This is a genomic window from Agathobacter rectalis ATCC 33656 (assembly GCF_000020605.1).
Classification (GTDB): domain Bacteria; phylum Bacillota; class Clostridia; order Lachnospirales; family Lachnospiraceae; genus Roseburia; species Roseburia rectalis.
The window spans coordinates 245,686-301,925 of record NC_012781.1 but is presented as its reverse complement, the minus strand read 5'-3'; the positions used below and the strand labels follow the sequence as shown (position 1 = coordinate 301,925).

The 56,240-nt window shown below is 41.1% G+C and carries 63 protein-coding genes, 1 other RNA gene, 2 pseudogenes and 1 riboswitch (2 of these 67 only partly in view); of the genes and pseudogenes, 13 read left to right on the top strand and 53 right to left on the bottom strand.

Annotation, left to right across the window (positions count from 1 at the left end; translation table 11 throughout):
- The 8 genes in view from EUBREC_RS01490 to EUBREC_RS01455 are tightly spaced (at most 50 nt apart) and all read right to left on the bottom strand, a layout consistent with a single transcriptional unit that may run on beyond the window.
- A protein-coding gene (locus EUBREC_RS01490) for a transketolase (protein WP_022292474.1) crosses the window boundary here: on the bottom strand, window positions 1-363 show its beginning. Its footprint begins 474 nt before the window's first position; 363 of the gene's 837 nt are visible here — the first part of the coding sequence; the start codon lies at window positions 361-363; the stop codon falls past the left edge of the window.
- An 18-nt stretch (window positions 364-381) separates the two neighbouring features.
- On the bottom strand, window positions 382-978 hold the full coding sequence (gene recR, locus EUBREC_RS01485) for a recombination mediator RecR (protein WP_012741254.1): 597 nt from the start codon (window positions 976-978) through the stop codon (window positions 382-384).
- On the bottom strand, window positions 978-1,319 hold the full coding sequence (locus tag EUBREC_RS01480; protein ID WP_012741253.1) for a YbaB/EbfC family nucleoid-associated protein: 342 nt from the start codon (window positions 1,317-1,319) through the stop codon (window positions 978-980). Before EUBREC_RS01480 ends, recR begins: the two co-directional genes overlap by 1 nt.
- A gap of 50 nt (window positions 1,320-1,369) precedes the next feature.
- Complete coding sequence (gene dnaX / locus EUBREC_RS01475; protein ID WP_012741252.1) at window positions 1,370-2,941, bottom strand: DNA polymerase III subunit gamma/tau; 1,572 nt, start codon at window positions 2,939-2,941, stop codon at window positions 1,370-1,372.
- 34 nt (window positions 2,942-2,975) lie between these two features.
- Window positions 2,976-4,049: a 6-phosphofructokinase gene (locus tag EUBREC_RS01470; protein WP_041253799.1), complete on the bottom strand. Its 1,074-nt coding sequence runs from the start codon at window positions 4,047-4,049 to the stop codon at window positions 2,976-2,978.
- A gap of 44 nt (window positions 4,050-4,093) precedes the next feature.
- Window positions 4,094-4,744 (bottom strand): YesL family protein, encoded by a 651-nt coding sequence (locus tag EUBREC_RS01465; protein ID WP_012741250.1) that lies wholly within the window; start codon window positions 4,742-4,744, stop codon window positions 4,094-4,096.
- A gap of 9 nt (window positions 4,745-4,753) precedes the next feature.
- Entirely contained in the window at window positions 4,754-5,038 is a 285-nt protein-coding gene (locus tag EUBREC_RS01460; protein ID WP_012741249.1) for a hypothetical protein, read from the bottom strand.
- Between the two features lie 26 nt (window positions 5,039-5,064).
- Window positions 5,065-5,355: a CarD family transcriptional regulator gene (locus EUBREC_RS01455; protein WP_012741248.1), complete on the bottom strand. Its 291-nt coding sequence runs from the start codon at window positions 5,353-5,355 to the stop codon at window positions 5,065-5,067.
- 268 nt (window positions 5,356-5,623) lie between these two features.
- On the opposite strand from EUBREC_RS01455, the gene EUBREC_RS01450 reads away from it, so the two are divergent.
- The 3 genes from EUBREC_RS01450 to EUBREC_RS01440 all read left to right on the top strand — a co-directional run bounded on the left by EUBREC_RS01450 (window position 5,624) and on the right by EUBREC_RS01440 (window position 7,716).
- Window positions 5,624-6,472 (top strand): pyridoxamine kinase, encoded by an 849-nt coding sequence (locus EUBREC_RS01450; RefSeq protein WP_041254414.1) that lies wholly within the window; start codon window positions 5,624-5,626, stop codon window positions 6,470-6,472.
- A 99-nt stretch (window positions 6,473-6,571) separates the two neighbouring features.
- Entirely contained in the window at window positions 6,572-7,117 is a 546-nt protein-coding gene (locus tag EUBREC_RS01445) for a TIGR04002 family protein (protein ID WP_012741246.1), read from the top strand.
- Window positions 7,117-7,716 carry a TIGR04100 family radical SAM protein gene (locus EUBREC_RS01440; protein WP_012741245.1) on the top strand — a complete coding sequence of 200 codons (600 nt, stop codon included), beginning with the start codon at window positions 7,117-7,119 and terminating at the stop codon, window positions 7,714-7,716. Before EUBREC_RS01445 ends, EUBREC_RS01440 begins: the two co-directional genes overlap by 1 nt.
- 91 nt (window positions 7,717-7,807) lie before the next feature.
- Here EUBREC_RS01440 and EUBREC_RS01435 read toward each other — a convergent pair whose 3' ends face one another.
- From EUBREC_RS01435 to EUBREC_RS01410, 6 genes are all read right to left on the bottom strand, one after another.
- Window positions 7,808-8,392, bottom strand: coding sequence for a HipA domain-containing protein (locus EUBREC_RS01435; protein ID WP_012741244.1), 585 nt, complete (start codon window positions 8,390-8,392; stop codon window positions 7,808-7,810).
- Window positions 8,376-8,657 carry a helix-turn-helix domain-containing protein gene (locus EUBREC_RS01430; RefSeq protein ID WP_012741243.1) on the bottom strand — a complete coding sequence of 94 codons (282 nt, stop codon included), beginning with the start codon at window positions 8,655-8,657 and terminating at the stop codon, window positions 8,376-8,378. The genes EUBREC_RS01435 and EUBREC_RS01430 overlap by 17 nt, the downstream gene beginning before the upstream one ends.
- Window positions 8,658-8,870: 213 nt before the next feature.
- Window positions 8,871-9,803 carry a cysteine synthase A gene (gene cysK, locus EUBREC_RS01425; protein WP_012741242.1) on the bottom strand — a complete coding sequence of 311 codons (933 nt, stop codon included), beginning with the start codon at window positions 9,801-9,803 and terminating at the stop codon, window positions 8,871-8,873.
- A gap of 223 nt (window positions 9,804-10,026) precedes the next feature.
- On the bottom strand, window positions 10,027-10,287 hold the full coding sequence (locus EUBREC_RS01420) for a Txe/YoeB family addiction module toxin (RefSeq protein ID WP_012741241.1): 261 nt from the start codon (window positions 10,285-10,287) through the stop codon (window positions 10,027-10,029).
- On the bottom strand, window positions 10,287-10,541 hold the full coding sequence (locus tag EUBREC_RS01415) for a type II toxin-antitoxin system Phd/YefM family antitoxin (protein ID WP_012741240.1): 255 nt from the start codon (window positions 10,539-10,541) through the stop codon (window positions 10,287-10,289). The genes EUBREC_RS01420 and EUBREC_RS01415 overlap by 1 nt, the downstream gene beginning before the upstream one ends.
- Before the next feature lie 119 nt (window positions 10,542-10,660).
- Window positions 10,661-12,079 carry an AAA family ATPase gene (locus EUBREC_RS01410; RefSeq protein WP_012741239.1) on the bottom strand — a complete coding sequence of 473 codons (1,419 nt, stop codon included), beginning with the start codon at window positions 12,077-12,079 and terminating at the stop codon, window positions 10,661-10,663.
- 336 nt (window positions 12,080-12,415) lie between these two features.
- On the opposite strand from EUBREC_RS01410, the gene EUBREC_RS01405 reads away from it, so the two are divergent.
- Genes EUBREC_RS01405 through EUBREC_RS01395 form a run of 3 tightly spaced genes read left to right on the top strand, consistent with a single transcriptional unit; the run spans window position 12,416 to window position 13,539 of the window.
- A complete protein-coding gene (locus EUBREC_RS01405) occupies window positions 12,416-12,889 on the top strand; it encodes a nucleotidyltransferase domain-containing protein (RefSeq protein ID WP_012741237.1) in 474 nt (157 codons plus the stop codon).
- Entirely contained in the window at window positions 12,882-13,205 is a 324-nt protein-coding gene (locus EUBREC_RS01400) for a HepT-like ribonuclease domain-containing protein (protein WP_012741236.1), read from the top strand. Before EUBREC_RS01405 ends, EUBREC_RS01400 begins: the two co-directional genes overlap by 8 nt.
- A gap of 46 nt (window positions 13,206-13,251) precedes the next feature.
- Window positions 13,252-13,539, top strand: coding sequence for a helix-turn-helix domain-containing protein (locus EUBREC_RS01395; protein WP_012741235.1), 288 nt, complete (start codon window positions 13,252-13,254; stop codon window positions 13,537-13,539).
- Between the two features lie 119 nt (window positions 13,540-13,658).
- On the opposite strand, the gene mnmA is transcribed toward EUBREC_RS01395, so the two are convergent.
- The 9 genes from mnmA to tadA form a co-directional block, all read right to left on the bottom strand.
- A complete protein-coding gene (gene mnmA, locus EUBREC_RS01390) occupies window positions 13,659-14,747 on the bottom strand; it encodes a tRNA 2-thiouridine(34) synthase MnmA (RefSeq protein WP_012741234.1) in 1,089 nt (362 codons plus the stop codon).
- Window positions 14,747-15,193: a Fe-S cluster assembly scaffold protein NifU gene (nifU, locus tag EUBREC_RS01385; protein WP_012741233.1), complete on the bottom strand. Its 447-nt coding sequence runs from the start codon at window positions 15,191-15,193 to the stop codon at window positions 14,747-14,749. The genes mnmA and nifU overlap by 1 nt, the downstream gene beginning before the upstream one ends.
- 71 nt (window positions 15,194-15,264) lie before the next feature.
- A complete protein-coding gene (gene nifS, locus EUBREC_RS01380) occupies window positions 15,265-16,458 on the bottom strand; it encodes a cysteine desulfurase NifS (protein WP_012741232.1) in 1,194 nt (397 codons plus the stop codon).
- Window positions 16,459-16,477: 19 nt separating this feature from the next.
- Window positions 16,478-16,912 carry an RrF2 family transcriptional regulator gene (locus EUBREC_RS01375; protein ID WP_012741231.1) on the bottom strand — a complete coding sequence of 145 codons (435 nt, stop codon included), beginning with the start codon at window positions 16,910-16,912 and terminating at the stop codon, window positions 16,478-16,480.
- A gap of 42 nt (window positions 16,913-16,954) precedes the next feature.
- Window positions 16,955-17,839 (bottom strand): NAD(+) diphosphatase, encoded by an 885-nt coding sequence (gene nudC / locus EUBREC_RS01370; RefSeq protein ID WP_012741230.1) that lies wholly within the window; start codon window positions 17,837-17,839, stop codon window positions 16,955-16,957.
- Window positions 17,840-17,958: 119 nt separating this feature from the next.
- An RNA gene (gene ffs / locus EUBREC_RS16800) (signal recognition particle sRNA large type) lies at window positions 17,959-18,219 on the bottom strand.
- 337 nt (window positions 18,220-18,556) lie between these two features.
- On the bottom strand, window positions 18,557-19,288 hold the full coding sequence (locus EUBREC_RS01365) for a hypothetical protein (RefSeq protein ID WP_012741229.1): 732 nt from the start codon (window positions 19,286-19,288) through the stop codon (window positions 18,557-18,559).
- A complete protein-coding gene (locus EUBREC_RS01360) occupies window positions 19,285-19,845 on the bottom strand; it encodes an RNA polymerase sigma factor (protein WP_012741228.1) in 561 nt (186 codons plus the stop codon). Before EUBREC_RS01360 ends, EUBREC_RS01365 begins: the two co-directional genes overlap by 4 nt.
- A gap of 129 nt (window positions 19,846-19,974) precedes the next feature.
- Entirely contained in the window at window positions 19,975-20,448 is a 474-nt protein-coding gene (gene tadA, locus EUBREC_RS01355) for a tRNA adenosine(34) deaminase TadA (protein WP_041253796.1), read from the bottom strand.
- A 263-nt stretch (window positions 20,449-20,711) separates the two neighbouring features.
- Between tadA and EUBREC_RS01350 the strand changes: the two genes are divergently transcribed.
- Window positions 20,712-21,257 (top strand): GNAT family N-acetyltransferase, encoded by a 546-nt coding sequence (locus tag EUBREC_RS01350; protein ID WP_012741225.1) that lies wholly within the window; start codon window positions 20,712-20,714, stop codon window positions 21,255-21,257.
- Window positions 21,258-21,323: 66 nt separating this feature from the next.
- On the opposite strand, the gene EUBREC_RS01345 is transcribed toward EUBREC_RS01350, so the two are convergent.
- From EUBREC_RS01345 to EUBREC_RS01305, 9 genes are all read right to left on the bottom strand, one after another.
- Window positions 21,324-22,079, bottom strand: coding sequence for a translation initiation factor 2 (locus EUBREC_RS01345; protein ID WP_330367740.1), 756 nt, complete (start codon window positions 22,077-22,079; stop codon window positions 21,324-21,326).
- Between the two features lie 221 nt (window positions 22,080-22,300).
- The gene (locus tag EUBREC_RS01340) at window positions 22,301-22,738 is read right to left on the bottom strand and encodes a DUF4869 domain-containing protein (protein ID WP_041253795.1); all 438 of its coding nucleotides are present in this window, start codon (window positions 22,736-22,738) and stop codon (window positions 22,301-22,303) included.
- A 75-nt stretch (window positions 22,739-22,813) separates the two neighbouring features.
- Window positions 22,814-23,635, bottom strand: coding sequence for a purine-nucleoside phosphorylase (locus EUBREC_RS01335; RefSeq protein ID WP_118192962.1), 822 nt, complete (start codon window positions 23,633-23,635; stop codon window positions 22,814-22,816).
- A 55-nt stretch (window positions 23,636-23,690) separates the two neighbouring features.
- Window positions 23,691-24,878, bottom strand: a complete 1,188-nt coding sequence (locus EUBREC_RS01330; protein WP_012741221.1) for a phosphopentomutase — start codon at window positions 24,876-24,878, stop codon at window positions 23,691-23,693.
- Between the two features lie 75 nt (window positions 24,879-24,953).
- Window positions 24,954-25,940 (bottom strand): adenosine deaminase, encoded by a 987-nt coding sequence (gene add / locus EUBREC_RS01325; RefSeq protein WP_041253794.1) that lies wholly within the window; start codon window positions 25,938-25,940, stop codon window positions 24,954-24,956.
- A 119-nt stretch (window positions 25,941-26,059) separates the two neighbouring features.
- Window positions 26,060-26,479 (bottom strand): cytidine deaminase, encoded by a 420-nt coding sequence (locus EUBREC_RS01320; RefSeq protein ID WP_012741219.1) that lies wholly within the window; start codon window positions 26,477-26,479, stop codon window positions 26,060-26,062.
- Window positions 26,480-26,514: 35 nt separating this feature from the next.
- The gene (gene deoC, locus EUBREC_RS01315; RefSeq protein WP_041254412.1) at window positions 26,515-27,168 is read right to left on the bottom strand and encodes a deoxyribose-phosphate aldolase; all 654 of its coding nucleotides are present in this window, start codon (window positions 27,166-27,168) and stop codon (window positions 26,515-26,517) included.
- A 34-nt stretch (window positions 27,169-27,202) separates the two neighbouring features.
- Window positions 27,203-27,985 carry a uridine phosphorylase gene (gene udp, locus EUBREC_RS01310; RefSeq protein WP_012741217.1) on the bottom strand — a complete coding sequence of 261 codons (783 nt, stop codon included), beginning with the start codon at window positions 27,983-27,985 and terminating at the stop codon, window positions 27,203-27,205.
- Between the two features lie 100 nt (window positions 27,986-28,085).
- Window positions 28,086-28,847 carry a DUF6128 domain-containing protein gene (locus EUBREC_RS01305; RefSeq protein ID WP_012741216.1) on the bottom strand — a complete coding sequence of 254 codons (762 nt, stop codon included), beginning with the start codon at window positions 28,845-28,847 and terminating at the stop codon, window positions 28,086-28,088.
- A 210-nt stretch (window positions 28,848-29,057) separates the two neighbouring features.
- Between EUBREC_RS01305 and EUBREC_RS01300 the strand changes: the two genes are divergently transcribed.
- Window positions 29,058-29,444 carry a Fur family transcriptional regulator gene (locus EUBREC_RS01300; protein ID WP_015517705.1) on the top strand — a complete coding sequence of 129 codons (387 nt, stop codon included), beginning with the start codon at window positions 29,058-29,060 and terminating at the stop codon, window positions 29,442-29,444.
- 63 nt (window positions 29,445-29,507) lie between these two features.
- A complete protein-coding gene (locus tag EUBREC_RS01295; protein WP_012741214.1) occupies window positions 29,508-30,095 on the top strand; it encodes an NADH peroxidase in 588 nt (195 codons plus the stop codon).
- 325 nt (window positions 30,096-30,420) lie between these two features.
- Here the strand turns inward: EUBREC_RS01295 and EUBREC_RS16795 are convergent, their stop codons facing one another.
- The 6 genes from EUBREC_RS16795 to EUBREC_RS01270 form a co-directional block, all read right to left on the bottom strand.
- The gene (locus EUBREC_RS16795) at window positions 30,421-30,546 is read right to left on the bottom strand and encodes a hypothetical protein (RefSeq protein ID WP_012741212.1); all 126 of its coding nucleotides are present in this window, start codon (window positions 30,544-30,546) and stop codon (window positions 30,421-30,423) included.
- Between the two features lie 138 nt (window positions 30,547-30,684).
- The gene (locus EUBREC_RS01290) at window positions 30,685-31,788 is read right to left on the bottom strand and encodes a glycoside hydrolase family 172 protein (protein ID WP_041253792.1); all 1,104 of its coding nucleotides are present in this window, start codon (window positions 31,786-31,788) and stop codon (window positions 30,685-30,687) included.
- 29 nt (window positions 31,789-31,817) lie between these two features.
- A complete protein-coding gene (locus EUBREC_RS01285; protein ID WP_012741210.1) occupies window positions 31,818-32,645 on the bottom strand; it encodes a carbohydrate ABC transporter permease in 828 nt (275 codons plus the stop codon).
- On the bottom strand, window positions 32,642-33,529 hold the full coding sequence (locus EUBREC_RS01280) for a carbohydrate ABC transporter permease (RefSeq protein ID WP_041253791.1): 888 nt from the start codon (window positions 33,527-33,529) through the stop codon (window positions 32,642-32,644). Before EUBREC_RS01280 ends, EUBREC_RS01285 begins: the two co-directional genes overlap by 4 nt.
- Window positions 33,530-33,593: 64 nt before the next feature.
- Entirely contained in the window at window positions 33,594-34,895 is a 1,302-nt protein-coding gene (locus EUBREC_RS01275) for an ABC transporter substrate-binding protein (RefSeq protein ID WP_012741208.1), read from the bottom strand.
- A 1-nt stretch (window position 34,896) separates the two neighbouring features.
- Window positions 34,897-36,351 (bottom strand): glycoside hydrolase family 32 protein, encoded by a 1,455-nt coding sequence (locus EUBREC_RS01270; protein WP_012741207.1) that lies wholly within the window; start codon window positions 36,349-36,351, stop codon window positions 34,897-34,899.
- 308 nt (window positions 36,352-36,659) lie between these two features.
- Between EUBREC_RS01270 and EUBREC_RS01265 the strand changes: the two genes are divergently transcribed.
- Window positions 36,660-37,709: a LacI family DNA-binding transcriptional regulator gene (locus tag EUBREC_RS01265; RefSeq protein WP_012741205.1), complete on the top strand. Its 1,050-nt coding sequence runs from the start codon at window positions 36,660-36,662 to the stop codon at window positions 37,707-37,709.
- A gap of 93 nt (window positions 37,710-37,802) precedes the next feature.
- Window positions 37,803-38,099: pseudogene (locus EUBREC_RS17255) on the top strand (ATP-binding protein); the annotation flags it as partial.
- A gap of 295 nt (window positions 38,100-38,394) precedes the next feature.
- Here EUBREC_RS17255 and EUBREC_RS01255 read toward each other — a convergent pair.
- The 9 genes and pseudogenes from EUBREC_RS01255 to EUBREC_RS01215 form a co-directional block, all read right to left on the bottom strand.
- Window positions 38,395-38,607, bottom strand: coding sequence for a DUF6199 family natural product biosynthesis protein (locus EUBREC_RS01255; protein WP_015517695.1), 213 nt, complete (start codon window positions 38,605-38,607; stop codon window positions 38,395-38,397).
- Between the two features lie 56 nt (window positions 38,608-38,663).
- Complete coding sequence (locus EUBREC_RS01250) at window positions 38,664-39,308, bottom strand: DUF1287 domain-containing protein (protein ID WP_041253789.1); 645 nt, start codon at window positions 39,306-39,308, stop codon at window positions 38,664-38,666.
- A 10-nt stretch (window positions 39,309-39,318) separates the two neighbouring features.
- Window positions 39,319-39,825 (bottom strand): hypothetical protein, encoded by a 507-nt coding sequence (locus tag EUBREC_RS01245; RefSeq protein WP_012741200.1) that lies wholly within the window; start codon window positions 39,823-39,825, stop codon window positions 39,319-39,321.
- A gap of 146 nt (window positions 39,826-39,971) precedes the next feature.
- Entirely contained in the window at window positions 39,972-40,391 is a 420-nt protein-coding gene (locus EUBREC_RS01240; RefSeq protein WP_012741199.1) for a PPC domain-containing DNA-binding protein, read from the bottom strand.
- A gap of 187 nt (window positions 40,392-40,578) precedes the next feature.
- Window positions 40,579-40,947: pseudogene (gene rhuM, locus EUBREC_RS01235) on the bottom strand (RhuM family protein); the annotation flags it as partial.
- Window positions 40,948-41,172: 225 nt separating this feature from the next.
- Entirely contained in the window at window positions 41,173-41,754 is a 582-nt protein-coding gene (locus EUBREC_RS01230; RefSeq protein WP_012741196.1) for a hypothetical protein, read from the bottom strand.
- A 21-nt stretch (window positions 41,755-41,775) separates the two neighbouring features.
- Window positions 41,776-41,994, bottom strand: coding sequence for a hypothetical protein (locus tag EUBREC_RS01225; protein ID WP_012741195.1), 219 nt, complete (start codon window positions 41,992-41,994; stop codon window positions 41,776-41,778).
- A gap of 91 nt (window positions 41,995-42,085) precedes the next feature.
- A complete protein-coding gene (locus tag EUBREC_RS01220; protein ID WP_012741194.1) occupies window positions 42,086-42,289 on the bottom strand; it encodes a DUF4926 domain-containing protein in 204 nt (67 codons plus the stop codon).
- A 75-nt stretch (window positions 42,290-42,364) separates the two neighbouring features.
- A complete protein-coding gene (locus EUBREC_RS01215; protein ID WP_012741193.1) occupies window positions 42,365-45,925 on the bottom strand; it encodes a cellulose binding domain-containing protein in 3,561 nt (1,186 codons plus the stop codon).
- A 42-nt stretch (window positions 45,926-45,967) separates the two neighbouring features.
- Window positions 45,968-46,072: riboswitch (cyclic di-GMP riboswitch) on the bottom strand.
- A gap of 245 nt (window positions 46,073-46,317) precedes the next feature.
- Here EUBREC_RS01215 and EUBREC_RS01210 point away from each other — a divergent pair.
- Window positions 46,318-47,631, top strand: a complete 1,314-nt coding sequence (locus EUBREC_RS01210) for an IS30 family transposase (RefSeq protein WP_041253786.1) — start codon at window positions 46,318-46,320, stop codon at window positions 47,629-47,631.
- Window positions 47,632-48,235: 604 nt separating this feature from the next.
- On the opposite strand, the gene gloA2 is transcribed toward EUBREC_RS01210, so the two are convergent.
- Window positions 48,236-48,616 carry an SMU1112c/YaeR family gloxylase I-like metalloprotein gene (gloA2, locus tag EUBREC_RS01205; RefSeq protein WP_012741190.1) on the bottom strand — a complete coding sequence of 127 codons (381 nt, stop codon included), beginning with the start codon at window positions 48,614-48,616 and terminating at the stop codon, window positions 48,236-48,238.
- Window positions 48,617-48,675: 59 nt separating this feature from the next.
- Window positions 48,676-49,701 (bottom strand): M42 family metallopeptidase, encoded by a 1,026-nt coding sequence (locus tag EUBREC_RS01200; protein ID WP_012741189.1) that lies wholly within the window; start codon window positions 49,699-49,701, stop codon window positions 48,676-48,678.
- A gap of 474 nt (window positions 49,702-50,175) precedes the next feature.
- Here EUBREC_RS01200 and EUBREC_RS01195 point away from each other — a divergent pair, with 474 nt between their 5' ends.
- A complete protein-coding gene (locus EUBREC_RS01195) occupies window positions 50,176-50,841 on the top strand; it encodes a phosphoribosylanthranilate isomerase (RefSeq protein WP_012741188.1) in 666 nt (221 codons plus the stop codon).
- 64 nt (window positions 50,842-50,905) lie between these two features.
- Here the strand turns inward: EUBREC_RS01195 and EUBREC_RS01190 are convergent, their stop codons facing one another.
- The 4 genes from EUBREC_RS01190 to EUBREC_RS01175 all read right to left on the bottom strand — a co-directional run.
- Window positions 50,906-51,496, bottom strand: coding sequence for an ECF transporter S component (locus EUBREC_RS01190; protein ID WP_012741187.1), 591 nt, complete (start codon window positions 51,494-51,496; stop codon window positions 50,906-50,908).
- 184 nt (window positions 51,497-51,680) lie between these two features.
- Window positions 51,681-53,660, bottom strand: a complete 1,980-nt coding sequence (locus EUBREC_RS01185; protein WP_012741186.1) for a RecQ family ATP-dependent DNA helicase — start codon at window positions 53,658-53,660, stop codon at window positions 51,681-51,683.
- Complete coding sequence (locus EUBREC_RS01180) at window positions 53,657-55,795, bottom strand: SulP family inorganic anion transporter (protein WP_012741185.1); 2,139 nt, start codon at window positions 55,793-55,795, stop codon at window positions 53,657-53,659. The genes EUBREC_RS01185 and EUBREC_RS01180 overlap by 4 nt, the downstream gene beginning before the upstream one ends.
- Window positions 55,796-56,240: the end of an AAA family ATPase gene (locus EUBREC_RS01175; protein WP_012741184.1), read on the bottom strand. 1,253 nt of this gene lie beyond the right edge of the window; only the last 445 of its 1,698 coding nucleotides appear in the window; the start codon falls outside the window, past its right edge; its stop codon occupies window positions 55,796-55,798. It lies immediately after the preceding gene.

The following is a 56,240-nucleotide window of genomic DNA, read 5'->3' as shown; positions in this document are numbered from 1 at the left end:
TACACCCTGTCCGAGAGAGCCGCTTGACATATCAATGCCAGGGATGTGCTTCATATCAGGATGTCCCTGCAGATATGAGCCTGTATGACGGAGTGTCTTTAAATCCTCCTTTGGAAAATATCCTTTCTCTGCGAGTGTAGAGTAAAGTCCCGGTGCTACGTGTCCCTTTGAGAGCACGAAACGGTCCCTGTCCTCCCATTTAGGATTGGCAGGGTCTACATTCATCTCCTCAAAATACAGATATGTAAAAATATCTGCTGATGAAAGTGATCCACCCGGATGTCCGGATTTGGCACTGTGAACTGCTGTCACAATGTCCTTGCGAATTTCATTCGCCATCTTCTCAAGTTCAAGATTGTTCATGATGTCTCCTTCTATCATTTATATCTCTGTTCTTCCCTGAAGCGCCCTAAGCAGGGTCACCTCGTCAATATATTCCAAATCGCCTCCTACGGGAACTCCGCTTGCGATTCGTGTCACTTTGATGCCGGTAGGCTTGATGAGCTTGCTGATATACATGGCCGTAGTCTCGCCCTCCAGGCTTGAATTGGTCGCTATAATGACCTCGTCTACGTCTTTTTCAAGGCGAACCATAAGCTCCTTCAGACGGATATCTGCAGGGCCTATGCCAAGCATGGGTGAAATTGCGCCACCAAGCACATGATACACTCCCTCATATTTACCGGTCTTTTCGTATGCCACAAGATCCCTCGTATTCTCAACAACCATGATGGTCTTGTGGTCTCTTGCCGCATCCTTGCAGATGGGGCATAGCTCGTCATCTGTGAGTGTATAGCAGCATTTGCAGTATCTGACATGCTCCTTCGCATCGATTATGGCGTCAGAGAGCGATTTTGCCTGCTCCTTTGGCATATTTATGATATGAAATGCCAGTCTCTGCGCTGTCTTGGCTCCGATTCCCGGAAGCTGTGACAGCTCCTCTATTAATTTTGATATCTCACTGCTGTAAAAATCCATTAAAACAGACCGCCACCCAGGCCACCGGTAATTTTGGACATAGATGCCTGTGACTGCTCATCAATCTGGCGAAGCGCCTCATTGGTTGCTGCCATGATGAGATCCTCGAGCATCTCGATATCGTCAGGATCCACTACCTCCTCAGATAATTTGACCTTTGTGATTTCCTTTTTTCCAGAAACAGTGACTTCGACTGCTCCGCCGCCTGCCTTTGCTGTAACCTCAGCATCCTCAAGCTGCTTCTGAGCCTCCTCCATCTGACGCTGCATCTTCTGCGCCTGTTTCATAAGATTGTTCATGTTTCCCGGCATTCCTCCAGGGAATCCACCTCTTCTTGCCATTCTGGCGTCCTCCTTGTTTTTGATGGGCTAATCCCAGCCCTGTTTATAACTTAGTTTTCTTCCTCTATATCAAAATTTATCATATCTGTCAAGTCCACAACCGCTTCCTTTGCGCTGACTGCGGAATTATTTTTCTTGACCGTCACCTCGACTTTTTTGCCTATACGCTTTTCTATAAGCGAAGCCAGCGTATCCATACAGCCTGCACGGTTTTCAGAGAGATACTCATACGCATTCTCATCATCAAACATTAAAATCAGGTCAGATGAATTGCCCAGCGATGTCACAGCCTTGTTCAGATAAACCTTTGATGTTGCTCCCATCTCCGAAAGTATGGATTTCCAGTGCTTCATGAGCTCTGAGATATCCTGTGGTATTGCTTTGGGAAGCTCCTTTTTCACTATAGGCTCGCTTGCTGCGGCCTGCTGCATATCCTGTGTCTGCGCAGCCTGTGCCGCTATAGGTATACCCTTTTCAAGCTTTTTCTCTATGCTGTTTATGCGGTCAAGCACCGAATCATAGCTCTTTTCCATCTGCGGCCTGCACAGCTTTATTATGGCTATCTCGACCATAATACGCTTTTGCGATGCAAACTTTACCTGGCTGGACAACTCGGAAAATACCCTGATATACCTGATGAGTGTCTCAGGCTTTACAAGCGCTGCCTCTTCCTTAAGTGCCTCAAGATTGTCCTTGGAGATGTCGAGCACCTCCTCCATATCGTCTGAGCTCTGCAAAAGCAAAAGATTCCTCATATACCAGGTGAAATCATTGACAAGCTGCGACAGCTCCCTGCCCTCATCTATGAGCTCGCCCAGTATGCGGATGGCGCCTGTCACATCCTCGTCGAGTATGCGCCTTAAGAGCCTTGAAAACACCTCTGTGTCCACCGCTCCAAGCACCTCGAGCACATTTTCATAGGTGAGCTTCTCTCCCAGATGGAAAGCAATGCACTGGTCAAGGAGACTTAACGCATCTCTCATGGAGCCGTCTCCTGCCTTGGCCACGTACCTTATGGCGCGCTCCTCAACCTCCACATGCTCCTGTTCCATCAAATCGCTGAGTCTAGATGCAATCGTATCTATGGAAATCCTGTGAAAATCATAGCGCTGGCATCTGGACAGGATAGTAATCGGTATCTTGTGTGCCTCGGTGGTCGCCAGTATAAATATAACGTAGCTCGGCGGCTCCTCGAGTGTTTTTAAAAGTGCATTGAAGGCTCCTGCCGAAAGCATGTGAACCTCGTCGATGATATAGACCTTGTACCTGCCCTCTGTCGGGCGGTATGTGACCTCCTCACGAATCTGTCTGATATTGTCCACGCCGTTGTTTGACGCTGCATCTATCTCTATGACATTCATGGATGAGCCCTCAGTGATTGCCCTGCACGACGGACATTCGCCGCACGGGCTTCCGTCTACAGGGTGCTCACAGTTGACTGCCTTTGCAAATATCTTGGCCACAGTGGTCTTTCCCGTACCTCTCGTACCGCAAAATAAATAGGCATGCCCTATTCTGTCAGCTTTTATCTGGTTTTTCAGTGTTGTTACAATGTGTTCCTGTCCCTTTACGTCCTCGAACTCCTGTGGACGGAACTTACGGTATAGGGCCTGATAAGACACGCCTTTTCACCTTCCTTATATCTAATATTGCTGCTTAATCTCCGAAGCAGATGCCGGTGCGCTTTGCTTCCTTGATCATCTGGCTCTTTGGATCTACAGTCTTAAGCTTTCCTGCTACGTCGGCAAGCGGAACCCTCTTTGTCTGTCCGTTTACCATGGCTATCATGCAGCCGTAATCCTCATCCATGATGGCCTTTGCTGCTGCTGAGCCAAGACGTGTACAAAGCACTCTGTCGTAAGGACATGGGCTGCCGCCTCGCTGTGTATGTCCCGGAACTGCCACTCTGACCTCAAGACCGAGTCTTTCGCTGATGCGGTCTGCAACCTCGTATGATACTGACGGGTATTTGCTCTTTGCAAGCTTCTTCCTGTATTCCTTTTTGGAAAGGGCTGCATCCTCCTTGGAGATGGCTCCCTCTGCTACTGCAAGAATGGTAAAGCCCTTGCCCTCCTTTGTTCTCTTGTGGATGGCATCTACGACCTTGTCAATATCGTATGGTATCTCAGGAAGCAGAATGATGTCTGCACCGCCCGCAACACCTGCGTACAGTGTGAGCCAGCCTACCTTGTGGCCCATAACCTCAACGATAAATACACGGTTGTGGGATGCTGCTGTGGTGTGGATGCAGTCGATTGCATCTGTAGCTATATTGATCGCGCTCTGGAAGCCAAAGGTCACATCTGTGCCGTAGATATCATTGTCGATTGTCTTTGGCAGATGAATGATATTAAGTCCCTCTTCCCTGAGAAGATTGGCTGTCTTTTGTGTGCCGTTTCCGCCCAGAATAACGAGACAGTCAAGACCAAGCTTCTTGTATGTGTTTTTCATGGCTGCAACCTTGTCCAGTCCGTTCTCATCCGGCACTCTCATAAGCTTAAAAGGCTGTCTTGATGAGCCGAGTATTGTGCCGCCCTTTGTCAGGATGCCCGAAAAATCCTTTGATGTGAGTATTCTGTAGTTCTCATATATGAGTCCCTTGTACCCGTTCTCAAAGCCGTAAATCTCAAGCTCGTCGATATTGTGTGCCAGCGCCTTTACCACACCTCTCATGGCTGCGTTAAGTGCCTGGCAGTCTCCTCCGCTGGTAAGCATTCCAATTTTCTTCATTGCTGCTTCCTCCTTATGCATTATTATGATTGTCTTTTATTATGCTAATCCCTGTACTCCTTATCCTTCTCCTCCTCGCGGAGCCTATCCTCCTCATTCATGAGCTTTCTGAAAATACGCTCAAAAATAAACTCATAGGTGAGTGCTGCGCCGACAGGAAGTATGAAAATGAGTGGAATAATAATCCATGCAAGTATAAGTGATACCACAAGTATCACTATGACCAATAATGTCCACGGCAGGTTGGCGATAAGAATGAGTATTGTATTCTTAAGGGTTATCTTTGTGACCTGCTCAAATCGTGAAATATACGCTGATGTGTATATGGCCCAGGCTGCGGCAATAAGTGCCATTATGATGAACACGATGGAGAAGGTTCCCCACTGATTGCCTGTCTTAAGACCTGACCACGTAATATAAATATCTCCCAAAAGCACGATAAGTATTATAAGCTGTACCAGCCATGCCTTGGTGGCCTGCTTGAAATTTACCTTAAACGCATGCCAGTAGCCTCTCCACACATAGCCCTCATCGTGATGGATGACACGGCGCGATGTATCGTAAAGTGCTGTGGATGCCGCTCCTATTGTAAAAACAGGTATGCATGATATGATCCAGCAAAAGCTCAAAATAACCATATCTACCAGTTTGTTTAATGCTCTGAAAAATTTGTTGTCTATGTTGAAAATGCCCATAATGCCCTCCTATATCCTGTGGTGCTCTCTGTTTTGTTCTCTCTTTTTCTCATAGCGTTCTTCACGCTGCCTCTTCCTCTCCTCAGGTGTGAGGCGTTCCTTTTTCCTGCCGATATAGATATTCCACTTAAGATATGCCTCCTGGGCATTTCTTGACTTGTAGATGATATTTTTCTCCTCACCTACTATATCTGTGATGCTGTACCAGCCTTTATCGTACATGAACTCTGACTGCTTATCATCGAAGTCCTTGGTTCCCAGCACAAATTTGTGTATTGCATGCTGCTGTCCCATGTAATCCTGTCCTCCTTGTTGTAATTTTATTTTATAGCCACCTTGTCCAGTACATAGTCAACTGCCTGCCTAAGGTGCTTATCATTCTTATACTGCTCAGTTTCCTTAAGCTTTAGAGCTTCTTCTCTGGTGAACATATCACGCAGTACCACCCGGTGATGCTCTACCGGTATATATGACACCTTGTCCTCAAACACAGGCTTAAGCACATAGTACGGCACCGCCTTTTCTCTCTTAGATGCCGCAAGCGATACTATGTTGTCAACCACGCATACGCCAAGGGTTTCACTATATATAATCTGTTTCTTTTGAAACATGCTTTTACCTCCGTATTTACATACACATCTATAATATCACAGACAGCGTTCTTTTTCAAAAACATTTTATCTGGCATTTATTTTTTTATCTTTCTGGTCATAGAAATATGGTCAGACGCATGTATACTTATCCTATATTGGCCTACAACTGTACATTTGTGGTGCGACATTCACATGTAACATACGCTTTCATAATTTCTTAGCCTAGTGGGAGTAAATGTCGCCGCAAATGAACATAAAAAATTCAGCCAAAAAATTTGGAGGATATATGAAGAAAGCAGCCGTTTTTAACGATTTGTCCGGCTTTGGAAAATGCTCTCTGACCGCCGCAATTCCAGTACTGTCCGCGCAGGGCGTACAGTGCTGTCCCATGGCATCAGCAGTGCTGACAAACCAGACAGGATATGAATATCATAAATGCACAGACCTGACAGCCATGATTAAGGACTACATCGACAACTGGCAGAAAAATAATGCCCATTTTGACGGCATTTACAGCGGTTTCATGACAGGCTCAAAGCAGATTGAGCTTTTTATGGATTTTTTGGATGTATTTTATGAGAAAAACACGATGCTGCTCGTGGACCCTGTGATGGGCGATGACGGCAGAACCTACGGCATATACTCTGCCGCTCTTTTGGATGGCATGAAGGCTCTTTCCAGGAAGGCCGATGTCATCACACCAAATCTGACCGAGGCATGCCTTTTGGCAGACTATGATATTGAAAAGGTATACAGCGACACGAGAAAGGATGTGCTCCTGCCGATTGCAGCAGAGATAAGTGAGAAGCTGCGATGTCTGTCCGGCAAAAATCAGGATGTAATCATCACCGGTATCAAATGCAGGGATGATAAGTCGCCCTTTATCTACAATCTCGTGACTACCGCAAACGGTACTACAACCCACAGATCACACTTTTTCGACGTGAGCTTTTCCGGCACCGGCGATCTGTTTGCATCTGTTATATGCGGAAGCAGGCTGAACGGATTTTCCACAGAGGAGGCCGCTGAGCGCGCCGGAAAATTCCTGTATGACAGCATCGCAGATACCATGAATGATGACACCGCACCGAATGACGGAGTGAATTTCGAGAAGTTTTTGCGGGAGCTGATGTGATGTTTATGTGATTCTTATCACCCTTTGCAGAAAATTTTTCGAATTGTCAGTTGACCTCTTAAGTTAGGCTTAACACAAAACAAAGGAGAACATATTTTTATGAACTCACAGGTTAAAAAACTCACATTTACTGCCCTCATGGCAGCCATGATTACTATTTTTACAGCATATATATGCCACATTCCGGTTGGACAGAATGGCGGATATATTCATTTTGGCGATAGCCTTATCTATATCGCAGCGTGCCTCCTTCCATGGCCGTATGCAATGACAGCCGCAGCTATCGGCGGTGGCATGGCAGATTTGCTGACCGCACCTATCTGGGCGCCTGCAACAATCATCATAAAGGCACTCATATCCATCCCGTTTACCAACAAATCAGATAAAATTGTGACCGTGAGAAATGTAGTATCGACAATCATAGCTTTCGCAATTTCCGCAACCGGCTATGCCATTGCAGAGGCATTTATCACATATGGTTTCACAAAGCAGGCCTTCACCGGTCTCATCGCAATAATTCCGGTTTCTGTTCCGGGAAGCTGTATACAAAGCGGCGGAAGTGCTATAATATTTGTTATTCTTGGACTGGTGCTCGATAAAATCGGATTCAAGAGAAGATTTTTCACATTGGAGGAGACTAAATAATGGCTGATATAATCTATACATACAAAAACGAGGTTTATGCAAATATCACAAATAAATGTGACTGCGCTTGTACATTCTGTATACGCTCTCAGAAGGACGCTATAGGCGATGCGACAACGCTCTGGCACAAAGTTGATCCGACATACGACGAAATAATCGCCGCAATTGATGCTTTTGATTTTACAGGATATGAGGAATTCGTCTTCTGCGGCTACGGTGAACCAACCTGCGCGCTGGATATCCTTGAGAAAACAGCTAAATATGTGAAGGAAAAGTATAAGCTTCCTATCCGCGTAAACACTAACGGACTAGGAAATCTCTATCACGGAAGAGATATCGTGCCGGAGCTTGCTGAGTATATTGATTCGGTTTCCATCAGCTTGAATGCTGCAAATGCCGAGGAATACAATAAGGTCACAAGACCAACCTTTGACAATGCTTATGAGGCTATGCTGGATTTTGCTGAGGAATGCAACCGCATGATCAAGCATACACAGCTTTCTATCGTGGATGTGCTCCCTGAGGAGGATATAAAAACCTGTCAGCAGATTGCTGATGAGAGGGGTATTCATCTGAAGATACGTCATTTTTCGAATTAAGAATAGAGTATAAAAAATACCCAGTTTCCATTATAAAATATAGTTATAACGGAAACTGGGTATTTATAGGTGATAACATATTATCACTGCACTATAGATACTCCCCAAGCATTTCACTAACACAATCTCTTATATTCAGTGCGGTTTTCCTTGCCATTGTCATATTTAATCCAATTTTTTTGGCAACCGCGAGAATATCATCCAGTTCCGGATTTACACCATTTCCATTTACCGTGGTAGCATGCTCTCCACCGATTGAATTACTGTAGGTGAGGTCATACGCCGGTGACAATTTCCAGCTACATTCATCTTCATCATACAGATAAGTAAAATTCTTCGAATGGTCATCCCTGTTATGCGCATACACATTAAAGCACATAAGTCTATACAATTTTTCACACTCTTCCATAGATTTGGTAAGCTGGAGTGTAAGCTGCATCAGAATATCATAATCGAGATTTGGTATTCTGTGAGATGTTTCTAAAAGTCCCTCAAACGGATCTATCTTTGGTATAAAAACTTTTTTCTCCAAAGGCAGTGGAAAAGGGCTTATGGAAAATCCATTTGCCAGCCAGTTACTGTCATACTCAAACGCAGCCAGACGATTTTGGTACAAAGCAATCGTTCCGACGAGTCTTTCATGATAAAAGACTTCCAGCTTATTTAGTCTGTTCATTAATTACCTCCTCGATAGACGCAAAAGGCACATTATTAAACAAGTCTTCAAGTTCGTTCTCCACATCAAGAGCTATAGCAATTTTGGTCAAAGATTGCAGGGATATCTCGCCGCTCTGCTCAAATCGCTTAAGTGAACCAAGACTTACACCTGACCTTGCAGCTAATTGCTTTTGAGTGATTTTCTTTCTTTTGCGCAAGCGTACTATTTTTTGTGCAATGTCGTTATTTATTTCTGTCCATGTTTTTTGATATAAGTTAATCATGCTAATATATTATCCCTTTTTGGCATTTTTATCAAGATATAACTAATATATTATCCCTAAATATTCATAACTCCAAAACCCAAAAATGTAAAGGTAAATAGTAACCCGAGAATCCAAAAACAAAGGAAAAGTTTATGGTATTTAAAGAATCAATTGAATTATATGCAAAAAGACACCGCAGGGGTGTCTTATTCGCTATCATAATATACTTTATTAATCTTTGAAAAGATCAGTTGAGTAATATCTGTCTCCGCTGTCAGGAAGAAGTGCTACTACTGTCTTGCCCTTGAACTCCGGTCTCTTGGCTACCTCGATTGCTGCATAGAGAGCTGCTCCTGAAGAAATACCTACAAGTACACCCTCCTCTTTTGCGATAATCTTTCCGTACTCAAATGATGCCTCATTTGATACAGGGATAATCTCATCATATACCTCTGTATTTAATGTGTTTGGTACGAAGCCTGCTCCGATTCCCTGAATCTTGTGTGCTCCGGCTTTTCCTGTTGAAAGCACTGCTGATGTCTCAGGCTCTACAGCGACAATCTTTACATCAGGGTTCTTGCTCTTTAAGTACTCACCTGTTCCTGTGATTGTTCCGCCTGTTCCGACTCCGGCTACGAATGCATCTACCTGTCCGTCTGTATCGTTCCAGATCTCAGGACCTGTTGTCTTTCTGTGTGCCTCCGGGTTTGCAGGGTTCTCAAACTGCTCCGGAATGAAGCTATCAGGAATCTGCTCATGAAGCTCCTCTGCCTTGGCGATGGCTCCCTTCATACCCTTTGTACCGTCTGAAAGCACGAGCTCTGCGCCATATGCCTTGATGATGTTTCTTCTCTCGATGGACATTGTCTCAGGAAGAACGATGATAATCTTATATCCCTTTGCTGCTGCGATTGCTGCAAGTCCGATTCCTGTATTTCCTGATGTTGGCTCGATAATTGTTGAGCCCGGCTTGAGCTTTCCGTCTCTCTCTGCCTGCTCGATCATCTCTTTTGCGATTCTATCCTTTACTGATCCTGCCGGGTTGAAGTACTCAAGCTTTGCAAGAAGTCTTGCCTCAAGTCCGTATGCCTTCTCTACGTGTGTAAGCTCTACGAGCGGTGTATTTCCAATAAGTCCTAATGTTCCCTGATAAATGTTTGACATGTTTGTGTCCTCCTTGATGTCATTGTAATGTTAATGCTTTGTTTTAATCTCCTATATTCATACTGTATTTGTATGAATTAATTGTTGATATAAATATACCCCATGAATTCCTATCTGTCAACAGGAATTTATGGGGTTTTTAATATTTTATTTTTATGCCCTGTTATAATATTCTCTTAGATAATGAGCTTATTGAGTAAAAAGAAAGTCACCTAATGCGGTGCTAATCTTCATAATGAAATTTACAGGAATATATTATGAGATTTTGGTTACTATCAAAGTTATATGTAAGTCTGTGTTCGTCCGTTATCCGTCTGCTACATACTTTCCTATACTTCAACGGTTCAGGCTTACCGATTCCTTCTAATAGTCCATCACGATCTATACTCTTTATAAGCTCGTTAATCCGCTTTACGATCTTTTTATCTTCCTTCTGCCAGTCTGTGTACTGCTGCCATGCAGTCGGAGTAAATACAACATTCATTATTCGTATGCTCCTAACTCATCCACTGTCTTTGTAATAAAACCACCTGCTTCGGCTTCAGCCATAGATTTATCCAGCATAGCAAGGTATTCAGCATTTCTCTTGGCTTTCATAATCTCATTGTATTCAGATTCCGACATCATCACTATGTTTTCATTCTTTGGTCTTGATACAATCAATGTTTCTCCTCTGAAAACCTTATCACATAACGATTTAAAATTTTCTCTTACATCCATGCTCTTTACTGCTAACATATTTAACACCTCATTTCCGTACAAAAAATCGTATGTTTTTTAGTACTTTTATTTTATGCTATTATTATTCACTTGTCAACAGATCTTATGCAGAAAAATATTAAACGTATAGTTTTATCTCAGGCAAACAGATCATCCATCGTAACAACCGACTGCAGCTCCTGCGAATACGAGTTTTCCACTACACCATAGGTTGTAATAAGTGTTGGGTATATCGCATACTTTGTACCGGAAACCACTCTCAGATCACTTATTTTATTCCTAATGCTCCTGTCCACTTTCTCCGTTATGGTATATTCTGACTGCGAATATTTCATCTCGCACAAATTAATCACCTGATCTTTTCTGGCAATCAGCATATCAATCTGTGAGCCGAAAATGCCATTATCAGGATCTGATTTGCAGTACCACGAATTTATCTCTGTCAGCACGCCAGAAATACCCAATTTAAACTTAATCTGATCCACATGCTCCATGCACACTCTTTCAAACGCCAGCCCCAGCCACGTATTCACTGCGGGCGTATTAATCTGGTTCGTCCAAAAATGCTCATCTGTCGGTTCTGATTTCAAAAATTTGAAATAAAACAATGTAAAGCAATCCATCAACTGGTATATCGCATTTTTCTTTTTCATCCCAAATGCATTGTACTTGCGAATAAATCCACAGCTTTCAAGCTCTTCGAGCTTCGTTGTCAGATCTCCCGAATTAGGTATTTTGGTCGATGTAATGATTTCTTCCCTTGTCATTCCAACCTTTTTAGTCCCAAGAGCTTCTATTATTTTTACATAGTTCTCCGGTTTTTTGAATACAGAAGCATATAAATACTTAAATTCATCGCGCAGGGGCGCATCCTTTTCAAACAATATACTATCAATATTCTGTGAAAGGCTTAATCCCTTTTTCAAAAATCCCCAATAGTAAGGTACTCCGCCAAAAATCATATAATACTGCAATATCTGATTTCTATTTAATGCCAGCCCGGCAGCTTTTACATACGCTTCACACTCCCTGAGGCAGAATGTACGCAGATGTATCTGCTCTGTCAATCTGTTATACAATCCACCTTTGTTGTGTACGACCTTTGAGAGCATCCATGATGTGGCTGACGCGCACACTATAAGGACTATATCTTTTCTTGCAGAAGCAAATCCATTCCAGAAATTCTCCAAAGCAACCATAAGATCACTCTTTTGTGTGTCCATCCACGACAGCTCATCAATAAATATTATTTTCTTCTTTTCACTCGACAATCTTATGACATCCTTTAATGCTTCAAATGCCTCAAGCCAGTTTTGGGGCTGCTTTTTCACTTCATACCCTGCATCTTTTAGAGATGACGTAAACGCATATATCTGCTCCTTCATTCCTCCCTCTGACAGACCGGCATGCTGAAATGTAAATCTATAGCCAAAGGCCTCACGTATCAGAAAGGTCTTTCCCTCTCTCATTCGCCCGTATACTGCCACAAAATGTGAGCTATCATCATTTTGTATATCATGCAATAAATGTAATTCTTTTTCTCTACCTACAAGCATCCTGCACCTACACCCAAAATATATTATATTGCTATACTTTTCTTAATCTCTGTTTTTTATACACTTTAAGTAAAGTATAACGGTATTTGTGGCAAAAAACAAGTCAAAATGCAAATATACTCTTCTTAATCTCGTTAAAAATAACAGATTAAGAAGAGTATACGTTGTTTCATTTTAATATTTATTTGTAATAACACATTAAGCTCATGATTCCAAATGGTCTAAAATCATATTGTTAGAATAGTTACGTTTAATTAAAAACAAAAGTGCAAATTTTACACTGTCCAGCTTGACAAAGTGCAATTTTTGCACTACTCTATATTTAGAGGTGCAAACATGGGAGAATTAAAATCTTTACGAATTGAGAGAAAATTAACACAAAATCAAGCTGCGGATATACTCGGAGTTTCTTTGCGTTCATACAAATCTTATGAAAATGATGAAAAAAAGGCAGATAGCATAAAGTACAAATATATGATTGAAAAAATATCTGAAATTAATCCTATTGATGAAGAAAATGGTATAGTAGATATTGATTATATAAAAAGAAAATGCTCAGATGTATTTGATAAATATAATGTTAATTTCTGTTATCTGTTTGGCTCATACTCAAAAGGAAAGGCAAAACCAACCAGCGATGTTGATCTTTTAATTTCGACAGATGCGACCGGACTAAAATTCTATGGATTAGTGGAGGATATAAGAACTGCACTTCACAAAAAAGTTGATGTACTTGATATAAATCAATTGAAAGATAATTTTGAGCTGACACAGGAAATACTAAAAGATGGAATAAAAATATATGGATAATGTTAAGAATGATGCTTATTATATTAAAAGGTTGAAACAGGATTTAGAATTTGTTGTTACACATATGAAAAATGTTGATATTGAAGAACTTAATGCAAATGAAGTCCTTCTTGATTCCATGTTATTTCGTATGATTCAAATATCTGAGAATGCAAAAAAATTGTCAGATGAATATAAACTCCACAGAGGAAACGTTCCATGGAATGCAATCTATGGATTGAGAAATCGTATAGTCCACGATTATGGAAATGTAGATTTGAACGTGGTTTTTGAAACACTCAAGCCTGATATTCCGGAATTACTTGAAATAATATAATTACATACGCCGATGATTACCTTGCTCGAAAGGAGGCTGAATAATTGTGAAAACCTGGAACGACTATAAGGAACATGTAAGAACTGTTGATCCTGAAATTGTAAAAGACATTGATGAGGTTGAAAATATATCCTCAATCGTAAGTGCCATGGTGGAGCAGCGTACTTCTCTCGGACTTAGCCAGAGAGAGCTTGCTGCAATGCGTGGTATTCCACAATCATCCGTAGCTCGAATCGAATCCTGCAAAACAACACCAAATCTCGGAACACTGCTTAATATTTTTCAGCATCTCGGTTTACAGCTTACAGTAAGACCTACAAAACCTACTATTTGAAATCAATGAAACTCCCATACTTACATGCATCATCAACGTACTAATTTAATAGAGCAGACGGCATTTTAGTTATGCGGTCTGCTATATTATAATATATTCGCGACTATTCAAAAGTCCTGCTAATTTACCATCATCTTTTCAATTGTTCCACCGCACAGTACGTGCCCATCCTGATAGAATACCGCTGCCTGCCCCGGTGTCATGGCGCGCTGCGGCTCGTCAAATACGCATTTTATCATGCCGTTTTCCATAGGGGTAAGTGTACAGTCAGCTCCCCTGTGAGAGTAGCGTACCTTTCCTATGCTGCGGGTGTCCGGTGTGATGTGCTCCTGTGCCATATAGTTTATATCGCTGATATAACAGGTGTCTGAGAAAAGTGACTCATTTGTGCTGATTACGACCTCATTTGTTGCCGGACGCAGCTCCTTCACGAATAAAGGTGTTGCGGCTGTAATTCCAAGCCCCTTGCGCTGTCCGATAGTATAGTGGATGAGGCCCTTATGACGGCCGAGAATATTGCCCGATTCATCCACGAAGTTTCCCGGCTCATAGGTTTTGCCTGTCTCATTCTCGATGAATGAGGCATAGTCATGATCCGGCACGAAGCATATGTCCTGACTGTCGCTCTTGTGCGCTACCGGCAGTCCGGCTTCCTCTGCGATACGGCGGATTTGTGGCTTTTCATACTCTCCAACAGGCATCAGCGTGCGACGAAGCTGCTCCTGTGTCAGATTGTAAAGCGCATATGTCTGGTCCTTTTCCGCTGTGACTGAGTTGGCTATGGTGTATCTACCGTTTGGAAGCTGTGCTATGCGGGCATAATGGCCTGTTGCTATATAGTCTGCTCCTATCTCAAGCGAGCGGTGAAGCAGCGACTCCCATTTCACATAACGGTTGCAGGCGATACACGGATTTGGCGTGTATGCGCGCTCGTATTCGGACACGAAATAGTCTATGACGTATTTCTTGAAATCAGCCTTGAAGTTCATCACATAATATGGAATATCAAGCACTGCTGCCACTCGTCTGGCGTCCTCCACTGCGGATAGCCCACAGCAGCCGCCCTCCTGTGACTGTTTAAATACGTCCTCGTCCTGCCATATCTGCATTGTGACTCCGATGACATCGTATCCCTGTTCCTTTAATAAATATGCCGCTACTGACGAATCCACTCCGCCCGACATTCCTACTACAACCTTCTTTTTCATTAATAGTCTTCCTCAGGCGCCTCTTCCTTCTCGCTGATATCATTTACAGGCTTCTCAAGTCCCTCGATCTTGATGCCGTTTTTCTCTGCGTAATCCCAGAGTGCTGCATGGATTGCCTCCTCTGCGAGAAGTGAGCAGTGTACCTTTACAGGTGGAAGTCCGTCAAGTGCCTCCATAACTGCCTTGTTTGTAACCTCAAGCGCCTCCTGGATTGTCTTGCCCTTTACGAGCTCTGTTGCCATACTGCTTGTTGCAACTGCTGCGCCGCATCCGAAGGTCTTGAATTTTGCCTCCTGAATAATGCCGTTGTCATCTATATCCAGATACATTCTCATGATGTCTCCGCACTTTGCGTTTCCTACTGTGCCGACACCACTTGGATTCTCCATCTCTCCTACGTTTCTTGGATGGTTAAAATGGTCCATTACCTTTTCACTGTATGCCATGTCCTTAGTTCCTCCTAATTTTCATGTATATATTAATGTTGTGATAGTCACTATAATTTTGACCTGATCATTTATGCCTCTGCTTTGCCGTTTTTCTTTACGAAATCCTCGTATAACGGTGACATGCTTCTGAGCCTTGCTATGATTTCCTTTAACTTGTCCACTGTATAGTCGATATCCTCAAGAGTGGTCTTCTCTGATAATGTAAGACGCAGTGAGCCGTGTGCTATCTCATGTGGCAGTCCTATTGCAAGGAGCACATGTGATGGGTCGAGTGAGCCTGATGTGCAGGCTGAACCTGAGCTGCCGCATATGCCTGCCTGGTCAAGCAGGATAAGCATTGACTCTCCCTCGATAAATCTGAAGCAGAAGTTTGCATTGTTTGGCAGTCTGTCTGTTCTGTGTCCATTTAAGCGTGTATATGGAATCTCGCTTGTCACTCTCTCGATGAGGTGGTCTCTGAGCTTTGTCTCATATGCGCTGCGCTCTGCCATGTTAGCCTTTGCAAGCTCTACTGCCTTGCCGAGTCCTACGATACCCGGCACATTGTGTGTTCCCGCACGTCTCTGGCGCTCCTGTGCTCCGCCGTGGATAAATGAGCGGATTTTTACGCCCTTTCTGATATACATCACGCCGATGCCCTTTGGCCCGTTGAGCTTGTGACCGCTGGCGCTGAGCATGTCGATATGCATATCATCTACATTAATCGGAATGTGTCCGAATGCCTGAACTGCATCTGTGTGGAACAAAATGCCATGCTCCTTTGCTATCTCTCCGATCTCCTTAAGCGGCTGGATAGTTCCAATCTCGTTGTTTGCCGCCATAACTGAGATAAGGATTGTGTCAGGTCTGATGGCTGCCTTAAGCTCATCAAGCTTGATTTTTCCGTCCTCATCAACACCCACATATGTCACCTCAAAGCCATGCTTCTCAAGCCACTGTGCTGTGTGAAGAATTGCATGATGCTCGATGGCTGATGTGATGATGTGCTTTCCTTTTGCAGCATATGCCTCTGCTGTGGCCTTTAATGCCCAGTTGTCGGACTCGCTGCCGCCGCCTGTGAAATATATTTCATCCTTCTTGGCTCCGATAAGGTCTGCGACCTCTCCTCTGGCATGATCCACTGCTCTTTCTGCCTCATCTGCAAAGCTGTATATAGCTGATGGATTGCCGTAATGCTCTGTAAAGTAAGGAAGCATTGCATCCACAACCTCCGGATATACCTGTGTGGTTGCCGCATTATCCAAATAAATTAATCTGCTCATCTATGATAACCTTCTTTCTTTATATGACATAATTTCCATTCTTCTCGTTCTGCCAGTCTACCAGATCCTGCAAGGTGATATTGTCAACCACACCTGAGATTGCATCATTGATCTTCTTGTACACAATAGATGTGACGCACTGCTGCTGTCTGTCACAGACTATCTCGTCATCCTCTATACATGCTACCGGCGCAAGGCTGCCCTCAGTCTGTCTGAGAATCATGCCGACTGTGTAGTTCTGCGGTTCCATCTTCAGCATGTATCCACCCTGGGCGCCTCTGACACTTCTGACGTAGCCCGCCTTGTTTAAAATGGATATAATCTGTTCAAGATATTTATCTGAAATATCCTGTCTCTTCGCTACATCCTTCAGGCTGATGGGTGAACCAGTGTTGTTCTCTGCAAGATCCATCATGAGGCGAAGAGCATAACGTCCTTTTGTTGAAATTTTCATTTATAGCACCTCTGTTTCATTTCCTACTGCTTTACTATACATTCAGAAATCGCCTTTGTCAAGCCGAAAAACAGAAATCATTTCATTTGTCAGGCTTAATTCCTCTAGGGATGTAGGTATTTCTTCTCTTGACACCCATTTTGCCATCGAAAGTTCCTGCATGTCAACCTCAATCTCATCTGTTCCGTCAACTTCACAGAAATATCCCGCTAGTATATTGTCGGTAAAGCCCCACGGCTGCGATTTGTAGTATCTGATGTTTTTCACACGCAGTCCTGTTTCCTCCATGACCTCACGGCGCACGGTCTCCTCAAGTGACTCACCTATCTCGTTAAAGCCTGCCACAAGTGCGTACTTTTTATACTCTCTGCCATTGTATTTTGTCAAAAGCAGCTTATCTCCATTTGTAACTCCCACTATCACTGCCGGATTGATGCGCGGGTAAACCATGTTGCCACAGACCGGACATCTGAGCATGCGCTCCACGTCGTCCTCTACCAGCCTGTTGGCGCATCTGCCGCAGAAATGGTTCTTATCATACCAGCCATCCAGATGAAATCCCGTTATCGCGGCAAGCACGTACTCCTTCGGTGCCGCGCTGCGCATATAGTGCCGGTTTATGAATTTGCCACCTGTTACTTCCAGTATATGCATTTTGTCAGCATGTGACAGTGCCACCCTGAAAAATGCAGTATCGTCAAGTGTAAACAGATACTGATATTTAGCATCGGGACATTCTGCTTTTATATCCTCATATCTTGGAAAGCTTATCTGATGAATATCCTGATTGGATTCGTCAGCAGACATGTCCGATGCCTGCTGCACAAGAAGCTGTCCCCTGCTAAAAAAAAGGACCCTGCTGTCCGGGTCCGGCTGTATGTTTTTGTATGTTATGTCCCACGTATGTGGTGCAATGTCTTGAATCATTGTATGCCTCGATTTTCCTTATTTCCGCTGATTAACTATGTTATCAGACGGTGTTTATACGCGCGTATAAACCCGTGCCACTACAACCGAAAATTCGCCTTTTTTTATACGCTAAAAATCCGAGCGCCTCGCTTCGAACCATCACAACAGACGTTACCTCCACAGTTAACTCCCTCCAGGCTGCCTCGCGTCACATGGAAGCTTCTACTTAGTGCTGCTGTGTTCCCACCCTGACACGGTTCATAGATTTCCATTGCGCAAGACCCAGACGTCAACGCCACTTATGGAGGGCAGCTCCACCGCTTAAGCCCTCTACGAAGCATCACCCCAACTATAGCGGATTGTTGGTTCAAGGTACCGCTACCACCCCGGCTGCTCGGAGTCTTAAGTATACGCTATAATGCAGGGTTTTGTCAAGATTTATTGCAACTTCTTGTGGTATGAGTACGGCACGCAAGCCCCAGGTACCGGACGCGCATACGTACTCTTGCCGTGGCTACGCTACGCTGTTAAGATTCTGTACGGATTATGCATGATGGTTTTCTATGCTTGACGAAACCGGCTTTTATGCGCCGTCCGTGGCGCATAACGCCTTGCCCAGCCGTCCATGGCTGGGCATTTCTGGCTTTCCGGCATAATCCTACAGATTCTAAACATCTTCGCTATGCGCCCCTGCAAGAGTACGTATGCGCGTCCTGTACCCGGGGCTTACGTGCCTTACGTTGTAGTTTTAACGACAAATGGCTTATACTCTGTTTTTTGACCATTTTTTTCAACTACAATAACCAAGTCCTTATACCTGACCGCCTCATTCGAATCCGGGCTAATGTCTAAGGAGTATGATAAATATTCTTTCTTTGCCACTTCATATGTCTCTGAATAATCTGATATCGAATATTGAGTGGTTACATCCTTTAAGCTGAATGTCCATTTCAATTTTTTATCATAGCTTTTGACTTCTTTATATGTGTCTTTCTCCACATTGTACAAAAACTTCACAGAATCATCTGATTTGTAAAATCTTACGTATCTGCCATCTGATGATGCTTCAACGAAAACACACGGATAACCTTGTATCTGTGTCATATCTATTGGTCTGAAATCACAAAATCCCACTAGCTTTTCTTTTTTTAGATTATAAACCCATATTCCAATATAATCATACATTATCACCTTATCCTGATCATAATAGATTATACTTGGCATGGTCGCCTCAAGCTGTACCTCCTCTTTCCCTATTTCCGCTGCCGAAACAGTACATGTAGAATTTCGTTTTATGCCAATTCCAACAACTGCTGTTATACTTATTATTAAAGAAAAACACGCAGCAAATACTACTATTTTACGAATTGTCTTTTTTTTATTTTTGATAACATTTTTTTGATGAGCTTCTATAATATATTGTTCGTCTATGTTTTCCATTACATCAAATATCTTCTCTGCATTCATAAATCAACGCCCCTTTCAACAAGGTAATCATGTAATTTTTTTCTTATCCTCTTTAATGTAACTGAAACATTGTTTTCAGTCATGCCATATCTCTTTGCTATGTCCCTGACGCTGTCAGAATACCAGTAACGACACACAAAAATTTGTCTTTTCTCAGCCGGTATTTCCTTAAGAAAAGAATTAATGTTCTCTAACAGGAACCTGGCATTGCCCTCATCTTCAATATTTTTCGAATCAGTGATTATCTCAGATAATTCATCCAATATTAACGTGAAGCTTCCATTTGTGCGCTTCTTAGCTCTGTTTTTCTTATACAAATTGAATGACATATTTCTGACTATCTTTCCAAGATAAGTCGATAACATTTTAGGTTTGTTTGGCGGAATAGAATTCCATGTATTCAGATATGCATCATTCACACATTCCTCTGCATCCTCAATGTTTCCCAAAATATTCATCGCAATTGATAAACAATATACATTATATTTTTCTGTTGTTGCAGCAATTGCCTGTTCATCACGCTTCCAAAACAATTCAACTATTGCGCTATCATCCATGCTCACTTCCTCCTTTCACTTATATACACAATTTCTTATTCCATTTCTGACACCTGTAGATATTTTTTTCATAAGAAAATGTATATAACGTATATTATGTAGAAGCAAGTTCCATCCATATAGCCGTCTTTACTGCCCTTGAAGCTTGCGCTTCTTTCGCAGCTCTTTGAAAAAGGTAGAAAGCATGGTGCTGCATTCGTCACCACAGATGCCTATATCTGTCTGCACCTGATGATTAAACTGCTGCATCTGCAGTAGATTGATGATTGAGCCTGCACAGCCTGCTTTCGGATTCATGGCACCTATTACCACCCTGGGAATGCGTGCCTGTACTATTGCTCCGGCACACATCTGACAGGGCTCAAGGGTGACATACATGGTGCATTCCTCAAGACGCCAATCTCCGGTCTTTTTGCTGGCTTTACGGATGGCAGAAAGCTCAGCGTGAGCGAGTGGATTTTTGTCGGTATTTCTGCGGTTGTAACCGCGTGCGATGATTTTGTCACCGGCTACAATTACGCAGCCTATCGGCACCTCATCAAGTGCATATGCTTTTTTTGCCTGTTTTATTGCCTGTTTCATATATTTTTCATCTTGTGTCATATTTGTCTGCTCCATGTGTTATAATCTATTATAATACAATAACTATTCAGAACCACTGAGAACAAGAAAAGCTGATGCGTCATGCTCGCATGTAAGCAGCAGTTTTTCTTGTTCTCAAGGTGGCTCGAATAGAGCCACCCCACACATATGAGCAAAATTAACTGCGTAGCAGTGACAAAGCACGAGTATCGTGCGCTTTTGCGAATGTGCGTGAGGTGGTTTTGAATAATTACATGATACACCAAATGTGAAAGAAGGAAAATATGTTTTTTCAATATGAGACCCCACGCCTGCTTCTTAAGGTATTACGCGCTGATTGTGCCCCGCAGGTTTTGGATTTTTACAATAGGGATAAAGAGCTTTTCGAAATGTATGAAATAGACCGTGTGCCGGACTTTTATACTGTGAAGCACCTGCAGAAGGTGCTCAGATATGAATACAATATGGCTGTCAAATCACAGCTTTTCAGATTTTATGTTTTTCAGAAAGAAAATCCGTGCCGGATTATCGGCACTGTGTGCATACATAATATCGCTCCGGCTTTCTACGGAAGCTGTGAAATTGGCTATAAATTTTCCAGTGAGTTTCACCACATGGGGTATGCCACTGAGGCAGTCGGCTTCTGCACCAAGCTTGCCTTTAATGAGCTTCGCATGCACAAGGTGACAGCGGTTGTCCACCCGGGGAATGTGCCTTCTATGAAGCTTCTTAATGGGCTTGGCTTCGTGCAGGAGGGGCTATTGCATGATTATCTTATACTACATGGGAAGTGGTGTAATCACTATATTTACGGGCTTGTTAATAAATAAGCCCATTTATAATTTAACATAACAATTGGCGCAGGAAACAATTTCTGCGCCAATTTATCATACTTTTTAAAAATCTATACTATTTTTTATATTTTTCAAAATTATATTTTTATTCTTCTCATGCAAATATGTTGGATTAAGCTTTCCTTTTTGATATTTCAGGTATGTTCCTGCTGTTTTATCCACAAGCAGCTTTGTAAAAAATCGCTCCCAACTGAAATATTCCTGACTTTCTATATAATTCTCAGGTTTGTCTATAATATCCTTAATCTCTTTGTCTTCAAGCAACTCAGAACTGAGTATAATCCACTCAAATGATTCCGGCAGATATAACTTTATATTGCCTTTTTCCACAGACATTTTATATAATGCATCCATTTCCGGGCCAATTGCTGCACCGTCAGCTATTACACAAATACTCTCTGTTTCAGCTTTTAGTTGTTCTAGCATAGCAAATATTTTTGTTTTTCCACCAGCGCTTTCACACACTATATTTTTTTCTTTCGATATTGCCTTGAAATACTCATATCCAGAATTTGTATCTTCAACAATTATTTTGTCAGGTTTACATGAAAGATCCTGATTTAAAGGATAAATATGATACATCTCCTGATATATTTGTTTTGTGTTCTGATACTTTCCTGAAGAATACAGTCCATATATTTCTTCAACACTATATGGCAGATTGTACAGATTTTCTCTTGTTATTATCACAAAATAATTATCTGACGCCTTTACAAGTTCAGCAAACTCTTGCTGTCTTATAAACTGATTTTCTTCATCAATAAAAATGATATTTCCTGATAAATTTTTGAGCAGCATCTGCCACAGGTTTCCCTCAAGAACTGTGCACGGGGCATCACATTCGATTTCAATTCCGCTTGCATTACCCAGATTTGCAAATTGTCTGATCATATTTATGAGTGTTGTTTTCCCTGTAGCACTGTCCCCTTTTATTATCGTGATATTTCTTTTTATTTCAAATTCATAATGAAGTCTATTGTTTTTCACAACAATTTTATGCTTACCCTTCATACCTTCTCCTATACATATTTACCTGCAACACTGATGAATTCAGCCATACTGTGAACCATCTCTCCCGTATTCAGTATCTTTGCCTCAAAATCTTTGCCAAAATCCATTATATGATGCAGATTAATTGTCAAATTCTTTTTGCCCGCAATTCTCAATATCCACTTTGCGCAGTTATCACCACACGCTGAAGCGTTAAAAATTTTTCCGCTATCATCAAAAGCCATCAGCATAAGGGTTTTCACTCCACCGGACAATTCCTTTGTGGATATCGGTCCCAGTATCGGGCTTTGTACCAGATGTGGTCCAATGACGTCTGATTTATCTATATCTTTTATCATTTTGACAGACAGCTCATCCGTTATCCATTCATCTTCATATGTGTTATCAAAATACACCGGAGGATGGTAAATTGCATTTTCCATATCCCCTAAATATATATTTAACATTGAAATCCTCCATCCCATCTGTTAGGATTCTAAAGTATACGCTATGATACGATTTATTGTCAAGTTTCTAAGCATTTACACTGCTCTCACCACAGCAGTGATCAGTTCTGTAAACTGCTTTGCCACGCGGTCTGCGGTTTCCTGCACTTCCTTGTGGTTGAGCTTTTTGTCGGATAGTCCTGCTGCCAGGTTGGTGATACATGAGATTCCGCAGACCTCAAGCCCCATATGACGCGCTGCAAGTGCCTCACAGGCTGTGCTCATTCCGACGGCATCTCCTCCGAGGATTTTACACATCCTGACCTCGGCCGGAGTCTCATACTGCGGGCCTGTGAGCTGTACGTAGACTCCTTCTCTCAGCTTTATGCCCAGCTTATCTGCCTTTTCTTTTACGATTTCCCTCATTCTGCGGCTGTATACCTCGCTCATATCCGGAAAACGCTCGCCCAGCTCATCAATATTGGCTCCGATCAGTGGACTTGGTATGGCTGTCGCGATATGGTCCGAAATCAGCATAAAGTCTCCCGGATTAAAATCAGTATTGAGACCACCTGCCGCATTTGTGAGTATCAGCTTTTTTGCGCCCATCATTCCCATGAGGCGTGTCGGTAGCACAACGTCTGTTATCGGATACCCCTCATAATAATGGACTCTGCCCTGCATGATGACAACAGGCACACTATCCACATATCCAAATACAAACCTGCCTTTGTGTCCGGGAACTGTGGATGTTGGAAAGCCCTTGATATCCTTGTAATCTATGGTTGTCTCTATCTTAATCTGCTCTGCATAGTCTCCAAGTCCCGAGCCCAAAACTATGGCTGTCTCCGGTACAAAATCTGTTTTTTCACGCACACTTGCAAGGCATGTGGTAAGTTTTTCATATATACTGTTCATTTTTTTCTCCATATATTTTCTGTTAAAGTTTAAAAAATTCCTGAGATATTACCCCTTAAAGCTCTTCAAGAATAGAATGTCCGATGGTACCCTCCGGCATTTTTACGCCGAAGTTGTCAGTAATTGTGGCTCCAATTACCGCAAAGGTGGCTTCCTCCTCAATTGCACCGCCGCCCTTCATGCTCTTTGAATACGCGATAAACGGCACATACTCGCGTGTGTGGTCCGTTCCCTTGTAGGTAGGGTCGTTTCCGTGGTCTGCGGTCAGTATGAGCAGATCATCATCCCTTAGCTTTTCCATTAAAATGCCCAGATTTTTGTCGAATTTCTCAATTTCCTCTCCGTAGCCTGTCACATTTCTGCGGTGTCCCCACAGTGCATCGAAATCGACCAGATTCACAAAGCACAGCCCGGTAAAATCTTTCTCACAAATATCAATGGTCTGCTCCATTCCATGAACCGAGCTCTTTGAGCGGAATGCCTCTGTAATGCCCTCTCCGCAGAAAATATCATTGATTTTGCCGACTGAAATGACATCCAGTCCACTGTCCTTTAATGCATTTAATGCAGTAAGACCTGTAGGCTTAAGCGCATAGTCGTGCCTGTTTGAGGTTCGCACGAACTCACCCTTTTTCTTTCCCACATATGGCCTTGCAATGACGCGCCCTACTCTCCACTCGTCCTTGAGTGTTATTTTTCTGGCTATCTCACAGCAGCGGTAGAGATTCTGTAAATCAAAGGTCTCCTCATTACCGCAAATCTGAAGCACCGAATCCGCTGACGTGTATACAATCATCGAACCGTTCTTTATCTCTTCCTCTCCGAGCTCCTCGATTATCTCAGTGCCGCTGGCGCTCTTGTTGCCTATGACCTTTTTTCCGCACTGCTTCTCAAGCTCAGCGATGAGCTCCGGTGGAAATCCGTGCTCTGTGAAGGTCTTAAAGGGCTTTTCGGTTTTTATGCCCATCATCTCCCAGTGGCCTGTCATCGTGTCCTTGCCATTGCTTGCCTCTGCCAACCGCGTAAATCTGCCGATTGGCTCAGCAGCCGGCTGCATCTGACCGCCACAGTGCAGATTGAGCATTCCAAGCCTTGTAAGATTTGGGATGTCGAGAGTCTGCATCCTCTCAAGTATATGTCCAAAGGTGTCTACATCTGTGTCTCCAAACCTTTCCGAGTCCGGCATCGCGCCGATTCCCAGAGAATCCAGGACTATCACAAAAATTCTGTTGTATTTCTTCATAGTGTCATACCTCCATTTTCCGGTCCGTAAATTTGCACAGCGGGGAGCTGTTAAATCTCCATAAGTCTCACGGCACTATACCAGCTGTCTGAAAATCCGCTCCTTCACGGCATCATCCGCAAATGCCACGTCCAGTGCATTTTTCATCATAAGCGGCAGCTCCTCATCGCGTATGCCATATGTTTTTTCTATGAACTCAAGCTCTTTAGATAAAGTTGTGTTGCTTACGGTGCGGTTGTCTGTGTTTATTGTGACCTTTAATCCCGCATCCAAAAACTCCCTGATGGGATATTCATCTGCAGATGCCACCGCCTTTGTCTGTAGATTGCTTATTGGACAAAGCTCGATGCCTATGCCCTTTGCCGAAAGCTGCCTTTCCAGATCATCGTGACCTCTCATGGCTATTCCATGGCCTATCCTGGCTGCGCCGGCCTCCACTGCATCTATAATATTCTGTGCATTTCCACACTCTCCCGCATGGATTGTAAAAGGCAGCCCGAGCTGCTTTGCATATTTGAAAAGCTCCATGAAGCCGGACATAGGATAAGGCACCTCAGCACCTGCGAGGTCTGCCGCGCACACACCCGCGCCTAAAAATTCCCTTGCGGTGTGCAGCATGCGTCTGTTTTGTTCCTCGCCGTGATGCCTCATGGCGCACACAATAAGCCCATATTCTATGCCAAAATCCTTTTTACCTCTCTCAAGTCCCTTAAGTGCAGCCTCTATCACGCGCTCACAGCTCATGCGCTCATTCTCTGAAAGCAGCGGTGCAAAACGGATTTCCGCGTATACGACGTTTTCCCGGTGCATGCCCTTAAGCACATCATAGGCGGCTCCCTCAAGCCCCTTTTCATCCTGGATGCACTGCCCCGGCAAGTCAAATTTCTCCAGATACTGTGCAAGACTTGTGCAGTCATCCGACACGCTAAGCTCTGCCTCCTGCACTGTCCTGCCAAGCCTTTTCTCGACAAATTCACGGCTTAATGAGCCATCCAGATGGCAGTGAAGCTCTATTTTCGGCAGCTTTATTATATTGTCTCTTATATTCTCTTCTCTCTCCATATTTCCCCCATTTCCGGTTTCCCACTTCCTGTTGAGGCGGCTAATGTTCACACGACCATATAATCAACAACTATTACAGACCATTATGCAGCCCCTTAAAGGTACAGCTACAGGTCGCTCTACTCAAGGTTCGCAGGTCCGAACCCCTGCGGGAGCATATCCTCAAGCGTAAAAATCCTATAATTTTCCCTGTCAATCGCCAGTATTATTTTAAAGGTCTTCGGATTACAAAACTCCATCATAACCTGGCGGCATACTCCGCATGGCGCTGTATAACCTGTCGGTTTTTGGTTCTTTCCGCCCACGATACATATTGCCTCAAAATCCCGCACACCTTCACTCACTGCCTTGAAAAATGCTGTCCTTTCCGCACAATTTGTCGGTGTGTAGGCTGCATTTTCTATATTGCAGCCGGTGTAGACTGCCTGATTTTTTGCTAAAAGAGCCGCACCGACATTGAAGCCTGAGTACGGCGCATATGAAAAATCAAGCTGTGCAATGGCTGTATCAATCAGTTTTTCAATTGTTTTTTTATCCATATATAATTCCCCGGTTATTTATTGTATACGAAAATTCATTCCATAGCCTTAATAAGCTTCACCACACGGCTTGTCCCAAGCCTGTCAGCGCCAAGCTCAAGAAATCTTTCTGCATCATCTAATGAAGAAATGCCTCCGGCAGCCTTCATCTTCACACCCTCTCCGATATGCACTGAAAACAGCTTTATATCATCAAAGGTCGCACCTGCCGTGCCAAAGCCTGTAGATGTCTTGATGTAATCAGCCCCTGCGCTCGTTGTGATATCGCACATCCTGATTTTCTCATCATCTGTGAGAAAGCAGGTCTCGATGATGACTTTAAGCACCTTATCCTTGCATATGGACTTGAGCTTCTTTATTTCATCCTCTATCAGCTCATACCTTTTATCCTTGAGCCAGCCGATATTGATGACCATATCTATCTCCTTCGCTCCGTTTGCAAGGGCATCCTCTGTCTCAAAGGCTTTCACCGCAGTGGTCGAATATCCGTTAGGGAAGCCTATCACTGTACAGACCTTTACCCTTTCACCCAGATACTTTGACGCCTGACTTACATAGCTCGGCGGTATGCAGACCGATGCTGTGTGATATTTTATCGCATCATCGCATATCTGCCTGATTTCGTCCCATGTAGCCTGTGGGGATAAAAGTGTATGGTCAACGTGTTTTAAAATTTCATTTATATCCAATGTCTGTTCTCCGTTTCTGTGTTTTATGTCTGACTTATTCTCCGGCGCAATCCTCACTAATGAGATTTCGCACTGCCGAAACCGCCACCTGAACCGCCATGTCAGTATCGCGTACCACAGGATTCTCAAGCCCGAGCTTTTCCCTCTCCTGATTTGCGACCACAAGGAAGCATGAACCTGCCCTGACTCCAAGCTTTGCCGCAACGACAAAAAGCGCGGCTGACTCCATCTCTGACGCAAGACAGCCAAGCATCCTCCATGCATTCCATTTATTGATAAGCTCGTAGCCTGCCGGCATTTTTTCGGGCTCGTGCTGTCCGTAAAATGCATCCTTGCACTGCACCACGCCTGTGTGATGCGTAAAGTTTTTCTGCTTTGCTGCCGCAACAAGCGCGTTTGTGACATCTAAATCTGCCACAGCCGGAAACTCTATCGGCGCATACTCCTTTGATGTGCCCTCCATGCGGATGGCGCCTGTCGCAATCACGATGTCACCGCTTTTCACATCTGTCTGCATGCCTCCGCAGGTTCCGATCCTCACGAAGGTATCTGCACCGCATCTGTACAGCTCCTCCATCGCTATAGATGCGGATGGTCCGCCAATGCCTGTCGATGTCACACTGACCTTCACTCCATCCAATGTGCCGGTGTATGTGATAAACTCCCTGTTGTCAGCTATCAAGACCGGATTGTCAAGGTACTGAGCTATTTTAACACATCTCTTCGGGTCTCCCGGCATGATAACATACCTGCCGACCTCTCCCTTTGCGACCTGGATATGATACTGTCTGTCAGGATCCTTTGAATAATTTTTCATGTAATGCCACCTCCCACAGTTTTCTTTTGTTAGCTTTAATTATACACAATTTCTGTGGTTTTGTGCAGAGGAAAGGACATTTTCTTACAATCTATAAAAACTACAGCGGGCAGAACCAGTATCCGAACACTCCGCTATCGACATCCGCTGCATTTGCCGGGGCGGCCGGCTCAAATTCCGTGAAGCCGAATATCCCTGCCATCATGCGCTCCTGCGGCTCGCTCACGCCCGGCACTCCGAGATATTGCCTGCCATCTGTATCCGTTTTGATGACGAGATGCTTATAGTTTGCGTAACCGTGTGTAAGAAAGCTGTTGTTGACTATGTACCAGTTTTTGGCCGGAAGCGTGCGAAGCTCTGATATGTCTATGCGCCGGATTTTGTCCTGACTGTCATCAACATTTTGACTATGAACCTCTTTCTGACAGCCCGGTTCAGGCTTAGGAGTCGATACAGGGTTTCTCTTATTTGATAACTCTGCTTGTACCTTGAGTGGTTTTCCTATTACTGCTTCCGTGTTATCCGTCCAGCAACTTGCCAGAAATTTTTCATCTGCATTTTCCAGTTCTATTTTTACACCGAGCACCTGCAAAAATGTCTTTCCACTGTCCTTTACGTTTTCGGTATCTACATTATATATCTCTCGCGCTTCACCGTTTTTTACCGTAAGCTCTCCTGCCTCTATGGATTCTTCCGCTTCATATACCAGATACACTTTTCCTTTTCCAGAGTATTTTCCGAGATTTTTTATCTGTACGAGAAATGCACTTTTTTCTCCGTTTATTTCTACTTTTATAAAGCCTGCATTATTTCCTTTTATTCTGCCATCATATAAATACAGGTATGTAACGAATCTCTTCATGCTTATTTACCCGCCTGCGCGTTTTGTACTATTCTATGAGTGGAGCAGTGATATTATGTGTATTATTAATTTATACTTGATTTATAGCTATTCGAGCCATCTTGTGAAAATAAAATAGGAATTATTCTTATTTTCCTCTTGACAATTATAGTACTATCATGTATATTGATATCAGTAACAATTCCTGATTTCATTAAAAAGGAGATTCATATGATTAAGTATAGTCGTCAAAGAGAGTCGATAGTCAACTTTCTGGCGAGCCGGACCGATCATCCGACTGCTGAAACTATCTATCAGAATATCAAAAAAGAATTTCCAAACATCAGTCTTGGAACTGTTTACAGAAACCTTTCCTTGCTTGAGGAAATTGGTGAGATCATCAAGATTTCGACCGGAGTCGGTCCTGACCATTACGATTACAACACAGCGCCTCATTATCACTTTATATGCAGAGGCTGCGGACGCGTGATGGATATCGATTTGGACTTCGCCGATGAGCTGATGACACAGGTGCAGGAATCCACTGATTTAGCCATTGAGAGCTGCTCAGTTTCGTTTACGGGACTTTGCCCGGATTGCAAGAATGAGCTTTCCTAGAGCCTGACAATTTTTACAACAATTAAACATTTATTTACTATCTTTAAAAGGAGGAACATTATTATGGCAAAATGGGTTTGTACAGTTTGTGGATACGTTTATGAGGGAGAGAATCCACCGGCAGAGTGTCCGGTATGCCACGTTGGCGCAGATAAATTCAAGAAGGTTGAGGGAGATTTAACACTTGCTGCAGAGCATGAGTTTGGAGTATACGCTTCAACTGTTAAGAACAATCCTGAAATCTCTGATGAAGATAAGAAATACATCTTCGAGCAGTTAAAGGCTAACTTCGAGGGCGAGTGCTCTGAGGTAGGTATGTATCTTTGCATGGCTCGTGTAGCTCATCGTGAGGGATATCCTGAGATTGGTCTCTACTGGGAGAAGGCAGCTTACGAAGAGGCTGAGCATGCAGCTAAGTTTGCAGAGATGCTCGGTGAGGACCTTGAGCCTAACATGAAGGCTACTACAAAGGACAACCTCGCTTGGAGAGTTGACTGTGAGTTCGGTGCTACAGCAGGAAAGACTGACCTTGCTAAATGTGCTAAGAAGAATAACCTCGATGCAATCCATGATACAGTTCATGAGATGGCTCGTGACGAGGCTAGACACGGAAGAGCCCTTAAGGGACTTCTTGACAGATATTTTGGTTAATTACAAAATAGATAAATATTATTTGAAAATGCAACTCAAAAACCAGTTCGTAAAAATGTCATTTTACGAACTGGTTTTATTTTGGTCATGTTCTGCAAACTTGAAGTTATCAGTCTGTTTCATCTTTTTTATAACTTTTATTGGATCTCCCAGCCGTGATAGTGGGTGCCATCGTAGCTGAAAGTAAATCTGTAATTTGTCAAATGTATATCCTTCAAAAACGCTTTGGAATCTCAATTCACAGCAGCAATGTTGAATCAGTCCTGCTCCTATTCCATGTGTGACTGCATTTCCCACTTCCTCAAGCACGGTGAGTTTTGGTGGCTCATTCAGTTCCCTGTAGTGCTGTCTTTTTGCTCTTTTTGCCTCTTTCTTCTCTTCTTTTCTCTTTGTCCTGCTCAGCTTTCTGCTGAGTGCTCATATCTGATTCCGAGTTCTTTATTTCTGCCATATTTAATCCTGAAACTTCTTTCTTAAAGATACCGCACTTTATATTACACTCTCGCTGTTGATTTTGAACCGCTCAAATAACACTCACAAAAGTCCCGCCTCACTCGTAAAAAGTAATGCAGGACTTTTCCTATAACATTTATCTTGGCCATCTCTTCTCTACCGGTAGTAGTTCTTTAAACTTCTGATGAGGTTCACTCTGATACCAGTATGCCACACTTGAAAGATCGTCTTGTCGCTCAAACAATCCATTATGACTAACCCCTATTTGCTGTACCGTTACTTTCAGATTTTCCTCAAAAAATACAGGATCAGGGATATGCCATCTGTAAAATCCACGCATTGGCGGACAATCATCATTATGATATTGATTCCAAACAAGTGAATCATGTCTGGAATAAAATGGATATCCCAAATATGGGGTAGAATAATTCTGTTCTACAATTCTGCCATTTTCATTTGATGCGAAACTCCAGGAACCTCCGAAATAGTCTTCCATTCCTGTTCCACATATTGTTGGATATTTTTCATCTCCATCAATGTAGAATTTAACTTCACCCTCTCCCCACCAGTACCTCTGCAAAGCTGAAAGTCCCAGATAAGTACCTACATAATGGCCACTTCCTTTTACATTATCAAGAATAACATAATCTTTTCCAATTTCAGTGATTGCCTGCCTTCTCCACTGAGCATGAAAATAAGAAGTGTCTTCTGGAAGCGAATCATACAGGCAGTAATCAATCTGATAAAAAAAGGCCGGTATTGGATTTTTATGCTGATTCTCAATAGTAATGCGAGCATGTTTATGAAATGGCATTGCAAAATAAGAATTAAGTCCTCGTGATGGAACAACAGTTATAATAGCAGAATTCACAATACATTCCTGGCCAAATCCACAACAGAAGAAATCACCCAATGGCACTTCTACCGACGGATTCTCTTCTCCATCCCAGTACATTCGCATAATCAGATCCCTCAGTACAAAACAGTCACCTTCCGAGGTCTTACTGTCAACAGTTATCCATATATGCTGGATCACACCTGGCCCCTCAATATCTGCCAAAACTTCTTCCTGTCCCGGTTGAATATTATTCAAACACGGGCTTCCCTTACGTGAAGGTCCAAGCGGGCTGGCTGCCATCCCGCCTTTTCCTTTTTCTCCTGTCCTGTTCTCAGCATTAATTGCTCTGCTTTTCCCATGTGTCAGATAGGGCATCTTTGAGATATCTCCCGGAAATATCATTTCATATCCTCCTAATATCATTCTATTTATCAACCTTTAGTTGCTCCCATTGTCATACCTGCAGTAACCCATTTATTAAGTGCAAAATAAATAATAAGTGGTGGAAGTATAGATATAACGATAGCTGCAAATGTTAAACCCCAGTCTACATTACCAAATGCTCCCACATAATCCTTCAATCCCATTGCAACTGTTTTTGCATTACTGTCACTGATAAATGTATTTGCAAAAATAAAATCATTCCATATAAGAATACTATACATGGATGCAATTGTAATTATTGTATTTCGTGCCAATGGAAACACAATTTTTATAAATGTAACACCTGGATTACATCCATCTACAATAGCCGCCTCAACCAGCTCATCCGGAACAAAATCATAGAAACTTACAAACATCATCACAGCCAGAGGAAGAGCAAATCCAACCTGTGGTAAAATCAGTGAAAAACTTGTATTCAAGATTCCCATTTTACTATAGAAAATAAACAGTGGAATCAATGTAATCTGTACTGGCACCATGATTCCGAACGTAAAAAATTTATAAATTTGTTTTTTTCCACGTATTCTGAATTTTGACAATGCATAGCCTACTGTCGAACTGAGAAAAATAATCAGAATCAGTGAGATTCCCGTTACTTTTAAACTATTCCACATATAAATGCCTATTTTTCCATCTGAAAATACCTTTATAAAGTTTTCAAATGTCACCACTTTCGGCAAAGCAAACGGCGTTGTAGACAATTCTATCGTCGGCTTAACACTTGCCATAAAAAGCCATATTATAGGATAAACCTGAATAAGCAGAAAGGCAAGAATAACTATCGCAAATACAATTTTTCCAATTTTCTTTTTCATGATTCTTTACACTCCTTCCGCTCTGAAAATATTTTACGAAGTATAAATACCACCAACATACTTTCAATAATGATAAACACTGCCAGAGCACTACCATAACCATATTGGTTATTGGAAAATGCTTTCTTATACATGTATGTAGAGAGCAGCTCGCTTGCATTTCCCGGTCCTCCACTTGTAAGAAGAAATGGAATATCAAATCCTCTCAGCGCACCTGTCAAACACATAGTAAGAGTCAGAAGAATAATATCCTTAATCAATGGAAGTTTTATTTTTAACAGAATTTGGAAATCTGTTGCACCATCGACTTTTGCTGCTTCGTATACAGATGGATCAAGCGAAATTAACGCTGCATAAAAAATAACCATATACATTCCTGTAAATCTCCAGCCTTCTGGCACTGACACTGCCATAAGTGCAGTGTGAATATTTGCCAGCCAGGAAGTAACCATTCCTTCCATTCCTATAGCCTGAAAAAACTGATTTATCAGCCCCATAGGTTCTGTTGCATACATACTTCTGAACAGCTGTGCGATAGCTACAGTTGTGATAATACAAGGAACATAGTATAAAGTCTTAACAAATGTCACATGTTTTTTCATAAAAGTCAGTAATACAGCAAAAACAAGTCCGATTCCAAGCTGCATAACTACCACAATAAGAAGATAAATCAGATTGTTTAAAAATGATTTATAAAATGTTGGATCATGAAACATTGTAACATAATTTTGCAGACCTGCAAAAGTTTTATCACCAATTCCGTTCCATTCCATAAAGCTTAACCTAATAGACTCTTCAATTGGATAAAAAACTGACAAAATATAAAATAACAGTCCAGGTAATAAAAATATAAAAAACCATTTTCTGTTCTTAATTACGCCCATATTGCCCTCCATGGTTTTAAATACAGGATGTCTGGGAGAGTCTTCTCCCAGACATCAAACATCCTTAGTTTTTCGCGTTGGTTGCAATAGAATCATCTATCAGTTTGCAGAAATCATCAACTGACATATCCCCGGATGCAAGAAGCAATAAATTATCCTGCATAGTTGTATTAGTATCTGCATCCAGATATGTATCCCATGGTTTCAGGAACTGCGCACCTGTTTTATCCATATCATCACGAATTCTAAGATACAGATCTGAGAATTCTACATCTGACGGAAGTTCTGTTTTGATTGGTGACATCTGCTGTTTTGCTGCATATTTTTCACCATAGTTATCCAGTACGTAAAGTATAAAGTCTTTGGTTTTTGCATCAAATGTTTTTGCATTGAATGCCATTCCGATTCCAGAGTTTACGCAAAATTCACTTGCATCTGTTTTTCCGTTTTCGATAGTTGGAAGATAGAAATAATCTATTTTTCCAGCTTTATAAGCGTCCTGCATAGCTGCAATCTCCCAATCACCAATGTAGTACATTGCGGATTTTCCATCCAGGAACATCGACTGTGCAGTTGCATAATCCGTTGCTGCAAATCCATCATTAAAATACTGTCCAATATTCTTCATGAATGTTGCTGCCTCTTTACCTTCATCTCCGGCCATTTTTTCTTTTCCATCACGAAGATTGATAATATAATCGTTACCAGATTCTCTAAACGGCATCATTGCCAGATATCTCTGTACCGGCCATCTGTCAACACCATCTACTGAAATTGGTGTTACTCCATTTTCCTTCAACGTTTTACATACATCCAGCCACTCATCCATAGTTTTCGGTACTGATAAACCATATTTGTCAAAAATTTCCTTATTATACCAGGTCATTTCAACATGATATTCCAATGGAAGTGTATACATGGATCCGTCTGTAAATTCCTGATATTTCAGAGCAGTCGGATAAAAACTATCATATTTACCATTATCCTTCAGGAATTTTTTTACATCTACAAGCATTCCTGCATCAACCAGTTCCTGGCAATACGGATCTGCGTCAATATCAATGATATCCGGCATATTTCCACCTGCAATCAATGTTTTCAGTTTCTGCAAATATGATGGTCTATCAGCTGTAGTTTCAAATTCAATCTTCCATTTTCCACCCATCTTCTCACTGTATTCATCTGCGATTTCATGCATTACCTGATCAATCGCTCCGTCAACCGGTCTTGACGTAAACCATTTTACGGTAGTAACGTCCCCGCTGTCTTTACTTTTCTTTTCTGCATCAGCAGACGTCCCACATCCTGTTAATAAGCTACCAGCCATACACAATGCCAACATAGCACTAATTATCTTTTTCCTCATATTACTCGCTCCTTTTTTCTTTATATTGAATTAATTTTACATCGCCTTGTACTACATAAATACCTGCATAACCATCTTTATGATTATACATCCTGGTCGAAAGAACAATTTCATCATTAATATACACTACGCAGATATCTTTTTCTTTTATGATGTGAACTCGATATTCTTCCGCTTTTGGCAGTTTTCTTGCAGTTTCTATCTGATAAGGAACATCTCCCTTTATCTGCCACTGATATCTTCCCTGTTCTCCTCTTGGCCACATATCCCATGCAACTAATTGATTTTTAGGGTTCATACGTAAGAAATAACCCGTTTCGAGTTCTTTATCCACATGTAACGCAATTCCAAATTCATGGTATCTCTCAGGCTTTATTACCATATCCAACGCAAAAGTATCACCTTCTAAAGGATATAAAAGAGCCCCCAGCGTATCACTTTCAACGCTGACTCCATCCTGCGCCTGTACCATCTTGCAGTTATATAAAGTTTCTTTTTTCAATTCAATCTCTTTCGAAAAATAATCCAGCACTTCCGGAATAGCTTTAATTCTAAGTTCTCCGTTTTTCGAATTCTGAATTATTTCATGAAAATTCATTGTTCCGCCCCATTCCCATGGACCAAAATCAGTATTTCCATATTTGCTCGCTATCCATCCGAAAGCAAATCGTCTTTTGCCATCAGAAGCAGTCTTGATTGCATAATCAGCTCTTGTATCAAAAACATCATCATCAGGTATTTCCCATGGGCCATTCCAGTTTTTCGAAATACGATAATGTGTTGTAAACTGATCTGAAAATGTTGAAAATACCAGATACCAATATTCGCCCATTTTAAACAGTTCAGGACATTCCATCGTAATATACATTTTAGGATCATAAAAAGGTTTCTCATAAGTCCAGTTTATTAAATCTTCGGACTTACACAATGCAATGCATCCACCCCTGAGATCTCCTCTGTTCGTCACTCTTGACGCCAACAGCATATAATAGCATTGGTCTTCGTCATTCCAAAAAACAAAAGGGTCTCTCCAGTCAAACTCTTCATACTGTTTTCCATCTGAGACAAACAAAAAATCTTTTACTGTCTCCAAATTTTCCAGATTTTTCCCTGTGGCCTGCATTACAGATTGAATTGTTTTACCGCGAAGTTTAAAATCCTCATTATAAGCGGTATAAAAAACATGATACAATCCATCTTTTTCACATTTGATAACCGATCCTGTATATGCGTTCTTGTTGGCATCATGAATACCACCTCTTGCAATTGATTCACCTTTATAATCCAGATTAACAAAATCTTTGGTCTCAATCAGATGCCATGTAGTATCTTCGGCATATTCTTTATCACGTATTCTTGGATCATGAAGATAAAATCCATAATAGGTTCCGTTTTCATAATATGGAATCAAATCACCAACCCAGGCATTTTCTGGTTTATAAAATAATCGCCCCATTTTTACCCTCCTTTTGTTTATAAAATAATTGCCTCATTTTTGCCCTCCTTTTTGCACCATTTGCACATTTCGTTTCATGCATTTACATTATCATATTCTTTGCATTGTTTCAAGTTTTTGCACAGTATTTTCTCTTTTTCCCTCTTTTCTATATTTTAGCCTCATATTTTTTGTGCATTATTTATATTATTCTCTTCTTTTTCCGTGCATTTTGTGCATTTTGTTTTTATATTGTATTGTTTGCAATTCGTGCATTTTGTGTTATACTATATCTGAAACATATAAATACAATATAAAAGGAGTTTACTATGAAATGTACCATTCAAAATATTGCTGATCATCTGGGGCTTTCCAGAAATACTGTTTCAAAAGCCTTAAAAAACAGTTCTGAGGTATCTGAAAATACAAGAAATCTGGTTATAAAGACAGCTTCTAAGCTTGGTTATAAAAATGCCACTTTCGCCACCCCTGTCATACCTGCCTCCGAAACAGGCAGCAATGGGACGATTCTTTTCCTTACCAGAACTTACGCTTCCGACTCCGAATTTTGGACCACCGTTTTACGAGGAATTGAATCGATTCTTTCAAATGCGAATTATCATCTGGCAATCAGTATCATGTCCGACAGTGATCTAAAACAACTCAATTTCCCACAAACTATTTCTGATTCTTCTATCAAAGGAATTATTCTTGTTGAGATCTGTGATAAAGTTGTATGCGATGCCCTCTCACAATTTAATCTTCCAATTGTATCTGTAGATATGCCAAATGTTCCGTTTGAAGAACTAAATGGAATAGATGTAGTCACAATGGAAAGTAAAAAGAATCTAAAAAAAATAATTAATCAACTTATAGAAAAAGGAGCTGAAAGCTTTGGTTTTGTTGGAGACCTCTATTCCCCTAATGTAAGCCGTGGATTCCAGGAACGTTATAATGCCTTATCCGAGTGTCTTGCTGAACATCAGCTTCCACTTAATCAGAAGAATTGCCTTCTTCATCAAACGCCGGAGGATTTTCGGAATTTTCAGACCACAGTTAATAATTTGCAAGCTATGATATCACTGCCAGATGTATTCATCTGCGGAAATGACTGGACTGCTATCCAGTTGATATACGCACTGCAGTTCCTTGGTTTCCAGATTCCCAAAGATATATGTGTTGTTGGATTTGATAACATCCCTGCTGCTTCCAGAATTTCACCGTCATTGACAACCATAAGCACTCCTCAGAAATATCTAGGTATTGCTGCTGCAAGACAAATTCTTGAAAGAATTCAGCATCCTAATTGCCCTCATGTTTTCTGTCAATATGAAACAGAATTGATCATTCGAAATTCGACTAATATAACATCTTTTTAATAACTCAATTATATTTATATTGATATATCGGAAAGATTATTGTTGATACACTGCCTGTCAAAAAGTCGAGTTAATAATTGTGTTTTTGAAAGCGGACGACTATATGAAAACATCGTTTGCATCGAGCTTCTTCGCCGTGGATACGATGTTTATGTCGGCAAGCTCTATCAAAAGAAAATCGACTTTGTTGCTCAGAGAGGCAGCGAGAAGATTTATATTCAGGTCAGCGACAACATTTCCGGGCAGGAAACATTTGAGAGAGAACACTCTCCTCTGCTTCAGGTTCGAGATGCTTATCCGAAAATGATTATTGCCAGAACCAAACATCCCCAATATAGTTATGAAGGAATCGAAATTCACGATATAGCCGATTGGTTACTACAAGAATAAGCAGGGTGAAATATCAGTAGTTAATGAACCCCCCTGCTTACATGGAGGTGCATTAGCATAATAAAACCGCTTGTCAGAAAAGCGTTCAAATGGTAGTCTTTTCATGGGCGGTGGTGTCTTTCTGTATTGAATTGTTTTGTGTGGTAACTTTACAATATCAAATACTGGTAAGAATTGCCATTACCTATTTTATTATTGAGAAAAAGAAAGCCGTAAATACGCAAAAAAACAGTTCGTAAAAATATGCTTTTACGAACTGTTTGTATTTTTGGTCAGTTCTGCAAACTTGAATTTATTACTCCAAAATAACCGGAAGCATAATCATAATAATTCCAAATAGGGCAAATAGAATACCACCTATTTTTGTTGTTTTCAAGTAAAACTCAGATGGTTCATCTGCACGATAAGATTTCCATTCTTCTGTTAATTTCCATATTAAGCCCGGCTTTAAGAAGATAAACATACCTAACGCAAAGATTATGATTCCACCACCAATAGACCACCACATATTTACCATCTCCTTTAGCAAATTCCGATTTCTCAGTTTCAAAAACTGGGAGTTGTTTAACTGATTCTATAATGTCCTATGATATCATCACGATGTTCCAGTATATCCTCTTCATAATATATTTGATATGGGTTTGCATGATGAATAACAAAACATATACCTTTTCGATTTCTCTTGTCAGATATAATGCCGATATGTTTTTTAAATACAACAATATCTCCACCTTGCCATTCTTCTATTTCATTTATATCTGTAGTAAGACTTATTGCATTATTATCGAAATATACTTTTAAGTTTTTAACTCTTCTAAAATCTATATTTTTATCAACGGCATCTATATCATATAATTCTTTATTGTTTTTTATATCCTCATTTACTAATACCATCAAATCATATCCTGCATCTTTTAAAGCAAAAGCTACTACATCAGTACAAACCCCATATTCATCATCTGGATAACCTGTGTTGTAATATTTGCTTTTATATTTTGGATTAGTTTTTATGTAATTATTTGCATTATTTAATATATCTGTTTGGTCATCTATGCCATCATTGTCTTTATCAATATTGCTCTTGTAAGCTTCTATATTGAAATCTGCATTTGTATATTTTTTATGTGGAATATAATTAAAACAATACAACACATATAAAGCAACAATTATTAGCACCGAAAAAACAATAAGCGTTATTCTCTTCTTCATACATTCTCCATTAAACAACTTGCGAGTTACCAATTTCATTAAATAATAAATTAGCTACTTTTTCCTCTAATGACAGATATACATCTCCACCAAACACACTCTGATAAACTGCTGCCAAAATACCTTCAACATCTAATCCACCATATAGTCCCATATATCCGGCATTTTGAAAAATCGCAAATTCCTCATTCGTAATAACTCCTGCATTATGTGCTGTCTCTGCCAACATTTGATTCCACTGTTTGATGTCTCCCCTGACAACAAGTCTTCTGTTATCTTCGTCCAGTTCATTAAAATGGTCAGCAACCTCCTGTCTGTATGTCTGGATTGCAAAATAAGTCTGTCCTAATGCAATGACCTCTTTTCTTGGATCTCCATTCTGAACGATCAGATAACATGCATATCTTGACAGTTCATAATCTTTTTTGGGGTTCGTGGTGACTCCAGCTTCAACGATTTTCCTGACTTCAGGAAAATCGTCTGGAATACTGTGCCCGCTGTTTTCACATGCGATCATTGCTCTTTTAATTACTTTTGCAAAGTTCTCCCATTTTGCATAATCAATTGCCTCATTTTTATAGCTTTTATTGTGTGCAAAATAATATCGACCACAAATAAAAATAACAACAGTTGTAGATACTATTATGAAAAACCAAAAAGTGTTCAGAAATTGAATACATTAAGTCCTGTTTCTTCATCATAAACTCTGTCAACTTTTCCATCAATTACCGTAATAACGAGCTCGCAAGTTGCACTTACAACAGCTCTGTTCAGATGTCCTCCAAACACTTCACCTTTTTCATTACCGGCACTCAAATGAAGATGTGCATAATATTCTCCATCCATTGTATTGATTGTACCTGTCAGCGATGTTATTTCATAATAGCCTTTAAAACTGTTTGAGTAATATTTCTTCTCATCTGTCTTGTATACTCCGACTGTGAAATCATTGATAGCTCCAAGAGCATTAATACTGGCAAGCTTTATATTCTCAGTTATGGCAATTGCTTTCAGTTGCTCCAAAATCTCCTCCCCTTTGTCAATTCTCGCTATTATTATATTATCAAATTTTCTGTATTCCATTATGTTTCCTCCGTAACTTTCGATTGAGATTTAATAACTGTTCGGTTGCAAATTTCTCCAACATTTTCTTCTGGTTTATGATACTGTTGCTGTCACCGCTTTGCTCATCATCACGGGATAATACAACAACCACTACATTGTTTTATATTGAGTTCGCCTAAATTATAAAAAGCTACTTCAGCACCTTGTGTGTAATGGCATAGTGGAATTTATTCTGTATGGTGGCATAAAAATGATATGCAGTATCTGAATCTCTGTCATAATCAATGCTGCACTCGGCAAATATATCCGTTATCTGTTGCCATATTCTGCGTTCGCTGGCACGGATGGAGCGAACTCTTTCCAGCAATTCACGGAAATAATCTTTTCCAAAAGCTGTTTTACCCTGTTTCAGGCGCTCATCATCCATAGCAAAGCCCTTTATCATATATTCCTTCAAAATACCGGTTGCCCATATACGGAACCTGGTTGCCTGAATGGAGTTTACCCTGTAACCAACGGAAATAATGGCGTCCAGATTGTAATAATTGATAAGAATAGTCTGCGTTTTATACCGCGCAGCGTGCCACAGACGCATATCAGAAAGAAGGTGCCAAGTGGGAAGAAACCTACGGAGAGAAATCTCCGAAACCTGAAACCATACACAAAAAGATACAACGATATCAAGAGCAAGCTGACAAGCAGAACGTCAACCGACCTTACCAAAGCAGAGATAAAGGGGCGAGATAAAATCGCCCCTCTGCATTGTGTTAAATATTACAATTCGAAACAAAGAAAGAAGTTATGATTGTATCATTTTCAAACATACTTGATACATATTAAACAAATGCATATTATCTACTGTCTCTATTGTCTTCCAAATACACATCTCAACTCGACCATACGCATAAACTGACATATCTCCAGCAAACCCCAATAGTCTAGGTCTATTTACACCATGAAGTTTCTTTGGTTTTGATAAATAACCCCAATATATGTTGGGATTATTCTTAATAAATACTTCTCCAAAATACGCTGAAATATCAACTGCTATCATAATTGTATTTAGAGACAGCTTTCGTCTATCGCTCATAATATGTGCTTTTATCCAATCTGGACGCATAGCTGATTCCAACATTAATTCTTGTTCATCCTTTGTACACACCTCAATATGATTTGAAAACCAATCCCATAATTCAATTAATGAATTGGGTGTTTTATCCAATACCATACGCGTTCCCGTTAAATTAATATACTTTTCTAAATTCTGTATCCTCTGCTCTATGGTATCAATATACCATACAAAATATTGTTCAGCTTGCTTTTTCTTCATATCTTCAAATGATATAAGTTCAAACGGCGGGGTCATTCCATTATATTGCATACATGTCACCTCTTATAACTGTTAATGAATAACATACTGGATTCCATTTTGTGTCAAGAAATCAAGTAATTGTTGAGTTGCACCACCCCGACCAGTAATATCACTTCTAAAAAACTCCCAAACAACAGCGGTAACATCTCCATTTTTCATTAAATATGCATCTTTCAATATCTGCGTTTTTATTCTTCGGCTCAGACAGGTTGGCTTCATATGCAACTCTATTTCAATATTGGCCCACATACCTTCCACCTTTTACACATTAACAAATGTCTGAAAATATTTTTGTGAATTACCTGAGTGTGATATTGCCAAAGCTTGTTCTCCAGTTTGTCTATCTCATATTATTTTCTACGATTTCAATATCCGTCTCACCTACGGTTAAGATGTCTAATGTTTCGTAGTCATCGTTGACAAACTCTACTTCATATCCTCTCTTTTCTTCAAAATATACATATAAAATTGTACCAATACATCCCATCTTAACTTTGTCTGATAAATTTTTTGTCGCTTTTACTACTTGCAATTCTTCATACATAAATGCGTTCACCTTTTCTTACAATACTCAAAGATCTCAATCTGCTCAATAGAACTAAATCTTTATATATTTATCCTACTTCTTTGTTGGTATCGCAGTAACCAATCTTACAAATCCATCGTTGTTTTTTATCCACACAAATACAACATCTATCTTCTTCCCATTCGCTCCTACTATAGATATCAACTGATTGTATTTAATTCCATGTTCCGTAACAGCCGTCTGGACAGCCACATTTTCATCAAATACAATCTGTTTTGCAAGTTGTCCTGCATTTTCTTTTGTAAAACCTAATGCTTTTTCAAACCAATTCGCTTTAGAACCTCCTACAGGATGATCTTTATTTAATAAGTAAGTGTCCAATTTCTTTTCTACACTTTCTTTTTGAATGGCTAATGCAACATCATCTACAGAACTGTCTCCATCTGCCATATCCATTTGCAACCATGAAATTACACCGTTTGGCAAGTTCTGAATTCCCAAATACCGATACATTTGAATTCCTTGAACAATTCCAAATGTTTTTACATAATATGCCAGCCCTTGAATATTGGCAAGAACAACAGGTGTAACCTCGGCCACTACCACAATTGCAATGACTAACGCACCAACTTGTGCTACTGTTGTTAATACTGTATATACATCACATACACAATAAATTTCCCAAGATAGATTAATATCTGCTTCCGATAAAACCGTTCCTTTAAAGAAACCACTTTCAGTTCCTTTTGGAACTTCACTCCAATTTTCATTCCACCATATACCGCTATGCTTATAATAACGACTTTCTCTACCAGCAATTTTCTGGAATACATTTTCCCTTGTGACTGACGACAAATTATGCATATATAACTTGGAACCTTCATTATTCATGATTGCAATATACGTTAGTTCCTCAATGGTAAAGGCTTGCTTTTCATTATTCGCTACATTTTGAATAATCTGCCGAAATTGCTCTATTGGAATCGGGTTGTCTACTTTTCCATCTACCATCTGCATTAAATTGTCTAAATAATCAAAAGATGTGCAACTTATATTGTACCAGGTTCTTCCTGTATTAAACGCAATAGATGAATCATTCTCTTTTATAACAACAGTATCGTATTTTGTTGGTTGCAAATCATCGATATCACTTAATGTATCACCATCCGTATCTCTTTTTGACGGATTACTGTAAAAAGACCATGTATCAATTTCCTGCATTTTCTTTGTATACGGGTTATAAGCATGCACCTTGTAACTGGACTTTAATTCAATGATATCTGGTATACCATCATCGTCCGTGTCAATGGTTTCATCTCCTAAAGTAGGATCCTTGTCTAATGATACAACAGAACCGTTGGATAATCTTATCCAGCATCCCTGATTTACTTGTTCTCCCATTTTAGTAATTAATGGAGCAAGTGCAGATGCAAAATTTTGATTAATATTTGCAGTAACTCCATCGGTCTGGCTAACAAGACTATTGTATGTAGAATAATAAGATGGCGTTGTAACCACCGATACAACAAGCTCTTCTTCTACAAGTCTTCTTATCTCATCTGTAAGTGTTGCACCAGAATCTACAGATGTACCATTTTTATAATTTGCATCTGTTAAAAGTATTACATATTTTTTTACTCCTGTACGATATTCCATATTTCTTGCACAATACAACGCATCTACTACGGACTCCGGAGTATCTCCACCACCACTTACACCCAAAGTAGCTAACTCACTTTTAAAGGAAGATACACTTGTATACCAATCATAACTTTTGGTGGAACCAATTCCATCTGCATAAATATCTCTATATTCTACTAGTCCCAAGCGAATATCAACCTTATTTTCTTCCAGACTAGATACAACTGTCTCTATGTTATTTTTAACATTTTGTATTTCATTTCCCATAGAACCAGTAGTATCAATCACAAATACAACATCGGCTTTGCCTGCTTCAATAATACTATCTTCATTTTCCCAATCAATATTAAAAAAATAATCAGGCACCGATACTACCATATAAGTACTATAGTGACTAACTTCTGCTGATATTGTGCAATTGTCCATATTATGTGTTGTGTCTAATAATTCAAGTGCATTCTCTTCTTCGTTGTACCAAGCAATCGCTAAGTCGGTTAATTTATTTTTTTTCAAAATTTCATTACTGATTGTAAATGTTAATTGACTATTTTCAAAAGACAAGTCTTCATCATGAATAAAATCAAACGCAGTTCCTACAAGACAGTCAATATCCATTATTGTAGCATCATTTTCCAATGCCGTTGCATATATTTTTTGACTATAATCTCCTTTTCCCGTTATTTGAATATTGGGTAATGTTCCAACTTCTTGAAGCTGATATTGTTCCACCGTGTCTATTCTAACCGCTTGTGTTACGATTTCTTGGCTATCTATAACTCCATTTCCATCTGTATCAGAACTTAAAGGATTCAATCCACAAGCGATTTCTGTTCCGTCACTCATTCCATCCTCGTCTGAATCGTATTTTATAGGATTTGTCTTATGTAGATTAATCTCTTCATAATCATTTAATCCGTCTTCATCCGTATCTTTTGAAAATGGATTGGTATCATATTCATATTCCTGTGATAATGTCAAACCATCTTCATCGTAATCATCCGCCAACCGGATATTATCAATCGACAAACCTTGTAACAATAAATTTGTGTATATTGCTCTTTCCAAATAATTTTTTTCAATCTTGCCATCAGAAAGTTCTACATATTCAGTAGTATCTATTTCCCATGAATATAATACACAATTTTCTGCTACATTATTTGCTGAACCACCATGTCCATTAAATCCAAACAAAACACTCTGTCCGGCAGTAATATTCGCATTATATCCGGCATTTCTTATTACATAATGATTTCCTTCGTGGGACTCAATAACAGCATTCCAAATATTTGTTATTTCTCTTTCAAAATCAAACTCTAACACCCAATCTTCTAATGTCTTGTCCGTATTATTCGTAATCTGAATGCTACCTGTGAAACCACTTCCCCAATCACTATCAACCTGATATTGTACAGAATAATCTTCCTCTTGAACCTCTTTATTTTCTCCTACAACATTAAAATTTTCTGGGAACTCATTAAATGCTGTACTACCTGAAATACCAAATTCTATGCTTCCTCCAACAACAATATCCTGATTCCAGTCGGCATTCTTAATAATATATTGACTTTCTTCATGTGTAGAAATCTCTGCATTCCAAATATTGGTAATTTGATCATCATATTCAAATGATAAATACCAGTTCTGTATCGTATCATTTCCTGTGTTTTCAACCTTGACATTTGCATTATAACCGGATTCCCAAGAAGATGTTACCGAAAATGTAACATTATAATTTTCACCTTCATAAACTTTTTCATTCGCCACTTTTTTATGCTTTTTATTACGTGGCTTATCTTCAACTGGTTCCACGTTATTTCCCGAAACAGAAGTATCTGTTATTTCAATATTTTCTGTCGATACTTCATTTTCACTTCCCGCTTCGCTAATTGCAATAATTTCCTGAATTTCACTGGTCGTTTCATTTTCCTGAGCGAATGCAGTTACATTTACTGTACTAATACACATTACGAATGCAAGCACCCCTGCTAAGATTCGTTGTTTTAATCTCTTCATAATACATTAACCTCCTAAAATTAAAAAAGCTGCAATGATAACCATTGCAACCGAACCGTCAATATAATAAAATACGTGTATTTTATTTTATTACTTAGACTTCATGTTTTGCGTCCTTACGTTTCCATAAGTTTGCCCTAATTTGATTATTAGCTTAATAAAATACAGTCTCACTTCCTTTCACTAAAGATATATTCACTGCAAAAGTATACTATATTATTTACCATATTTCAACAAATTTTACAGATGTCTTGTTTATCCAAAAATGAAATTTTAAATTCCACCACCACATTTGGTGGTGGAATTTACTCCCGCACAGTAAAGGTTTACTCTTTCATATAAAAATGGTAAGGTTATCTTTCTTTCTGACAGCAGTAGAAAGAAGGATATCCATGAGTAAATATATTCCAGGAAACCAGAAGCACCTTTCCCTTGAAGACCGTATCTATATCGAAAACGAACTGAACAAGGGAGAAACCTTTAAGAACATTGCCCGCTTTCTTTGCAAGGATCCAACAACCATTTCCAAAGAAGTAAGGGCTCACCGTCTATCCGACTGGTATCACAAAGGTACTTTCTATAATGCCCATAACTTTTGTATTCATCGCTTCCATTGCCGGAAAACCAATGTCTGCGGAAAAATCATTCTCTGCGATGTAAAATGCACTTCCTGCCCCACCTGTAATCAAACTTGCAAGGATTTTGTGAAGGAACAGTGCAAAAGACTGGATAAGGCGCCCTATGTCTGTAATGGCTGCACAAAAAAGATAAATCATTGCACCATCGCCCAGAAATACAGATACGATGCACGTTTTGCTGATAGAAAATACCGTGAAAAGCTTTCCGGTTCCAGAGCCGGTATAAACATGACAAAACATGAATTACGCAAAAAGGATGGCATTGTTTCTCCTTTAATCGAGCAGGGACAATCTCCATATCAAATCATTACCAATCATCCAGAACTGGATATGTCAGTCCGTTCCTTGTACACCTATCTGGATCAAGGTCTGTTTACAGCCAGAAACATTGATTTAAAACGTAAGCCCGGCTTCAAGCCACGAAAGTGCCATAAAACACAGATTACAAACAGAACCGTCTTCGAGAAAAGGTTATTCAGTGATTTTAGTGAGCTGCGGTTATCCTCTTTTGTAGAAATGGATACGGTACACTCATCCAGAGAATCCAACAAGACGTTACTGACCTTTTTCTTCACTAAGGAAAAGCTGTTCCTTGCCTTTCTCCTGAATCGTTGTACTAAAGGCGCTGTCCGGCTTATTTTTGACCGTTTAGAAAAACGTATGGGCACCTATGAGTTCTTATCTGTCTTTGAATATATCTTGACAGACAGAGGTTCAGAATTCGGAGATCCTGTCGCTCTTGAAACAGGACTGGATGAAATTCAGCGTACCAGCATCTACTATTGTGATCCCATGCGTAGCGGACAAAAAGGAGGTCTTGAGCAAGCTCACACCATGCTTCGCATGGTGCTTCCCAAAGGAACTAGTTTTGAATTTTTGACACAATGGGATGTGAATCTAATCGTGAATCACATCAACTCCACTCCAAGGGAAAGTCTTAATGGAAGCACGCCTTATGACGCCGCATTAGAGACACTCGGAAAAGAAACCCTAAACGCATTTCAGCTTAAGCGCATTGACCCTGATTTGGTCAATCTAACGCCTAAGCTGATTCGCTTCAACCATTAACAACCACTTAGAAATCTGCTGTCGGACTGGAAATTAAACTTTCACATTTTCCTCACATGACCGGTGGAATTTAGTCTCGCACACTACCTTCCAGTGGTCCGTTTGTCATACCATCAAATCAGTTTTTTCCAAGAAGTTACTCCTATTATAACAGAAATAAGCGTTTTGAGCTTATAAAACTCTTAGAAAATCAAGAACTTTTAAATGAGTGTGGAATTTACTTCTGCACTGGAATTTACTTTTTCAAGTTAGCTGTCTTGTTTATCCCTTTCATTGAAATGTATTAAAAGCATCTCATCCAGTCCCAACTGCTATTTTTATAATTTATTACAAATTGTTACCAGATTTTCTTTCCCTTATTTTTTCCCTTATGAGGGTTCATAACCAAGGGTAAAACGGTATAACACGATACAAGATGTGATGAATAGGACACCAACAAAAACTTTAGTGTTTTCAAGGGTCTGCCGAGATTTTTATAACAAGATATAACAGTTATTAAATCCCTAAAAATACCTCAAGTGAGAATTCAAAGTTTCTGTTCCCTACACATTTAAATTTATAAAATCACAGCCAAAAACAGGGCACATCTTTTAACTGCAATACCTTATTCGTGAATTTCCAAGGGTAGATTGTCCGGATCATGAAAGAATGTCATTCTTTTGCCTGTGTAAGTATCGAGTCTAATCGGCTCAGTTATGATGCCCCTTTTATTCAATTCTCTTACAGTATCATCGACCGAATCTACAGCAAAGGCAAGATGCCGGAGACCATAAGCCTCTGGATAACTTGGACGCTTCGGACAATTTTTAATGATAAAAAGTTCTAATTCTATCTCATCGAGTTGAAGATCAATTTTATAATCATCACGTTCCGGTCTGTAATTTTCTCGAATAATAGAAAAACCTAACAGATCCACATAAAAGTGCTTTGATTTCTCATAGTCGCTCCCAATAATGGCAATATGATGAACTTTTTTTAAATTCATGGTGTATTTACCTCTCTCCTACTTTGTTTGAATACATGAAATAATGTATCACAATGATACTATTTTGTAATATATTTTCTCAAAAGCTTATAAGTATTCTCCACGCCATCCATATGTGAGCGCTCATAGTTATGCGATGCATAAACTCCTGCACCGATAAGCCCATGACGGATATCATATCCGCTGTGCAGTGTTGCCTCAACATCAGAGCCGTAGTGCGGATAAACATCGATTGCATAGTCAAGCCCCTCGCTCTTTGCCAGATTTGAAAGCTCTGTAACAAGCTCATAGTTGTAAGGTCCGCCTGAGTCCTTAGCACAGATTGAAACCATATGCTCTGTACAGCCTAGGTCTGCTCCAACGCAGCCCATGTCTACGGAAATCATCTCCTCAGTATCAGCCGGTACAAAGCTTCCGCCATGGCCTACCTCCTCATAAACCGTAAAGAGCAGTGTGACCTTGCGGTTTAGCCTCCAGCCCTCCTCCTTTACGGCATGAGCCACACCGAGTAAGATGGCGGCTGACAGCTTATCATCAAGGAAACGGCTCTTGATATAGCCGCTCTCCGTGATGACTGTGCGCGGATCCATGGCGATAATATCCCCTGTCTGGATGCCAAGTGCCGCCACCCCCTGCTTATCATTTACATTTTCATCGAGCAGGATTTCCATATTTTCTTCCTTTGTCTCGACCTTTTCATCTGCCACATGTGCCGATGGCTCTGTATTTAGCACCACGCCTGTGTACATTCTGCCATCACGCGTAAAAACCATGCAGTTTTCTCCATCTGCTGTGCTCCACTGATGACCACCGATAGTTGTTGGGCGCAAACGTCCGTTATCCTTTATTGAGCGAACCATGGCTCCAAGCGTGTCCACATGCGCTGCCAATACCAAAGGTGCTCCAACTCCACCGATTTCCACGCTGACATTTCCTTTATTTGAAAGCTGTGGCGCATATCCCATAGCCTCAAGCTGCTTCATCAGATAGTCTGTGGCATTTTTTGTGAAACCTGTAGGGCTTGCTATTGATGTGAGTGCTTTGAGCTGTGTTCCGATATATTCTTTAATCTTTTCTGTTGACATAATTGTTATCTCCTGCTTTATTACTGTTTATTAACTGCATTATAACATCTCATTTTTGCGCATGCAATCCGTATTAACCGTTGTTTGTAGTTGTTTGTAGTAGTACACCTGTTCGCAAACCGCGGGTACCATGGTGCACACACTATCCCACGTTCGCTACGCTACGCAGCTAAGAGGCTGTACGAATTGTGCCCAAGGTTTTCTTAACTCGACGAAACCGTCGAAACTCGCCATCCATGGCTCGATTTCTCCTTGCCTCGGCGTCCATGCCTCGGCATTTCTGCTTTACATAGCACAATTCTACAGTCTCTAAGCAGCTCCGCTATTCGCTTTCGCGGGATAGTGTGTGCTCCAGGGTACCCGCGGCTTGCGAACGATACTCAATAATTTAACGTAAATCCACTTGCAATTAATGCTCAATAATTTAAAATATATCCACTTGCGATCAACCTGCAACAATGCTATTCTTAGGATATGAATACACAGAATACAGCTAAAGAAATTAGTGATAATAATATAAATACAAATTCCAACACAAAAATAAAAATCTGCGGTCTGACTTCACCTGCTGAAGCACGGTATCTCAACGAAAATCACGTTGATTTTGCGGGTATGGTGTTATTTTTTCCAAAGAGTAAGAGGAATATATCCATCGAACAGGCAAAGGATATTATGGCAGCCCTTGATGCTTCCATCAAAAGGGTTGCGGTTGTCGTTTCGCCATCCATAGAGCAGATAAGGCAGATTGAGGCTGCAGGCTTTGACTATGTCCAGATACATGGGGAAATTCCGGAGACAGAGGCGGAGGCAGCAATAGCTATCCCGATTCTTAAAGCCTTCAATGTCTCTGATATGGACAGCTATGAAAAGTATCACAACGATTCACGCATCGCAGGCTATGTGTTTGATGCCATCGAACCCGGCAGTGGAAAAACCTTTGACTGGAAGCTGGTTGACAATATCCCCCGCGATGAAAAGCTGCTGCTGCTCGCAGGTGGCTTAAATCCAGACAATGTGCGCATGGCAATTGAAGCCGTGCATCCTGACGGAGTCGATGTATCATCAGGTGTGGAAAATGATGACAAAGCGGGTAAGAATCCGGACAAGATACATGATTTTGTTGCGGCAATAAAATCATAAAAAAATCCACATACATCTCTTTCAACATGATGTATGTGGATTTTTTTATGAAATTATGTAACTATTATTTTTCTTTGCCAATCTTGAAAAACAGATTTGCCTTGATGAGCACCGGTCTCAGTGCCACATACACGATTGTTGCAGCAATCACCGATATCACTGCATTGACTCCTGTTGTGGTCACGCTCCATGCGATTTTGAGCTGTGCCATCGGCTTTCCGAGGATAAGCATATCGTAAAAATAGCTTATTATCGGGTCAAAAATAAAGTTGAAGAGCATTCCTGCACATGCTGCAAGGACTGTCCATTTAAATACATGCTTCTTGTCTGTTGAATATGTAATCTTTCCAAGCTTGTGTGCTACAAGACCGGTGATAACACCAATCATAAGCTTGAGGAAAAATGTCTTTGGTGCTCCGGTGATATATATCGGGTCAAGTAAATCACCGATTGTCATTCCGATTGCTCCACCGATTCCTCCGTATACTCCGCCTAAGAGCAAAGCTGCAAGTACTACGACTGCGTTGCCAAGGTGAAAGGATGTGGCGCTGCCACCCGGTAATGTGACCTTAATCTGTAAAAATGTGAATATGACATATGATAAAGCTGCCATAAGTGCTGTAAGTGTGAGTTTTTGAACTTTTTCGTTTCTCATAAAATGCCTCCATTTGATTATATGTAACTATTCAAAATCTGCTGCTTACATCCAAGCATGATGCATCAGTTTTTTTCTCAATAGTTCTTAATAGTTATAATTAAAGTATATAATACTCTTATGTGGCATCAAGTATATATCCAATTTTATATAAATTTATATATCCAGTTTATCTAAAGTCCATTTACTCCTGTGGTTTAATGCTGCCATAGTGTTTTTTCAGCATTTCTATTATCACCTGCTGGCTCTGCTTCGAGTGGGTGATAGCGTAATAGCTTCCACCAAATTTTGCCTTGCGCTCTTCCTCATCTATTCCTACGCTTCGTCCCTTTTCGGTGACACGCTTTATCTTGTTCCCGTCTTCTGTAACTTCCTCCAGATATCCCTCTGCAATAAGAAGCTCGTTTATAAACGAGGCTGCAAGCTTTTTGTGCTCCTTATCCGCAGGACACAGCTCATTTATTTTGTTCGTAAGCTCTGTAAGCCTGCATTTGTCGGTGAGCTCTACCTCATCAAGCCTCTGTGGCTCGATGTAAAACGGAAGCTTCTTTTTTCTCGTGCTGCCGATTTCAACAGCCTCCTCATCACTTAAAACAGTCTGTGGTCTTTCACCGGTCGTACTGCCTGATGGATTTGGGTTATCTGCAACAAATGAATTTACCGCCGTCACAAACGCTTCACCATAATTTTGTATCTTCTGCTCACCCATTCCGTACACATCGGCAAGCTGTTCCTTATCCCGCGGCAGCTTCGCGCACATATCCTTTAAGGTCTTGTCGGAGCAGATGATATACGGAGGCACCGACTTTTCTGCAGCAAGCTCTGTACGCACGCTGCGCAGCTTTTCAAACAGCGCAGCACCAAGCTCGTTAAGCCCTGCAAGCTGTGCTGCCTTTTTGCGCTTTTTGCCGGTTTCAACGTATGTCTCCTCCTCTTCATCCTCCACAACCACACAGTTGCTGCATTTGTTGCAGATGCATGGCGTTGTATCTCCGAAATATGAAAGTATAAACTCTCTCAGGCATTTGTCCGTTTCACAGTAATTTATCATCTGCTGCAGCTTCCTCCTGTCATTGGCTGTCTTTTGCATGTCGGATGCCACATCGCCTGCTGAAGCCTTATTTTGCAGAAGGAACTTGTTTATCATGATATCCTGCTTTGAGAAAAACAGCACACATTCCGCTTCCTCACCGTCTCGCCCCGCCCTTCCGGCCTCCTGATAGTAATACTCGAGGCTCTGTGGCATGTTGTAATGCAGCACATATCTCACATTTGACTTGTCGATTCCCATTCCAAATGCGTTTGTGGCAACCATCACACGGATTCTGTCGTATGTAAAATCCTCCTGATTCTGCTTACGTTCATCATTTGAAAGCCCTGCGTGGTAACGGCCCGCCGAAATACCCTGCTCATTTAAAAGAGTATACAGCTTATCCACATTCTTTTTCGTTGCGCAGTATATTATTCCACTTTCGTCCTCATGCTTTTTCACATAATTGATTATACTGTTGTCCTTCTGGCTGCCTCCCTTTCTTGTAACAACCCTGAAAAACAGGTTAGGTCTGTCAAACCCAGTCACCATAGTAACCGGATTGTTAAGTCCAAGCGAAGCCACTATATCATTTTTCACGCGCTCCGTGGCGGTCGCTGTAAACGCACTGACTATCGGTCGTCTTGGAAGTCTCGTTAAAAATCCGGCAATTTCCAGATAGCTCGGTCTGAAATCCTGTCCCCACTGCGATATACAGTGTGCCTCATCAACTGTCAGCATCGATATGTCCGCGTTGCAGGCAAAATCCAGAAAACGCGGCGTGTTGAGGCGCTCCGGAGCGACATAGATTATCTTGTATCGCCCCTGTGAGGCATACGAAAGTGCCATCCTTATCTGGTTTTCGGTCAGTGAGCTGTTGATATAGGCGGCATGCACTCCTGCCTGGTTTAAAGCCTTGACCTGATCTGACATAAGCGAGATAAGTGGCGAAATGACAAGCGTAATTCCTTTAAGCATAAGCGCCGGAAGCTGGTAGCACAGCGATTTTCCTGCGCCTGTCGGCATGATACCGAGCACATCGTGCCCTGCAAGTATGCCGTTTATGAGCTCCTCCTGCCCTGTTCTAAGACTGTCGTAGCCAAAGTATTGTTTGAGTGTCTGGTTTATGTTCATTTATGCTTGTTGTCCTCCCTTAGCTGCACGATAATCCTGTAGACCTCAGGCCTTCTCTCCTTCAGATGCTTATCAAGCAGGTGTCTCCTCTGTGCAAACCGCTCTGCAAGCTCCGGATGCTCTCTTGCTATACGCTCATGCACCTCGCGACGGTGCATCTCGATATCTGCCGCAAGCGTGTGCACATCCTTTCCTGATATGTTGACGATTTCTTTCAGATGCTCCTCCAGATGCTCCAGCCACTCATCCTGGTCAAACTCATCCATATGCGCCCAGCGGCCATGCATGATTTCCTCTATATCCTTTGTCTTTTTGAGCTGTTCTATCTGAAGCTTTATCTGCTTTTCAATCTGCTCCTCACTCTCGGCGCCAAACGCCCAGACAAACTCCTGCACTCTGTTGTCAGCACGCTTTCTTGAGGCACTGCGCTCCTCGTTATCTACGCCACCCTCAAGCGGATAAGGTCTGTTTATTCCCATATCCTTTAGCGCAATATGTATTGTCCTTCTGACACAGCCCTGCTCAATTAAATAACCTAAGCCCAGCTTCCTGAGTTGCTCGTTGAGCTCTGCAATGTGCTCTGTTATGTATAGCTTTACACCTTTTTGTTTCAGTGAGCGGTAAAGTGACTCTATGCTGTCAGCTCCTGTGATATCAATACTTCCGATAGCTCCGGCATCGATTATGACAGCTTTTGTATCATGCTTTAGGTGGTCCTCAATATCACGCACAAGTACCTTTGCATTTGCAAAAAACAGGCCGCTCGAAAATCTGTAAATAATCACACCGTCAATCTCGTGGATGTTTGTGCTCTCCCTGATATCGCGGAAATGACTGTGTCCCGGCTGCACACCGAGAAAGCAGGTGGCCGGCTTTGCGCTTCTGATTATCATCTCGGCAAAAGACAAAATGATTCCTATCAAAACTCCGTTTATCGTACCCAGAATAAGTACTCCGAAAAAAGCACCAACAAATATGAAAAATTCTGTCCTGCTGACCTTCCACAGTCTCTTTGCCAGATGAAACTCCGTGGCACCCATGAGCGCTGATATGACAATCGCCGTGAGCACCGGAACCGGCAGATATCCTATAAAGCCTGTGCAAAAAAGAAGCACTGCTATCATGGAAACGCCTGCAACAAGCCCTGTGAGCTGTGTCTTACCCTCGTACTGCTCGCTCATCGCAGTTCGTGACACTGAACCGTTTATCGGACAGCAGCCCGTAAAAGCCGCAGCCATATTTCCTATGGAAAATGCCAAAAGCTCCGTGTTATCATCTATTCTGTATCCGTTTTTCTGTGCGAAATTGTTTTCTGCCAGAAGTGTCTCTGCCATGATGACAACAGCAACCGAAAGACTTAAAACTATTACCTCTGAGGCCTTTTGAACTGAAAAAACTGCCTCGAAATCCGGTATATACCACCGCGGCATGCCGGGCTCAACTGCTGAAAGAGTCGGCACTCCCCACTCCTTTACCGGTCCAAAATATGTAAAAAGCGCGCCTGTTACCATGAGCACAACCGCCATAGGAAACTTTGGAACAAGCCTCTTACTCACAACCAAAATGGCAAGCGCTACAATCCCCATGACAAGTGCGGCTGCATTTATGTGGTGTAAGGCCTCCCATATATGCTCAGACAGTTCAAAAAGCTCTCCGGTTCCTGCCGCAGAGCCCATGAGCTTTGGTGCCTGCATCAGTATGATTGTAGTACATATGCCTGTGATAAATCCGCCCATAACCGGCGCAGATATGTAGTTCACCAGCTTTCCGGCATTCATGAAGTAAAATGCCAAAAGCCACAGTGCCACAAAAAATGTAAACACCGGTACAACCGTCATGGCCTCTTTGCTTCCTGCCTCTATTCCCATGCCAAGCACTGCTGCTCCGACAAGCGCCGCCGGAGCAGCATCCACACCGAATATAAACTGCGGTGATGTGGAAAACAGAGCAAACAATATGATTGGGAATACCGAGCCATACAAGCCATATACCGCCGGTAGCCCGGATATCTGCGCATAGCCCATCGATATAGGAATCGAAACCGCCATGATGATGATTCCCGCAAGAATGTCCTTTGGGAGATTTTTCTTGTCGTAGTTTTTGAGTGTTGGTGCAACTGATAATTTTTGTTTCATTTAGATTTGTGCCTTCTTTATCAATACTTTCTTTCCTTCAAATGCGAAACCATAATGTTGAATTGCTTCTCTTTTATATCCTCGTTCCAAAAGCTTTGCATCATAATTTTTCTCTTCAATCTGCTTCAAAGCACTATCCGCAGTCATATCCAGTGATGTCTCCTCTTGCGAATCAATAACCTTAAATTCTATTATTACAGCCTGCGAATTTTTATCACGTGGAATGATCATCACATCATATCTGCCATAGCCACTTTCACGGTTTGACTGCACTTCATATTTATCTCTAAGCTCGACCAGCAGGCCTAAGACAAAACCATGATAAAATCTCTCCGGTTCAGATTTTCCCGAAGGATGCTTTCCGCTGTCAAAGCTGCTGAAGGTAGATAAAGCGACCTCATTCATGTATATGTTCATTTCCTTTACATTGCCTCTAAGCAATGCC

What these genes read in the sequence shown, in the direction of transcription:
- recR (WP_012741254.1), bottom strand. Translation starts at nt 978, where the DNA reads ATGGATTTTTACAGCAGTGAGATATCAAAATTAATAGAGGAGCTGTCA.
- EUBREC_RS01480 (WP_012741253.1), bottom strand. Translation starts at nt 1,319, where the DNA reads ATGGCAAGAAGAGGTGGATTCCCTGGAGGAATGCCGGGAAACATGAAC.
- EUBREC_RS01470 (WP_041253799.1), bottom strand. Translation starts at nt 4,049, where the DNA reads ATGAAGAAAATTGGAATGCTTACCAGCGGAGGAGACTGCCAGGCACTT.
- EUBREC_RS01465 (WP_012741250.1), bottom strand. Translation starts at nt 4,744, where the DNA reads ATGGGCATTTTCAACATAGACAACAAATTTTTCAGAGCATTAAACAAA.
- EUBREC_RS01460 (WP_012741249.1), bottom strand. Translation starts at nt 5,038, where the DNA reads ATGGGACAGCAGCATGCAATACACAAATTTGTGCTGGGAACCAAGGAC.
- EUBREC_RS01455 (WP_012741248.1), bottom strand. Translation starts at nt 5,355, where the DNA reads ATGTTTCAAAAGAAACAGATTATATATAGTGAAACCCTTGGCGTATGC.
- EUBREC_RS01450 (WP_041254414.1), top strand. Translation starts at nt 5,624, where the DNA reads ATGAAGAAAGCAGCCGTTTTTAACGATTTGTCCGGCTTTGGAAAATGC.
- EUBREC_RS01445 (WP_012741246.1), top strand. Translation starts at nt 6,572, where the DNA reads ATGAACTCACAGGTTAAAAAACTCACATTTACTGCCCTCATGGCAGCC.
- EUBREC_RS01440 (WP_012741245.1), top strand. Translation starts at nt 7,117, where the DNA reads ATGGCTGATATAATCTATACATACAAAAACGAGGTTTATGCAAATATC.
- EUBREC_RS01435 (WP_012741244.1), bottom strand. Translation starts at nt 8,392, where the DNA reads ATGAACAGACTAAATAAGCTGGAAGTCTTTTATCATGAAAGACTCGTC.
- EUBREC_RS01430 (WP_012741243.1), bottom strand. Translation starts at nt 8,657, where the DNA reads ATGATTAACTTATATCAAAAAACATGGACAGAAATAAATAACGACATT.
- cysK (WP_012741242.1), bottom strand. Translation starts at nt 9,803, where the DNA reads ATGTCAAACATTTATCAGGGAACATTAGGACTTATTGGAAATACACCG.
- EUBREC_RS01420 (WP_012741241.1), bottom strand. Translation starts at nt 10,287, where the DNA reads ATGAATGTTGTATTTACTCCGACTGCATGGCAGCAGTACACAGACTGG.
- EUBREC_RS01415 (WP_012741240.1), bottom strand. Translation starts at nt 10,541, where the DNA reads ATGTTAGCAGTAAAGAGCATGGATGTAAGAGAAAATTTTAAATCGTTA.
- EUBREC_RS01410 (WP_012741239.1), bottom strand. Translation starts at nt 12,079, where the DNA reads ATGCTTGTAGGTAGAGAAAAAGAATTACATTTATTGCATGATATACAA.
- EUBREC_RS01405 (WP_012741237.1), top strand. Translation starts at nt 12,416, where the DNA reads ATGGGAGAATTAAAATCTTTACGAATTGAGAGAAAATTAACACAAAAT.
- EUBREC_RS01400 (WP_012741236.1), top strand. Translation starts at nt 12,882, where the DNA reads ATGGATAATGTTAAGAATGATGCTTATTATATTAAAAGGTTGAAACAG.
- mnmA (WP_012741234.1), bottom strand. Translation starts at nt 14,747, where the DNA reads ATGAAAAAGAAGGTTGTAGTAGGAATGTCGGGCGGAGTGGATTCGTCA.
- nifU (WP_012741233.1), bottom strand. Translation starts at nt 15,193, where the DNA reads ATGGCATACAGTGAAAAGGTAATGGACCATTTTAACCATCCAAGAAAC.
- nifS (WP_012741232.1), bottom strand. Translation starts at nt 16,458, where the DNA reads ATGAGCAGATTAATTTATTTGGATAATGCGGCAACCACACAGGTATAT.
- EUBREC_RS01375 (WP_012741231.1), bottom strand. Translation starts at nt 16,912, where the DNA reads ATGAAAATTTCAACAAAAGGACGTTATGCTCTTCGCCTCATGATGGAT.
- nudC (WP_012741230.1), bottom strand. Translation starts at nt 17,839, where the DNA reads ATGATTCAAGACATTGCACCACATACGTGGGACATAACATACAAAAAC.
- EUBREC_RS01365 (WP_012741229.1), bottom strand. Translation starts at nt 19,288, where the DNA reads ATGAATGCAGAGAAGATATTTGATGTAATGGAAAACATAGACGAACAA.
- EUBREC_RS01360 (WP_012741228.1), bottom strand. Translation starts at nt 19,845, where the DNA reads ATGGATGATAGCGCAATAGTTGAATTGTTTTGGAAGCGTGATGAACAG.
- tadA (WP_041253796.1), bottom strand. Translation starts at nt 20,448, where the DNA reads ATGACACAAGATGAAAAATATATGAAACAGGCAATAAAACAGGCAAAA.
- EUBREC_RS01350 (WP_012741225.1), top strand. Translation starts at nt 20,712, where the DNA reads ATGTTTTTTCAATATGAGACCCCACGCCTGCTTCTTAAGGTATTACGC.
- EUBREC_RS01345 (WP_330367740.1), bottom strand. Translation starts at nt 22,079, where the DNA reads ATGCTGCTCAAAAATTTATCAGGAAATATCATTTTTATTGATGAAGAA.
- EUBREC_RS01340 (WP_041253795.1), bottom strand. Translation starts at nt 22,738, where the DNA reads ATGTTAAATATATATTTAGGGGATATGGAAAATGCAATTTACCATCCT.
- EUBREC_RS01335 (WP_118192962.1), bottom strand. Translation starts at nt 23,635, where the DNA reads ATGAACAGTATATATGAAAAACTTACCACATGCCTTGCAAGTGTGCGT.
- EUBREC_RS01330 (WP_012741221.1), bottom strand. Translation starts at nt 24,878, where the DNA reads ATGAAGAAATACAACAGAATTTTTGTGATAGTCCTGGATTCTCTGGGA.
- add (WP_041253794.1), bottom strand. Translation starts at nt 25,940, where the DNA reads ATGGAGAGAGAAGAGAATATAAGAGACAATATAATAAAGCTGCCGAAA.
- EUBREC_RS01320 (WP_012741219.1), bottom strand. Translation starts at nt 26,479, where the DNA reads ATGGATAAAAAAACAATTGAAAAACTGATTGATACAGCCATTGCACAG.
- udp (WP_012741217.1), bottom strand. Translation starts at nt 27,985, where the DNA reads ATGAAAAATTATTCAAAGGATCCTGACAGACAGTATCATATCCAGGTC.
- EUBREC_RS01305 (WP_012741216.1), bottom strand. Translation starts at nt 28,847, where the DNA reads ATGAAGAGATTCGTTACATACCTGTATTTATATGATGGCAGAATAAAA.
- EUBREC_RS01300 (WP_015517705.1), top strand. Translation starts at nt 29,058, where the DNA reads ATGATTAAGTATAGTCGTCAAAGAGAGTCGATAGTCAACTTTCTGGCG.
- EUBREC_RS01295 (WP_012741214.1), top strand. Translation starts at nt 29,508, where the DNA reads ATGGCAAAATGGGTTTGTACAGTTTGTGGATACGTTTATGAGGGAGAG.
- EUBREC_RS16795 (WP_012741212.1), bottom strand. Translation starts at nt 30,546, where the DNA reads ATGGCAGAAATAAAGAACTCGGAATCAGATATGAGCACTCAGCAGAAA.
- EUBREC_RS01290 (WP_041253792.1), bottom strand. Translation starts at nt 31,788, where the DNA reads ATGATATTTCCGGGAGATATCTCAAAGATGCCCTATCTGACACATGGG.
- EUBREC_RS01285 (WP_012741210.1), bottom strand. Translation starts at nt 32,645, where the DNA reads ATGAAAAAGAAAATTGGAAAAATTGTATTTGCGATAGTTATTCTTGCC.
- EUBREC_RS01280 (WP_041253791.1), bottom strand. Translation starts at nt 33,529, where the DNA reads ATGGGCGTAATTAAGAACAGAAAATGGTTTTTTATATTTTTATTACCT.
- EUBREC_RS01275 (WP_012741208.1), bottom strand. Translation starts at nt 34,895, where the DNA reads ATGAGGAAAAAGATAATTAGTGCTATGTTGGCATTGTGTATGGCTGGT.
- EUBREC_RS01270 (WP_012741207.1), bottom strand. Translation starts at nt 36,351, where the DNA reads ATGGGGCGATTATTTTATAAACCAGAAAATGCCTGGGTTGGTGATTTG.
- EUBREC_RS01265 (WP_012741205.1), top strand. Translation starts at nt 36,660, where the DNA reads ATGAAATGTACCATTCAAAATATTGCTGATCATCTGGGGCTTTCCAGA.
- EUBREC_RS01255 (WP_015517695.1), bottom strand. Translation starts at nt 38,607, where the DNA reads ATGTGGTGGTCTATTGGTGGTGGAATCATAATCTTTGCGTTAGGTATG.
- EUBREC_RS01250 (WP_041253789.1), bottom strand. Translation starts at nt 39,308, where the DNA reads ATGAAGAAGAGAATAACGCTTATTGTTTTTTCGGTGCTAATAATTGTT.
- EUBREC_RS01245 (WP_012741200.1), bottom strand. Translation starts at nt 39,825, where the DNA reads ATGATCGCATGTGAAAACAGCGGGCACAGTATTCCAGACGATTTTCCT.
- EUBREC_RS01240 (WP_012741199.1), bottom strand. Translation starts at nt 40,391, where the DNA reads ATGGAATACAGAAAATTTGATAATATAATAATAGCGAGAATTGACAAA.
- EUBREC_RS01230 (WP_012741196.1), bottom strand. Translation starts at nt 41,754, where the DNA reads ATGCAATATAATGGAATGACCCCGCCGTTTGAACTTATATCATTTGAA.
- EUBREC_RS01225 (WP_012741195.1), bottom strand. Translation starts at nt 41,994, where the DNA reads ATGTGGGCCAATATTGAAATAGAGTTGCATATGAAGCCAACCTGTCTG.
- EUBREC_RS01220 (WP_012741194.1), bottom strand. Translation starts at nt 42,289, where the DNA reads ATGTATGAAGAATTGCAAGTAGTAAAAGCGACAAAAAATTTATCAGAC.
- EUBREC_RS01215 (WP_012741193.1), bottom strand. Translation starts at nt 45,925, where the DNA reads ATGAAGAGATTAAAACAACGAATCTTAGCAGGGGTGCTTGCATTCGTA.
- EUBREC_RS01210 (WP_041253786.1), top strand. Translation starts at nt 46,318, where the DNA reads ATGAGTAAATATATTCCAGGAAACCAGAAGCACCTTTCCCTTGAAGAC.
- gloA2 (WP_012741190.1), bottom strand. Translation starts at nt 48,616, where the DNA reads ATGAATTTAAAAAAAGTTCATCATATTGCCATTATTGGGAGCGACTAT.
- EUBREC_RS01200 (WP_012741189.1), bottom strand. Translation starts at nt 49,701, where the DNA reads ATGTCAACAGAAAAGATTAAAGAATATATCGGAACACAGCTCAAAGCA.
- EUBREC_RS01195 (WP_012741188.1), top strand. Translation starts at nt 50,176, where the DNA reads ATGAATACACAGAATACAGCTAAAGAAATTAGTGATAATAATATAAAT.
- EUBREC_RS01190 (WP_012741187.1), bottom strand. Translation starts at nt 51,496, where the DNA reads ATGAGAAACGAAAAAGTTCAAAAACTCACACTTACAGCACTTATGGCA.
- EUBREC_RS01185 (WP_012741186.1), bottom strand. Translation starts at nt 53,660, where the DNA reads ATGAACATAAACCAGACACTCAAACAATACTTTGGCTACGACAGTCTT.
- EUBREC_RS01180 (WP_012741185.1), bottom strand. Translation starts at nt 55,795, where the DNA reads ATGAAACAAAAATTATCAGTTGCACCAACACTCAAAAACTACGACAAG.